Raw genomic sequence first — 55,918 nt, forward strand, 5'->3', positions numbered from 1 at the left:
TCATGACGCGACTCCCATCCGGTCGAGTACGGAGGACAGCACGGCGACCGCGTCGCAGCCCGCGAAGACGTACTCGTCCACGGAGCCCTCGGCGGTGCCGGGCTTGCCGGCGAGGAACAGGGTCGTGGCGCCCGCCGAGCGCAGCGCCGCGGCCACGGCCCCGGCCTGCTCCTCGTACAGCGCGTCGCTGGAGCACAGCACGGCCATGCCGTCCGCGCCGCTCGCGGCGTACGCCGCGGCGGCGCTCGCCGGGTCCACGGACACCGGGTCGTGGACGGGCTCGATGCCGCCCGCCTGGAACAGGTTCGAGGCGAAGGTGGCCCGCGCCGTGTGCGCGGCCGCCGGACCCAGCGCGGCGAGGAAGACCCGCGGGCGGTGCCCGGTCGCCGTCAGATGGGCGTCGCTGCGGGCGCGCAGCGCCTCGTACGCCTCGTCGCGCCGGACGCGCGGCAGTCCGCCGGTGGGGCCGGCGGGACCGGGCTCGCGGACGACCGGCTTCTCCGACAGCAGCGGGAACTCGCTGACGCCGGTGATCGGTTCGCGGCGCTTGGCCAGCTTCTTCGAGCGCGCGGCCCAAGTGGTGGCGAGGCGCTCCGCGACCAGGCCGGAACGCAGGGCCCCGGACAGGCCGCCCGCCTTCTCTACGGTCTGGAAGAACTCCCAGGCGGCCCCGGCCAGTTCGGTGGTGAGCTGCTCCACGTAGTACGAGCCGCCCGCCGGGTCGATCACCCGGGCGAGGTGCGATTCCTCCAGCAGGATGGTGGAGGTGTTGCGGGCGATGCGGCGCGCGAAGGCGTCCGGCAGGCCGAGCTCGTTGTCGAAGGGGAGCACGGTGACGGAGTCCGCGCCGCCCACGCCCGCCGCCATGCAGGCCACGGTGGTGCGGAGCATGTTCACCCACGGGTCGCGCCGGGTCATCATCACCGGCGAGGTGACGGCGTGCTGGCGCTGGGCGCCGGCCTCGGGGGCCCCGCAGGCCTCTGCGACGCGGGCCCACAGGCGGCGGGCGGCGCGGAGCTTGGCGATGGTGAGGAACTGGTCCGCCGTCGCGGCGTAGCGGAACTCCAGCTGGCCCAGGGCGGCTTCGACGCCGAGCCCGCCGTCCTCCAGGGCGCGGAGGTAGGCGACGCCCGTGGCCAGGGAGAGGCCGAGTTCCTCGGCGGCGCTGCCGCCGGCCTCGTGGTACGGCAGGGCGTCCACCGTCAGGGCGCGTACGTGGGGCCAGGCGCCGGCCGTCTCGCGGGCCAGGGCGGCGGCCTCGGCGAGGTCCAGGAATTCACCCGTTCGGGCCTCGTGGCCCAGCGGGTCCGCGCCGAGCGAGGCGCGGGCGGCCTCGGGGGCCACCTCCCTCTCGGCGTACAGGGCCAGCAGCGCGCGGGCCGCCTCGGCGTAGTCGGCGCCGGCGTCGAGGGTGACGGGCGCGAGGTCGAGGTAGACGCCGTCGAGGGCGCGGGCGAGGCCGTCGGCGGGGATGCCGGTCCGGCCGACGGTGAGCCACAGGGAAGTGGTGCCGTTCTCCAGGTCGGCGAGGGCCGCCTCGTTGACCCGTACGGGGTCGGTGCCCGCGAGTCGCTGGCGCACGTCCCAGCCGGAGACGGAGGTGCCCTCGGGCCGGCCGCCCCTGGTGAAGGGGGCGAAGCCCGGGAAGCCGGCGGCGTCGGCGTGGGCGGCGTTCGCGGCGTTCACGCCGGTTCCGCCGTTGTCGCCGTTCGCGTTCGCGCCGGTTTCGCGCGCGGTGTAGAGCGGGCGGGTGGTGAGCCCGTCCTCTAGCTGGGTGGACAACGCGTCTTCAGCTGCCTCGCCGGATGCTTCCTTGCCCGACTTGCGCAGTACGCCTTCAACCAGGCGCTGCCACTGCTCATGCGTCGCGTCAGGGAACTCGGCGGCCAGGGAAAGCCCGTCATCAGGCAGGACCGTCATGGCTCGAATGCTAGGGGGGTGCTCTGGGATGGACCATAACCACCGGATGTGATCTCCCCCTCTCAGGTGAGACGGGCGGGGTCACGAAAGAGCGGACCGAGCAGGACGGTCGCTGCGGCGCAGGGGAGTACGGCGGGCCCGGCGTGCGGGGTGACGATGCGGGGGGCCGGTGGCGCGGGCGCGGCGTTCTTCGTCGCGGCCGCCGCTTCGCGGATCTCGTCCAGGTAGCCCTCGTGGAGCAGGCTGGAGAGTTCCGCGATCACCAGTACGGCGGGGTTGAAGACGTCCAGGAGGAGGGCGGCGGCCCGGCCGACGTCGCGGGCGCGCTCGCGCAGCAGCCGGTCCGCGCGGGGGTCGCCGGTCGCGGCCGCGTCGACGAGCAGGCTGACGGAGGGCTCGGGGACGATGCCGCGGCGGACGGCTTCCGCGCCGAGCGCGGTGTCGGAGGCGGTGGCCTGGAGGCAGCCGGTGCGGCCGCACGGGCAGGGCGTGCGGGAGCCGGGGACGGGCAGGTGCGCGACGTCTCCGGCGGCGGCGCCGGGGCCCTGGTGGACGGTGCCCTCGATGCCGAAGGCGGCGTCGACGACGTTGCCGACGAAGAGGTGGACGAGGCTGCGGCGGGCGTCGGGGTGCCCGAACAGGATCTCGGCGCCGGCGACGGCGCGGGCGTGGTTGTCGAGGCGGACGGGGAGTCCGAGGGCGTCGGACAGCTCGGCGGCCAGGGGGCGGTCCCGCCAGCCGAGGGCCTCGTGCCGGACGACGGTCCCCTCGTCGGGGCGGACCCAGCCGCCGAGGGCGGCGCCGAGGCCGAGGAGGGGGCGGCCGGTGTCGTACTCGTCGAGGAACGCGCGGAGTTGGCGCGCGATCGCCTGCGGCAGCGTGGCGGGGTCCAGGCCGTGGTGCGGCAGGGCGCGGCGGGCGAGGACCTGGCCGCGGAGGTCGACGAGGCCGAGGGTGGAGGCGGGCACGCCGATGTGCAGGGCGGCGGTGACGGGGCCGGAGACGGCGCCGGTGTTGAGGTCGAGCGGGACCAGGGGGCGGCCGAGGCCGCCGCCGGGGCCGGGCAGCTCGCGCAGCAGCCCGGAGCGGAGCAGGCCGGTGGTCTGGCGCGACACGGCGGCGGGGCTGAGCCCGCACACCGGGGGGATCCCGCTCCGCGCGACGGGGCCGTGCTCCAGGACGGCGCGCAGTACGGCGGCGGCGTTGGCGGAGGCCCGGCTGTCGCCGGCCATGCGGGGGTGGGGGGTGGTGGGGGGCACGTTGTGATGATGCCGGGTCGCTCCGCCGGGTCGCTCCGCTGGGTCGCTCCGCTGGGTCGCTCCGCTGGGTCGCTCCGCTGGGTCGCTCCGCCGGGTCGCTCCGCCGGGTCGCTCCGCCGGGTCGCTTTGTTGGGGCGCCTTCGCCGGGTTGCTCCGCTGGGTTGCTTTGTTGGGGTGCTCTGCCGGGGCGCCTTTGCCGGGTTGCTCCGCCGGGCTGCTCCGTTGGGGCGCCCCCCGTCGGGGCGCCTCCGTTGGGGCGCCTTCGCCGGGCGCTGCGTCGGGGCGGGGGTGGGGTGGGGTGTCGTCCGGGACTGCATGATTTATGGCGCCTCGGGCCGAGCTGCCGCCGTGCGGCCGTATGGAGCGCCACAAATCACGTTTTACGTCCCGGACGACACCCCACCCCACCCCCGCTGGCGTTTGCGGGGCGGGGAGAAGGCTCCTCCCGGGGAGGGGCGTGGCGGGGGCGTTGCGGGGGTGTGAAATCCGGCCACGGTTTTCGGCCGTCGGCGGGGATGGGGGATGCCAGCCGGGAACGCCCGAAACCGCAGGTGGTGGGGGGTTCGGCTGGTTCCGCCGGGCCGTCGTCGGCATTGCTCGGCGGGGGTTGACCCCTCGCGGCGCCGCTGCCACGCTCCGAGACATGTCCGCGATCGCACTCCTCGCCCCGCGGCTCCACACCCCCGGCTTCCCGGGCGAGTGTCAGGGCCGCTGTCCGGCCCTCCGTTGCGCCTGAGCGCGCCGCACCCCCTCGTACCTCACGTCATCGCCGCGGCTCCGTCGCGCCGTGCGCACGTCCTCGTACGTCTTTTTCTTCCGCTGCGGAAATAAACCCAGGGAGCTTCCATGTCCACTGCCATCGCCACCACCGTCACCCGGCTCGGCGGCCGCATCGGTGCCGAGATCGGCGGGGTCCGGCTCGCCGGTGACCTGCCCGCCGACACCGTCGCCGAGATCCGGGGCGCCCTCCTCGCCCACAAGGTCGTCTTCTTCCGCGGGCAGGACCACCTCGACGAAGCCGGTCACGAGGCCTTCGCCCGGCTGCTCGGCGCGCCGGTCGCGCACCCCACCGTCCCCTCCGCCGACGGCCGCTACGCCCTCGGCATCGACTCCCACCACGGCGCCCGCGCCAACCAGTGGCACACCGACGTCACCTTCGTCCCCGCGTACCCCGCCTTCTCGGTCCTGCGCGCCGTCACCATCCCCCCGTACGGCGGCAACACCCTCTGGGCCAACACCGCCACCGCGTACGCCCATCTCCCCGAGCCGCTCCGCGTCCTCGCCGACAGCCTGCGCGCCGTCCACACCAACGAGTACGACTACGCCGCCCTCAAGCCGGACGCGCTCCCCGAGGCCCTCGCCCAGTACCGCGAGGTGTTCACGTCCACGAAGTTCCTGACCGAGCACCCCGTCGTCCGCGTCCACCCCGAGACCGGCGAACGCACCCTGCTGCTCGGCAACTTCGTCCAGCGGATCAAGGGCCTCACCGGTCAGGACTCCCGCGCGCTCATCGACCTCTTCCAGGCGCACGTGGAGCGCCCCGAGAACACCGTCCGCTGGCAGTGGCGGGCCGGGGACGTCGCGATCTGGGACAACCGCGCCACCCAGCACTACGGCGTCGACGACTCCGACGACCACGAGCGCACCCTGCGCCGCGTGACGGTCGACGGCGACGTCCCGGTCGGTCCCGACGGTGTTCCGTCCCTGCTGATCAGCCCCGAGACCGTCCCCGAGCCCGCGTTCGGAATTCCCTCCGGCGCCTCCACCGTCTCCGTCTGAACCGTTCCCCAAGGAGAGTCCCGTGCCCCGACTGCTCGCCCTCACCGGCAGCCCCTCCGTCCACTCCCGCACCACCGTCGTGGCCGACCACGTGCTGCGTCGTCTCTCCCACGCCGGGTTCGAGACCGCCCACCTCGCCGTACGGGACCTCCCCGCCGCCGACCTGCTCTCCGCCCGCCGCGGCGAACCGGAGATCCGCCGGGCCGTCGAAGCCGTCGCCGCGGCCGACGGGGTGGTCATCGCGACCCCGATCTACAAGGCCTCGTACACCGGCCTGCTCAAGGCCTTCCTCGACCTGCTCCCGCAGGACGGGCTGGCCGGGAAAACGGTTCTGCCGATCGCCACCGGCGGCAGCCTCGCCCATGTCCTGACCATCGACTACGCCCTGCGCCCGGTCCTCGCCGCGCTCGGCGCCCGGCACGTCACCGCCGGCCGGTTCATCCTCGACTCCTCCGTCGAGCGCGGGGACGGCCCCGACCGGCTGCGGCCCGAGGCCGAGCTGGACCTGTTCCAGGCCGTCGACGAGTTCGCCGAAGCCCTGCGCGCCGGGGCCGCCCCGCTGACCGCCACCGCCACCGCGCTCTGACCCCGCACCCCCGTACGTACTGACAAGGAACCGTCATGCCCGCAGCGTTCACCTCGACCCCCACCTCCCGACGCCAGTTCCTCGCCCTGCTCGGCATCTCGGCGGCCGCGGTGAGCTGCGGCACGGCCACCGCCGGCGGCGGTTCCGGCAAGCAGCTCAAGACCCTCAAGTACCAGGGCGCGGTCGGCTCGGTCACCCTGCCCGAACTGGCCGCGGACCTCGGATACCTGGAGGACCTCACCCTCGACTGGGTCGGCAACACCATCAGCGGCCCCCAGGACATCCAGTCCGCGGCCACCGGCCAGACCCACTTCGGCGGGGCCTTCAACGGCGCCGTCGTCAAGCTGGCCGCGAGCAAGGCCCAGATCCAGGCCGTCGTCTCCTACTACGGCTCCGACCAGGACACCTACCTCGGCTACTACGTCCTGGAGGACAGCCCGATCCGCTCCGCCCGCGACCTCATCGGCAAGAAGGTCGGCATGAACACCCTGGGCGCCCACGCCCAGGCCCTGCTCGACATCTACCTGGAGCGAAACGGCGTCTCCAAGGCCGACGCGGGCAAGGTCGAGCCCCTCGTGGTCCCGCCCGTCAACACCGAACAGGCCCTGCGGCAGAAGCAGATCCAGGTGGGCGTGCTCAGCGGGGTACTGCGCGACAAGGCCCTGGCGGCCGGCGGGATACGCCCGCTGTTCAAGGACCACGAACTGCTCGGCGCGTTCAGCGCCGGCACGTACGTGATGACGCGGCGCTTCATCAAGGAGAACCCCGACACCGCACGGACCTTCACCACCGGCGTGGCCAAGGCCATCGAGTGGTCCCGCACCACCCCGCGCGAGGAGGTCATCGCCCGGATGGCGGAGATCGTCAAGAAGCGCGGCCGCAACGAGGACACCTCGACCCTCCAGTACTGGCACTCGTACGGGGTCGCCGAGACCGGCGGCCGGATCGCCGACAAGGAGTTCCAGCTCTGGATCGACTGGCTCGGCGAGCGCGGCGAGATCAAGAAGGGCGGCCTCAAGGCCGGCGATCTGTACACCAACGAGTTCAACGCGCAGGGAAAGGGCTGAGCGGCTGCCATGGCGAAGATCGTGTTCGACTCCGTGACCAAGTCCTTTCCGACCAGGGACAGGAAGAACAGGAGGGGGAGGGAAGAGTTCACCGCGCTCGACGGGATCGACCTGGAGATCGAGGCGGGCGAGTTCGTGGTCGTCGTCGGGCCCAGCGGCTGCGGCAAATCCACCCTCCTGGACCTGCTCGGCGGCCTCACGCGCCCCACCTCCGGCCGGATCCTCCTCGACGGCCGGCCCGTCACCGGGCCGGGGCTGGACCGGGGCATCGTCTTCCAGCAGTACGCGCTGCTGCCGTGGCGCACCGCGCTCGGCAACATCGAATTCGGCCTGGAGGCGACCGGGGTCCCGCGCCGTGAACGGACGGAAAGGGCACGGGAGTTCCTGGACCTGGTCGGCCTGACCGGATTCGGGGACCGGCATCCGCACGAGCTGTCCGGCGGAATGCGCCAGCGGGTCGCGATCGCGCGGTCGCTGGCGTACGACCCGGACGTGCTGCTGATGGACGAGCCGTTCGCGGCGCTCGACGCGCAGACCCGCGAATCCCTTCAGGACGAGCTGCGGCGGATCTGGCAGCGCACCGGCAAGACCGTCGTCTTCATCACGCACGGCATCGAGGAAGCGGTGTACCTCGGGCAGCGGGTGGCCGTCATGACCTCGCGGCCCGGCCGGGTCAAGGAGGTCGTCCCGGTGTCCCTGGGCACGCGCGGTGCCGGGGCCACGGGCGAGGACCTGCGCTCCAGCCCGGAGTTCGCCCGCTACCGCCACGAGATCTGGACCCTGCTCCACGACGAGGTGGCCCGCGCCCAGCAACTGGAGAAGGAGGAGGCCTCCGTATGAGTACCGGAACCGACACCACCGTCGCCGCCCTGGCGGGCCTGGCCCCGCCCGTGGACGAGGCACCCGCCGTACGGAAACCCGCGCCCGCGCCCGCGGTGACGCCGGCGCCGCTGCCCGCGGCCCCGCGGGCCGCGTCCGGCGGCCGGCTGGGCCGTCTGCTGCGCGCGGCGGGGCTCCGCTCGGCGGCGATCCTGGCGCTGCTCGCCCTGTGGGAGACCGCACCCCGGCTGGGGCTGGTGGACGCCACCTTCCTTCCGCCGGTCAGCGAGGTCGCCGAGGCCTGGTGGGAGCTCCTCGCCGACGGCCAGCTCGGAGAACACACCGGGGCCAGCCTGATCCGCTCCTTCGGGGGCTTCGGGATCGCGGTCGTGGTCGCCGTCCCGCTCGGCCTGCTCATCGGCTGGTACCGCCCGGTCGCGGCGCTGCTCGGGCCGCTGCTGGAGGTGTTCCGCAACACGGCGGCGCTCGCGCTGCTGCCGGTGTTCGTACTGCTGCTCGGCATCGGGGAGACCTCGAAGGTGTCGATCGTGGTCTACGCCTGCGTGTGGCCGATCCTGCTGAACACCATCAGCGCCGTGGGGAACGCGGACCCGACGCTGGTGAAACTGGCCCGCTCGATGGACCTGTCCACGCCGAGGCTGTTCCAGAAGGTGATCCTCCCGGCTTCGGTGCCGGCCATCTTCACGGGCATCCGGCTGGCCGGGGCGGTGTCGATCCTGGTGCTGGTGGCGGCCGAGATGATCGGCGCCAAGGCCGGGCTCGGGTACCTGATCAACGCGTCGCAGTACAACTTCGCGATCCCGCAGATGTACGCGGGCATCGTCACGATCTCGGCGATCGGCGTGGCCTTCAACCAGCTGCTCGTCACGGTCGAACGCCGCCTGAGCCTCTGGCGCGTCCCGGCCTGAGGGGCCGCCCGCCGCACCCCTGCCCGTTTCCACGCCCCCGCCCGTTTCCGCGCCCCTGGTGACGGCGCGCGCCCTGCCCCGGCAGTGCCCGCGCGCCCCGACCGCCCGCTCACGCGAAGCGTCCCGCGCTCCCCACCGAGACCGAGGAACCGACATGTCCGCACCCCGTACGCTGCACCTCAACGCGTTCCTGATGAACGCCGGTCACCACGACGCCGCCTGGCGGCACCCCGACAGCAGTCCCGAGCGGGTCACCGACCTGCGGTACTTCCAGGAGCTCGCCCGGACCGCCGAGCGCGGCCGGCTCGACTCCATCTTCTTCGCCGACGGCCTCGCCCTGTGGGGCAAGGCCCGCTACAACGCGCTCGGCGGGTTCGAGCCGCTGACGCTGCTCTCCGCCATCGCCGCCGCCACCGAGCACATCGGGCTGATCGCCACCGTCTCGACCACCTTCAACGAGCCCTTCCACACGGCCCGGAAGTTCGCCTCCCTCGACCACATCAGCAACGGCCGCGCCGGCTGGAACATCGTCACCTCCGGCACCGTCGACGAGGCCCGCAACTTCAACCAGGAGGAACACCTGGAACACGGCCTCCGCTACGACCGCGCCCGCGAGTTCCTCGACGTCGCCACCAAGCTCTGGGACAGCTGGGAGGACGACGCGATCGTCCTCGACAAGGACCGCGGCATTTACGCCGACACCGACAAACTGCACCCCGCCGCCCACCGCGGCGAGTACTTCGGCGTCGCCGGGCCGCTCAACGTCCCCCGCTCCCCGCAGGGGCACCCGCTGCTCGTACAGGCCGGTTCCTCCGAGGACGGCAAGGAGTTCGCGGCTCAGTACGCCGAGGCCGTCTTCACCGCCCAGCAGACCCTCGCCGACGGGCAGACCTTCTACAAGGACCTCAAGTCCCGCCTCGCCAAGTACGGCCGCGCCGAGTCCGACCTGCTCGTCCTGCCCGGCATCGCCCCCGTCATCGGGTCCACCGAGGCCGAGGCCAAGGCCCTGGAGCAGCAGCTCACCGACCTCCAGGTGCCCGAGTACGGGCTCGCCCAGCTCTCCGGCATGCTCGGCACCGACCTCACCGGTCTCCCGCTCGACGGGCCGCTGCCCGACCTGCCCGAGGAGCGGGACATCAACGGCAACAAGAGCCGCTTCACCCTCGTCGCCGAACTCGCCCGCCGCGACGGCCTCACCCTGCGCCAGCTGATCGCCCGCCTCGGCGCCGGCCGCGGCCACCGGGTCTTCGCGGGCACCCCCGAGCAGATCGCCGACCAGCTGGAGGAGTGGTTCACGCAGGGCGCCGCGGACGGCTTCAACATCATGGCGCCCGTCCTGCCGACCGGGCTGACCGCCTTCGTCGACCACGTCGTGCCGATCCTCCAGCGGCGCGGCCTCTTCCGCACTGAGTACACGGGCGCGACCCTGCGAGAGAACTACGGTCTGGCGCGCCCGGCCAACCGCTACGCGCAGCGGTAGCGGCGGCAGCAGCAGCCGTCCGCTTGAGCGGGCCGCGCACCCCGGTCCGCGCCCCAGTCCACGCCCCGGTCCACGCCCCGGCCCGGGGTGCGGGCCGGGGCCGTGGGGGTCAGACGGTGAGGACGATCTTGCCCCGGGTCCGGCCCGACGCGCTCAGCTCCCAGGCCTTCGCGGCCTCGGCGAGCGGCAGCGCGTGCTCCACGTTGACCGTGAGCTTGCCGGCGTCGGCCAGTTCGCCCAGGAAGGTCAGGTCGTCGGTGTCCGGGCGGACCCACAGCTGGTGGGCGCCCTGGGCCGCGGCGTTGTAGTCGGCGATGGAGGCCACCCGGTGGCGCTCCTTGACCAGCGACTGGAGCGTCGCGATGACGTCGTCCCCGTAGAAGTCGAGGGCGGCGTCCACCCCTTCGGGCGCGAGGGCGCGCACCCGGTCCGCGAACCCCTCGCCGTACAGCACCGGTTCGGCGCCGAGCGAGCGCAGGTAGTCGTGGTTGTGGGCGCCGGCCGTGCCGATGACGCGCAGGCCGAGGGCGACGGCGATCTGCACGCCGAGGGAGCCGGTGCCGCCGGCCGCCGAATGGATGAGGACGCTCTCGCCGGCCGTGAGGCCCACGCGGGTGAGCGACTGGTAGGCGGTCAGACCGGCCAGCGGGATGCCCGCGGCCTGCTCGAAGGTCAGCTCGCGGGGCTTGCGGGCCAGCGTCCGGACGGGGGCGGAGACCAGTTCGGCGTACGTGCCGAGCTCCACCCACTCCTTGCGGACGTATCCGAACACCTCGTCGCCGACGGCGTAGTCGAAGGTGTCGGGGCCGATGGCCTCGACGACGCCGGACACGTCCCAGCCGGGTATGACGGGGTAGCGGACCTCCATGATCGGGTCGAGGTATCCGGCGGCGAGCTTCCAGTCCACCGGGTTGACACCGGCGGCCTTGACGCGGACGAGCACCTCGCCCGGGCCCACCTTGGGCGGCGCGACGTCAACGAGCTGGAGGGAGTCGGACGTTCCGTATGCGCTGTATGTGATGGCCTTCATGGTCATTTCCAACCGGGGCCTGTCCGGGGCTATTCCGGGTCCCCGGTGCGTGCTGCCGCAAAGGGGCTACGCCGGAAGGGTGTTGTGGTGCGAGCGCCGCCGGGCCGCGCTGAACAGGGCCTGGATCTGGGCCCCCGACTGCTCCACGCTGTCCAGCGGGGACGGGAACGGCAGCCGTACGTCACGGTGGCCGCGGGCCTCCTCCAGGCGCAGGGTGATCCCGTACCGGTCCATGGCCAGCGGCAGCGCGCGCACGACGGCGGCGCTCGCGGGGGCCGCGGGCCGGACCAGCCGCAGCAGCAGGGTGACCAGTTCGGTGTGGTCGTCGAGGAGGTGCGTGAGCATCCCGGCCTCGTACGGGGCGAGCGGGTCGGCGCAGGCCGCGTCCAGCTCTTCGAGGCCGATGTACGAGCGGCCCTCCCCGGTCTCCAGGACGGCCTCGACGAACTCCACGCAGGTGGAGTCGGAGCCTTCGTCCGTGTACGGGGTGAGCAGCCGGCCCAGCACGGTGACCCGGGCGCGCACCCGGTCGCGCACCGGGGTCGGCGCGATGTCGGTGAACTCCATCCGGATCACGGGCCGGTCCTCGCGGTCCCCGCCGGGCTCGGCGGGGTGCAGGTGCACGCGGCCCATCGGGTCGGTGCCGTCGAGGTGGCGCACCTCGGCGTGCAGGCCGCCGGTGATCACCGTCATGGAGTGGGCGGCGGCCAGGATCGACCGGACCCGCTCGGCGTCGGTGGGCCGGTCGGCGGCGGCCGGGGTGGCAGGGGCACCGGACATGCGCATGCGGATCTCTCCATCGTCCTGGGCGAGTGACTTAGGTATGCCTAACCTAACCTATTCCCTCCGTGGGGTGTACCTCGTCCCACTCGTGTCGTTGTTGGGCTGAACGGGTGAAACACGAGAGGATGGGGGGATGCACATGAAGCGCGCGGCCGAGGCGGCCCGGTGAGCAGGTACGACGTCACCGACGAACAGTGGGAGGGGCTCGCGCAGGTGGTGCCGCTGCGCAGTCGCAACGAGTGGCCCTCCCGAGTGGACCACCGCACGATCCCCGCGTCGCCGGGGGCGTCCGCGGCGGAGCAGCGGCGCTTCGTGGTGATCCGGGTCCAGATCTTCGCGGACGCGCGGGAGGTGGCCGAGTACCTGATCGCGCAGATCCCGGTGCTGCTCGACCTCACCGGCGCGGACAGCGAAGTGGCCAAGCGCATCCTGGACTTCAGCAGCGGCGTGGTCTTCGGGCTGGGCAGCGGAATGCACCGGGTGGACCGGAACGTCTTCCTGCTGGCGCCCGTCGGGACCGAGGTCGAGGGGATCGCGGCCGCGGCCGTCCCCCGATCGTAGGAAGGTCGCACGAGGGAACGGTTCGCCGGGTCCACGCGGTCCCGGCGAACCCGTAGCGTCCGCCCCATGGACGCCCTCGCCGCCCCCGCCGGCTTAGCCGATGCCTCCGACGCCTCCGCTTCCTTAGCTGGCGCCTCTGGTGCGTTAGCCAACGCCCTCGATGCCTCTGCCGTCTTGACCGACGCCCTCGACACCTCTGCTGTCTTTGCCGACGCCCCCGACGCCCCCGATTCTTCAACCGGCGCCCCTTCGGGCCATGCCGCTCCGGCCCTTCTGCGGCCCGTACTCACCGAGCTGCGGCTCTCCGCCTTCGCCTCGCACCGGCGCGCCGCCTTCTCGTTCGGGCCCGTCACCCTGCTCGCCGGGGCCAGCGGCAGCGGCAAGTCCCAGGTCCTGGGCGCCTACGAGGCGCTGGCCGCGCTGGGTTCCGGGGCCACCCTGGAGGAGGTGTTCCCGGAGCCGTCGGCGCTGGTTCCCGAGCGGGCCGTCCCCGACGCCGACCGGCGCCGCGGGTTCCGTATCGGCTGCACGGTCGACGGGCCCGTCGGCCCGGTCCGGCTCGACCTGGCGGTACAGGCCGAGCCCGAGCTCCGCGTCGTCGGCGAACGCCTCTCCGTGGGCGGCGAGGTCCTGCTCAGCACCGCGCTCCGCGACCCCGGCAGGCGCTCCGTCCAGGCCGCCTGGCTGACCGGCGGAGCCGTCGGCGTCACCCGGGCCCCGCTGCCCGACGACCGGCTCGGCACCGCCCTGCTCCCGCTGCGCGTGGCGGGGGCCACCGCCGGACAGCGCCGGGTGCTGGCCGCCGCCGAGCAGGCGGTGGTCGCCCTGCGCTCGGTGTTCGCCTGCGATCCCCGCCCGGACCGGATGCGCGCCCCGGTCCCGCCGGGGGAGGGGCGGCTGCTGGGCGACTGCGCCAACCTGGCCGACGTACTGCGCCGGACCCGCCACGAGTGCGGCACCCGGCACGCGCTGCTCGCGCGGGCGGCCCGTACCGGCTGCGCGGGCGAGGTCGCCGGGCTGGACGTACGGGCGCCCGCCGGCGGCCCCGTCACCGCGCTGCTCGACCGCGGCCCCGGCCTGCCCGCCACCGAACTCGGCCGGCTCGGCGCGGGCGAGCTGCGCTTCCTCGCGCTGGCGCTCGTCCTGCTGACCGGGCCGGGGGTGCTGGCGGTGGAGCCGGCCACCGAACTGCCCTCCGCCCGGCAGGCGCTGACCGTGCTCGCCGACGGCCTCGACCGCGACCTGGACCGGCGCCAGGGCGACGAACTGCTGCGGCTGGCCCTCATGGCCTGCGGGCGCGGTCACGTCCGGCTGGTGGCCGCGGTGGGGGAGGAGTGCGCGGGGGCCGCCCGCCGGATCCCCGGGGTCTCGGTGGTAGACCTGACGCCATGAGCGACGTAGGTGACACGAGTGGAGCGACGGGTGCGGCCGGAGAGGAGCGGCTGCGGCAACTGCAGCGGCGGCTCGTCGAATTCGCGCGGGCGCGGGACTGGGGTCAGTACCACACGCCCAAGAACCTGGCGGTCGCGCTGAGCGTCGAGGCCTCGGAGCTGGTCGAGATCTTCCAGTGGCTGACGCCGGAACAGTCGGCGAGGGTCATGGAGGAGCCGGAAACCGCGCACCGCGTCGCCGACGAGGTGGCTGACGTGCTCGCGTACCTCCTGCAGTTCTGCGAGGTCCTCGGGGTGGATGTGCTGGACGCACTGGCCGCGAAGATCGAGAGGAACGAGCTCCGCTTCCCGGTGACAGGTGCTCCCGACGCAAAATGTCACTCTTCGGAGTGATGGCGTCGTCCACAATCATGTCTCTGTCCAGAGATTTCCGAATACCCCTGGCTTTACAGGCCCGTTGCCTTCACTCTGGGTAGTGGTGAGAACGGCAGGATGTCGTGCGGACGGGGGACGGCATATGGATGCGGTACGGCTCATCGCAGCCGGCCGGCACGCGCTGGCACAGAGCGGGGCTGCGTGGGACATCGTGGGCGAGGCCTGGCAGGCCCAGGCGCTCGCGCAGGGGATAGGGAGCTGGCTGGCGGTCACCGGGCCGCCGGAGCTGAGATCGGAGGCACGGGGGCTGGGTGAAGCGGGTGGCAGAGGCTGCGGGGTGCTCGACAGAGCGGCCCTGCGCGGAGAGGGCAGCGCGCCCGACCGTCCGCCGCGGGCGGCGCAGCTGACCGAGGTGGCGGATGTCCGGCAGGCGCTGCTCGGACTTCAGGCGCTGCTGGGCGAGGTGGGCATAGCCCTCGTCGGGGTGGCCTGCGGGACGGATGACGAGACCCTGTACTGGCAGTGCATAGAGTCGATCGACGCGGCTGACGAGTCGAGCGATCGGGTGCGGGCGCTCCTGCGCCGGATGACGGTCCGCGAGCGGGGGTCCGCCTCCGGGGTGGTCTGACGGCGCGGCCCGGGTGGTGTCCCGTCGCGCGCGACGGGACCCGCGCGGTCAGGCCCTTCGGCGCGCCGCCACCCTGGGCGGGCATCGCGTTGACGGAGATTCACCCGGCAGGGGCGGGCGAGGCAGGATGGAGGGCATGGACCTCCGTATCTTCACCGAGCCCCAGCAGGGCGCGAGCTACGACACCCTCCTGACCGTCGCCAAGGCCACCGAGGAACTCGGCTTTGACGCGTTCTTCCGGTCTGACCACTATCTGCGGATGGGATCCGTGGACGGTCTGCCCGGACCCACCGACGCGTGGATCACCCTCGCGGGCCTGGCCCGCGAGACCAAGCGGATCCGGCTGGGCACGCTGATGACGGCCGGTACCTTCCGGCTGCCCGGCGTGCTCGCCATCCAGGTGGCGCAGGTCGACCAGATGTCCGGCGGCCGCATCGAACTCGGCCTGGGCGCGGGCTGGTTCGAGGAGGAGCACAAGGCGTACGGGATCCCCTTCCCGGCGGAGCGGATGGCCCGGCTGGAGGAGCAGCTGGCCATCGTCACCGGCCTGTGGGCCACCGCGCCCGGCGCCACCTTCGACTACGCGGGCACCCACTACCAGGTGGAGAACTCGCCGGCGCTGCCCAAGCCGGCCCAGGCCAAGGTGCCCGTGCTCGTCGGCGGGCACGGCGCGAAGCGCACCCCGCGCCTCGCCGCCCGGTACGCGGACGAGTTCAACATGCCCTTCGCGTCGATCGCGGACAGCCGGCGCCAGTTCGGCCGGGTCCGGGAGGCCGTCGCGCAGGCCGGGCGCAAGGCGGACGAACTCGTCTACTCCAACGCCCTCGTGGTGTGCGTCGGCAGGAACGACGCCGAGGTGGCCCGCCGGGCCGCCGCCATCGGGCGCGAGGTGGAGGAGCTCAAGGCGAACGGCCTGGCCGGCTCCCCGGCCGAGGTCGTGGAGAAGATCGGCACCTACGGCGCCATCGGCTCCTCGCGCGTCTACCTCCAGCTGCTCGACCTCGACGACCTGGACCACCTGGAGCTGATCTCCTCCCAGGTGCTGTCCCAGCTCGGCTGAGCCCCGCCGACGAAGGAGGAACCCCGTGCCGCGTGCGTCCGGCCCGCTCGCCGAGGCCCTGGCCCGCAGGACCGTGCTCCTGGACGGCGGGCTGAGCAATCAGCTCGCCGACCAGGGCTGCGACCTGTCCGGCGGCCTCTGGACGGGCCGGGTGCTCACGGAGCGCCCCCACCAGGTGGCGCGGGCACACGCCGCGTACGCCGGGGCCGGGGCCGAGGTGCTGATCACCGCGAGCTACCAGATCGGCTCCGCCGCGCCGGGCGAGCTGTTCGCGCGGAGCGTGCGGCTGGCCGCCGGGGTGGCGGAGACCGCCGGCCACGAGGTCTGGGTGGCCGCCTCGGTCGGGCCGTACGGGGCGGTGCTCGCGGACGGCTCCGAGTACCGCGGCCGGTACGGGCTGAGCGTGCGCGAGCTGGCGGCCTTCCACCGTCCCCGCGTCGAGGCGCTGCTGGCCGCGGGGCCCGACGTACTGGCCCTGGAGACGATCCCGGACGCCCTGGAGACCGAGGCCCTGCTCGGGATCCTCGCGGAGACCGGCGCCCCGGCCTGGCTGAGCTACACGGTGGCGGGCGGCCGCACCCGCGCCGGGCAGCCCCTCGCCGAGGCCTTCGCCCTCGCGGCCGCCTCCCCGCAGGTCATCGCGGTCGGCGTCAACTGCTGCGACCCCGAGGACGTCCTGCCCGCCCTCGAAGCGGCGGCCGGGGTCACCGGCTTGCCGCTGCTGGCCTACCCCAACGACGGCTCGGTGTGGGAGGCCGCCACCCAGACCTGGCACGCCCCCGGGCATCCCGCCCCCTGGCCCGCCGAGGCCTGGCAGGACGCCGGCGCCCGCCTCATCGGCGGCTGCTGCCGCATCGGCCCCGCCCACATCGCCGCGCTGGCCGCGCGGACCCGCAGCCGACCGGGAGCCTGACGGCCGGGGGCGGCGGCGGGGAGCGGGGACGTTCGTGGCGCGGGTCAGGTGGTGAGAGGCGGCCAGGGGACGTCGGTTTCGACGGCGGCGGTGTAGTCGACGCCGGGGACGGAGAAGCCGTAGAGGCGGCGGACCTCGTCGCTGAACCAGGCGAGGTCGGCGAGTTCGTCGATGGTGTCGCTGGTGGCGGTGCTCCAGCGTTCGGCGACGGCGTCCTGCACCGCGGGGTCGAGTTCCCAGGTGTCGAGGCGGACCCGGCCCTCGTCGTCGAGGTCGAGGGGGCGGGCGCCGGTCAGCCGGTCCCACAGCTCCACCAGTTGACCGATCGGGGCCACCATGGTTTCGCCGAGGACGCCGCGCAGCAGCCCGACGTACAGGGCGATGCCGGGGATGGCGGTGGAGGACTGGGTGACGGCGGCGGCGTTGACCGAGGTCACGGCCCGGCCACCCAGGGTCTTGCCGAGGCGCTCGTCCAATGCGCGTGCGGTGGTTTCCAGATGGGACTTCGCGGCGCCGATGGTGCCCTGCCGGTAGATCGCCGCGGTGAGCGGTGAGCCGATGTAGGACAGGGCGGCGGTGGCGAAGCCGTCGGCGAGCAGGGACCGGTCCGCCAGGAACGTGATCCACCGCTCCCAGTCGGTGCCGCCCATCACCGCGACGGTCTGCTCGATGTCGTCGCCCTCGGCCGGCGCGGTGGTGACCTCCTTCACCTCCGGGGCGCCCTGCTCGTCGAAGACGAGGGTCTTGGTGGTGTGCGCCGAGCCGATCGGCTTGAGGACCGAGGCGTACGTGGTGCCGGTGTCCGGGTCGGTGCGGCGGGGCGCGGCCACCGAGTAGACCAGGTAGTCGAGTCGTCCCCCGAACCGCTCGACGAGGAGGTCGGCGACCTGCTCCTTCATCGTGTCGCTGAACGCGTCGCCGTTGAGGAAGACGATGTCCCGCCCGTGCTGCCGGGCGAGCCGGGCGGTGGCGGCGGTGCGGTACCAGCCGGCGGTGCCGGTGCGCCGCGCGGGCGCCTTCTCGAAGCACACGCCGATGCCACGGATACCGACGCGGGCCAGGCCCGCGATCGTAGCGGCCAGGCCGTACCCGGCGGACGAGCCGATGACCAGGGCCACCGGTCCTTCGCCCCCGGCGGGTGCCGGGGCGGGGACGGCCTGCCACATCTCTTCCACCAGCTGTCGGCAGCCGCCGGGGTGGGAGTCGAGGAACAGGAAGCCCCGGCTCTTGGGCGCGATGACGCGTTCGCTCACGGTGTGGTGCCCCAGGTGTCGTCGCGGACAAGGACGAGGCGGCCGTCTCGGCCACCTCGTCCCGTCAGTCTGCGGCCGCGCGGATCAACGCGGTGATCTTGCCCGGCACAACGATGCCCAGCCGGGGTTGGAGGGTTCCACCAGGGTCCGTCCTCGCGTGATCACCGCGCGGGACCGGTCCCGGAGTCGGAGCCGGTCGGCCCCCGGCCCTGATCCGGGCCGCGCTCCGTAAAGCCGCCGCCCCCGTACGGCCCGGAATTAGGTCGTATGGGGGAACTTTCGCGGAGAACTCCGGGAAACCCGCCGGCGGGATCGTTCATCCAGGGGAGCGGAGTGTCCGCGACCCTGGAAGGACGGAACGTCACCTATGAAGATGACCGCGCGCGGCAGCATTGCGGTGCTCATGACCTGTATGGCGGCGGCCGGAGCGGCCTCCCCGGCCGTGGCCGACGCGGTGCCGGTGGGTGTCCCCCTGGACGCCGTGGAGACCACGCTGGGCGTGGACACGCCGCGCGTGGCCACCGCGGTTCCCGTGCCGACGGTCGGCGCACCCGAGGCGCCCCGCCAGCACACCGGCGACATGCTTCCGACCCCACTGCTCCCGGTGGTGCCGGTCAGCACCGATCTCGGCCGGACCCTCGTGACCTCCCCCCTGCCGAACCTGCTCGGCAAGAAGGAGACGGACGGTGAGGGTTCCCTGGAAGCACCGGCGACCACCCTGCTCGCCCGCACCCCCGGCGCGGTCGTCGGCTCCCCGCTGACCATGCCGGACGGGAGCAACTCCGGGATCCCGAACCTGACGAAGCCCAAGCTCGGGCTGACCACCCCGGAGCTCATCGGCGCCCCGGCGGCGCTTCTCGGCCTCGGTACCCCGCGCTGAGCGGACCCCCGGTCAAAAGCCGTCCGGTCTGGGAACGTGTACGGCATGGGATTCCATGTCGACTCCGAGACCGGGCGGCTGCGCCGCGTCATCCTCCACCGGCCCGATCTGGAGCTGAAGCGGCTCACACCAACCAATAAGGACACCCTCCTCTTCGACGACGTGCTGTGGGTCCGCCGGGCCCGCCAGGAGCACGACGGGTTCGCGGACGTGCTGCGCGACCGGGGCGTGGAAGTGCACCTCTTCGGCGACCTGCTCACCGAGACCCTCGACATCCCGGAGGCGAGACACCTCGTACTGGACCGGGTGTTCGACGAGAAGGAGTACGGGCCGCTCGCCACCGACCACCTGCGCGCCGTGTTCGACGCACTGCCCTCGGCCGACCTCGCCGAGGCCCTGGTCGGCGGGATGACCAAGCGGGAGTACCTGGCGCGGCACGCGGAGCCGGTGTCGGTCCGCTTCCACGCCATGGAGCTGGACGACTTCCTGGTCGGGCCGCTGCCCAACCACCTGTTCACCCGGGACACCTCCGCCTGGATCTACGACGGGGTCTCCATCAACGCCATGCGCTGGCCGGCCCGGCAGCGCGAGACCGTGCACTTCGAGGCGATCTACCGGCACCACCCGCTCTTCACCACCTCGGGCGCCTTCCACTACTGGTCGCAGGGGCAGGCCGACTACCCCTCGACCATCGAGGGCGGGGACGTCCTGGTCATCGGCAACGGCGCGGTGCTCATGGGGATGAGCGAGCGGACCACCCCGCAGGCGGTGGAGATGCTCGCCCGGGGCCTGTTCGCCGCCGGGTCCGCGACCAGCATCGTGGCGCTGGACATGCCCAAGCGGCGGGCGTTCATGCACCTGGACACCGTGATGACGATGGTGGATGGAGATACGTTTACTCAGTACGCGGGGCTCGGCATGCTGCGCTCCTACACGATCGAGCCGGGCAGCGGGGCGAGCGAGCTGAAGGTGACCGACCACGCGCCGGACCACATGCACCGGGCGATCGCGGCGGCCCTCGGCCTCGATGCGATCCGGGTGCTGACCCCGACGCAGGACGTGCACGCGGCGGAGCGCGAGCAGTGGGACGACGGCTGCAACGTGCTGGCCGTGGAGCCGGGGGTGGTGGTGGCGTACGAGCGGAACGTCACGACCAACACCCATCTGCGCAAGCAGGGCATCGAGGTCATCGAGATCCCGGGCAGCGAGCTGGGCCGGGGCCGGGGCGGGCCGCGCTGCATGAGCTGTCCGGTGGAGCGGGACGCCGTGTGACGGGCTGACCCGGGCCGGCGGGGGACAGTGTGAGCGGGGCCTCTCGACGAGGGGCCCCGCAGGTCTGTATATCAATACAGAGGATCGTATAGACTTCCAAAATCCCCTGTCAGTACGACTCTGGAGCGCCCCCATGGCCACCGACCTCGTCGGCCGCAGTTTCCTCAAGGAGCTCGACTTCACCGCCGCCGAGTTCCGCGGCCTCGTCGAGCTCGCCGCCGCCCTCAAGGCCGACAAGAAGGCCGGAATCGAACAGCGCCGGCTCCAGGGCAAGAGCATCGCCCTGATCTTCGAGAAGACCTCCACCCGGACCCGCTGCGCCTTCGAGGTCGCCGCCGCCGACCAGGGCGCCCACACCACCTACCTCGACCCCTCCGGCTCCCAGATGGGCCACAAGGAATCGGTCAAGGACACCGCCCGGGTGCTCGGCCGGATGTTCGACGGGATCGAGTACCGGGGTGACAGCCAGCAGGCCGTGGAGGAGCTCGCCGCGTACTCCGGCGTGCCCGTCTTCAACGGCCTCACCGACGACTGGCACCCCACCCAGATGCTGGCCGACGTGCTCACCATGACCGAGCACAGCGCCAAGCCGCTGGACCGGATCGCCTTCGCCTACCTCGGGGACGCCCGCTTCAACATGGGCAATTCCTACCTGGTGACCGGCGCCCTGCTGGGCATGGACGTACGGATCGTCGCGCCGAAGGCCTACTGGCCGGCCGAGGCCGTGGTCGAGCGGGCCCACGGGCTCGCCGCCGCCAGCGGGGCCCGGATCACGCTGACGGAGGAGGTCGCGGAGGGGGTGGCGCAGGCCGACTTCGTCGCCACCGACGTGTGGGTGTCGATGGGCGAGCCCAAGGAGGTCTGGGACGAGCGGATCGAGGCCCTGGCCCCGTACGCCGTCACCATGGACGTGCTGCGCGCCACCGGGAACCCGGACGTGAGGTTCCTGCACTGCCTGCCCGCCTTCCACGACCTGGGCACCAAGGTCGGCCGCGAGATCCACGAGCGGCACGGGCTGGACTCGCTGGAGGTCACGGACGAGGTGTTCGAGTCCGAGCACTCGGTCGTCTTCGACGAGGCGGAGAACCGGCTGCACACCATCAAGGCCGTGCTCGTCGCGACGCTCGCGAAGCCCGTCGCACAGCCGTCCGCCTGACCCACCGTGAAGGCCGACGCATAGTCATACGGCCGGTCCTCGGGAGGGAACCGCCGCCGGCCGGGCCGACAGGGTGAACCACACGGCCTTGCCGCGCTCGGTGCGGCGGTGACCGCAGCCGGAGCTCAGGGCGCGCAGCAGCAGCAGGCCGCGGCCGTGCTCCTGCCAGGGGTCGGGGTGCGCGTCGTCGTGGGGGCCGGTGAGGTCGCCCGGCGGCCGCGGATCCCCGTCGTGCACCTCGACCTGGCAGCCGTCCGCCAGCAGCTCCACCACCAGCTCGATCGGGGCGCAGGTCCGCGTGTGCTCCACCGCGTTGGCGACCAGCTCGGCCGTCAGCAGCTCCGCCGTGTCCCGGTCGGCGGGCGCGTCGGCTTCGGTCAGCGCCGTCCGGACGAGGGCGCGGGCCATGGGGACCGCGGCCGCCGTGTGCGGCAGGGCGATCCGCCAGGCGGGGGCGTCGGGCAAGGGGATCCCTCCGTTCCGGTGGGGGGCCGGGCTGGTAGTTCCAGCTTTCAACCATACGAAGTGCACGCGCGCCGCCGTGGGGCACCCCGGCCCAGCAGCTCTCGCGTTTCTGTGACGGCAGTCACGAGTCGGTGATACGGTCGGGAACGTGAGCCCCTTCACCGGTTCCACACCAGCGACCGAACGGTGGCGCCACCTCCGGGTGACCCGGCAGGACGGCGTGGCCACCGTCACCCTCGACCGCCCCGACAAGCTGAACGCGCTCACCTTCGGCGCCTACGCCGACCTGCGCGATCTGCTCGCCGAACTGTCCCGGGAGCGTTCCGTACGCGCCCTCGTGCTCGGCGGCGAGGGGCGCGGCTTCTGCTCCGGCGGCGACGTGGACGAGATCATCGGCGCCACGCTCGCCATGGACACCGCCCAGCTCCTCGACTTCAACCGGATGACCGGCCAGGTCGTCCGCGCGATCCGCGAATGCCCCTTCCCGGTGATCGCCGCCGTCCACGGGGTGGCCGCGGGCGCCGGGGCCGTCCTCGCGCTCGCCGCCGACTTCCGCATCGCGGACCCCACCGCCCGCTTCTCCTTCCTCTTCACCCGCGTCGGCCTCTCCGGCGGGGACATGGGCGCCGCGTACCTGCTGCCCCGGGTCGTCGGCCTCGGCCACGCCACCCGGCTGCTGATGCTCGGAGAGCCCGTCCGCGCACCCGAGGCGGAGCGCATCGGGCTGCTCAGCGAGGTCACCGACGAGGGCAAGGCCCACGCGCGGGCGGCCGAGCTGGCCGCCCACCTCGCCGCCGGTCCGGCCCTCGCGTACGCGCAGACCAAGGCGCTGCTGACGGCCGAGCTGGACATGCCGCTGGCCGCCTCCGTGGAGCTGGACGCCAACACCCAGGCACTGCTGATGAACGGCCGGGACTACGCGGAGTTCCACGCCGCGTTCACCGCGAAGCGGCCCCCGGAGTGGAAGGGCAGGTAGTCCATGTCCATGTCCGTGCCCATGTCGGCGCCCTTGCCCGTGGCCGCGAGCGCCATGAGGGTCGCCGTCGTCGGAGGGGGACCGGGCGGGCTGTACGCCGCCGCGCTGCTGGCCCGTCAGGGGCACGACGTCGAGGTCTGGGAACGCAACGCGCCGGGCGACACCTTCGGGTTCGGCGTGGTGCTCTCCGACGAGACCCTCGGCGGCATCGAGCGGGCCGACACCGCCGTCTACGCCGCCCTCTGCGCGGAGTTCGTCCGCTGGGACGACGTGGACGTCGTGCACCGGGGCCGGCTGCTGACCTCCGGCGGCCACGGCTTCGCCGCCCTCGGGCGCCGCCGGCTGCTGGAGATCCTGCACGAGCGCTGCGCGGCCCTCGGGGTCCGGCTCCGGTTCCGCGCCGATGCCCCCGACGCCTTCGCGCTCGCGGACTCCCACGACCTGGTGGTGGCGGCCGACGGGGTGCACAGCGCGACCCGGGAGCACGGGGCCGCGCACTTCCGGCCGACACTGACGGCCGGGCAGTGCCGCTACATCTGGCTCGCCGCCGACTTCGCCTTCGACTCCTTCCGCTTCGAGATCGCCGAGACCGAGCACGGGGTCATGCAGCTGCACGCCTACCCGTACTCCGCCGACGCCTCCACGGTGATCGTGGAGATGCGGGAGGAGGTGTGGCGGGCGGCGGGCTTCGACCTGTGCGACGAGAGCGAGTCGGCGGCCCGCTGCGCCAAGACCTTCTTCGAGGCCCTGGGCGGGCGGGCGCTGGTGGGCAACCGCTCGGCGTGGACGCGGTTCCGTACCGTCGTCAACGAGCGCTGGTCGCAGGGCAATGTGGTGCTGCTCGGAGACGCGGCGCACACCGCGCACTTCTCCATCGGCTCCGGCACCAAACTGGCCGTCGAGGACGCCCTCGCGCTCGCCGAGGCGGTAGCGGCCGAGCCTGACGTTCCGGCCGCGCTGGCCGCGTACGAGGCGGCGCGGCGCCCGGCCGTCGCCAGCACGCAGCGCGCCGCGGCCGCCAGCATGCGGTGGTTCGAGGAGGTCGCCGGGTACGTGGACCAGCCCGCCCGGCAGTTCGCCTTCAACCTCCTCACCCGCAGCCGCCGCGTCACCCACGACAACCTGCGGCTGCGCGACGAACGGTTCGCGCGAGCGGTGGAGCGGGACTTCGGCTGCCCGGAGGACGGAACTCCGCCGATGTTCACGCCGTTCACCCTGCGCGGGCTGACGCTGCGCAACCGGGTCGTGGTCTCGCCGATGGACATGTACTCGGCGGGCGACGCGGCGGGCGGCGGCAGCGGCCTGCCCGGGGACTTCCACCTGGTGCACCTCGGCGCGCGGGCGCTGGGCGGGGCCGGACTGGTGATGACCGAGATGGTCTGCGTCAGCGCCGACGGCCGCATCACCCCCGGCTGCACCGGCCTGTACACCGCCGAACAGGCGGCCGCCTGGAGCCGGATCACCGACTTCGTCCACACCAGCGCGCCCGGCACGGCCCTCGGCGTCCAGCTCGGCCACTCGGGCCGCAAGGGTTCGACGCGGCTGATGTGGGAGGGGATGGACGATCCCCTCCCGGAGGGCAACTGGCCGCTGGTCGCCGCCTCGGCGCTGCCGTACCGGCCGGGCGTCTCCGCGGTCCCGAGCGCCCTGACGCGGTCCGGCCTCGCGGCGGTCCGCTCCGACTTCGCGGCCGCCGCGGTACGGGCCGCCGACTGCGGCTTCGACCTGCTGGAGCTGCACTGCGCGCACGGCTACCTGCTGTCCGGGTTCCTCTCCCCGCTGACCAACCACCGCACGGACGCGTACGGCGGCCCGCTGGAGAACCGGCTCCGCTTCCCCCTGGAGGTCTTCGACGCCGTCCGCGAGGTCTGGCCGGGCGACCGGCCCATGACGGTCCGCCTCTCCGCCACCGACTGGGCGCCCGGCGGCACCACGCCCGAGGACGCCGAGGAGATCGCCGCCGCCTTCGCCGCCCACGGAGCCGACGCCATCGACGTCTCCACCGGCCAGGTGGTGTCCGAGGAGGCCCCGGAGTACGGGCGCTCGTACCAGACCCCCTACGCGGACCGGATCCGCAACGCCCTCGGCATCCCGGTCATCGCCGTCGGCGCCATCTCCTCCTGGGACGACGTCAACTCCCTGCTCCTGGCGGGCCGCGCCGACCTCTGCGCCCTCGGCCGCCCGCACCTCTACGACCCCCACTGGACCCTGCACGCGGCCGCCGACCAGGCCTACGACGGCCCCGCCGCCCCCTGGCCCGCCCCGTACCGCGCGGGCAGCCGCAAACCCCCGACGGGCCGCGGCTGACCCGCCTCACCCCTCAGCCGACGGCGACCACAGGTCTCCTCGGCCGTCTCCCAGGGCCTGCCCCGGGCTCCGGCCGGCAACTCCGCCTCAGGCCTGCGGGCGTTGACGGCGCCGACCCCGCTCAGCAGCGGCTCGGTGCCGACCGCGGCCCCCAGCGCCCGGACGGGACACGGGGTCACGGAGGGCACGGGGGGTGGGTCACGGCGGGAGGAAGGACGCCCCGATGTCCCGCAGCCGGGTGTGCAGTTCGGTGAAGACCGCCGCCGCGCGGTCGCCCGGCCAGTCCGCGGGGAGCAGTTCGCGCGGCAGGCCCGGGTCGGCGTACGGGAGGCGGCGCCAGGTGTCCAGGGCCGGGAGGTAGCCCCGGTAGGCCTCCTCCGGCGTCGGCTCCGGGCCCGACTGGAGGGCGCGCAGGGCAGGCTCGTGGAGGTCGAGGAACTCCTCGTGCTGCTTGGCCAGCGCCGCCAGGTCCCACCAGCGGGCCACCGCCTCGGCGGTCGGGGCGAAGCCGAGGTGCGCGCCCCGGAAGAGCTCCACGTACGCCGTCAGACGCAGCCGGTCCAGGGTGTGCCCGGTCTCTTCGGCGAGGTGGGCCGGGGCGATCCACACGCCGGGCGCCACGTTCCCGAAGCCGAGCCGGGCCAGCCGGGAGCGCAGCAGGTGCCGCTTGCTGCGCTCCTGCTCCGGGACGGAGAACACCGCGACGAGCCACTCCTGCGACAGGCCGGCGGCGGTCCCGTAGATCCGCCGGTCGCCGTCGTCCAGCAGCTGCCGGGCCTCCGCGGAGAGCTCGTACGCCGCCGAGCCGTCCGCCGCGCGGGCGGGCAGCAGGAAGCCGCGCCGCTTGAGCCGGGACACCGACGAGCGGACCGACGGGGCGTCCACGCCGACCGCGCCCAGCAGGCGCACCAGCGCGGACACCGGTACGGGGCCCTCGAAGGCCCGCCCGTAGGCGCCGTAGAAGGTGACGATCAACGATCGCGGAGTGTGCTGCTCGGCCACGGGCCTACTCTAGATCGCGCAGCCGGAACCGTTGCAGTTTCCCGGTCGCGGTCCTCGGCAGGGCGGGGACGAAGACGAAGGAGCGCGGGCACTTGTGCGGGGCCAGCTCGGACCGCATGAAGGCCCGCAGGGTCTCCTCCGTCAGCACCACGCCCTCACGCGTGACGGTGTACGCGACCACGATCTGCCCCCGCCGCTCGTCCGGGCGCCCGACGACCGCCGCCTCCACCACGTCCGGATGGCGCAGCAGGGCCTCCTCCACCTCCGGGCCCGCGATGTTGTAACCCGAAGAGATGATCATGTCGTCGGCCCGGGCGACGTACCGGAAGTACCCCTGCGGATCGCGCACGTAGGTGTCGCCGGTCAGGTTCCAGCCGTCCCGTACGTACTCCCCCTGCCGGGGATCGGCCAGGTACCGGCAGCCCACCGGGCCCCGCACCGCCAGCAGCCCCGGCTCGCCGTCCGCGACCGGCCGCCCCGCCGGGTCCACCACCCGGGCCTGCCAGCCCGGGACCACCCGCCCGGTCGTGCCCGGGTGGATGTCCTCGTCGGAGGCGGAGATGAAGATGTGCAGCAGCTCCGTGGCCCCGATGCCGTTGATGATCCGCAGGCCGGTGCGCTCGTGCCACGCCCGCCAGGTGGCCTCCGGCAGGTTCTCGCCCGCCGAGACGCAGCGGCGCAGCGACGACAGGTCGTGCGCGCCGACGTCGTACGGGCCCAGGGCGTCCAGCATCGTCCGGTACGCGGTCGGCGCGGTGAACAGCACGCTGACCCGGTGCTCGGCGACCGCCGGGAGCAGCAGCCGCGGCGTGGCCTGCTCCAGCAGCAGTGCCGAGGCCCCGGCGCGCAGCGGGAAGACGACCAGCCCGCCGAGGCCGAAGGTGAACCCCAGCGGGGGGCTGCCGGCGAAGACGTCCTCCGGGCGGGGTCTGAGCACCTCGCGGGAGAAGGTGTCGGCGACGGCCAGCAGATCGCGGTGGAAGTGCATGCAGCCCTTGGGGCGCCCGGTGGTACCGGAGGTGAACGCGATCAGCGCGACGTCGTCGGCGGAGGTCTCGACGGCGGTGTAGGGCTCCGGGTGGGCCTCGGCGAGGCGCAGCAGGTCGTCCGGGTCGGCGCCGCCGTAGGGGGTGATCCGCAGCCCCGGTACCTCGGCCTTGACCAGATCGTCCAGCACCGTCACATGGCACAGCGCGTGCCGTACCTGGGCCATCGCGCACACCGTGGCCAGCTCCTGCGCCCGCTGCTGCGCCAGTACGGTCACGGCCACCGCGCCCGCCTTCATCACCGCGAGCCACGCGGCCGCCAGCCACGGGCCGGTGGGCCCGCGCAGCAGCACCCGGTTGCCGGGGACCACCCCCAGATCGGCGGTGAGGACGTGCGCGAGGCGGTCGACGCGCTCGCGCAGCCGGCCGTACGTCCACACCCCGCCGGTCCCGTCGAGGAACGCGGGGCGCTCGGGCCCGAAGCGGGCGATGGTTCCGTCGACCAGCTCGGCCCCGCAGTTCAGCCGGTCCGGATAGGCCAGCGCGGGCAGCTCGAAGAGCAGTCGCGGCCAGGCGTCGGGGGGCGGCAGGTGGTCGCGGGAGAAGGTGTCGGCGTGAGCGGAAGGCTTGAGCTCCAAGGCGGGATGCGCCCCCTTGCGACGGTCCGGGCCCCAAGGCGTGGGACCGAATGGGTCGAGCCGGCCGTGCGATTGCCCCACGAGCGTATCGTGATGGTGACGGTAGTCAACAGGACGCGATAGTTCGATGGATTCGATGGATTGCGGGGACACTCGGATGACCGGATTCGCGCTCGGAGCGGAGCAAGAGGAGTGGTGCGCGCGGCTGCGGGCGCTGTCGGCGGACCGGCTCCGGCCACTGGCCGAGAAGGGGGAGCCGGGCCGGGTCAACCGGCCGCTGCTGGCCGCGCTCGGCGACGAGGGCCTGCTGGAACGGGTCTTCACCTCCGGGGCGCTCGACCTCTGCCTGCTCCGGGAATCCCTCGCCTACGGCTGCACGGAGGCCGAGACCGCGCTGGCCCTGCAAGGGCTGGGATCGTACGCGGTCCTGCGCGAGGGGAGCCCCGCCCAGCGCGAGCGCTGGCTGCCCGGCGTCCGCTCGGGACGGACCGTGGCGGCCTTCGCGCTGAGCGAGCCGGGGGCGGGCTCCGACGCGGCCGCCCTGGCGCTGGACGCCCGCCGCGACGGCGCCGGCTGGCGGCTCACCGGGGACAAGTGCTGGATCTCCAACGCCCCGGAAGCGGATTTCTACACCGTGTTCGCCCGAACGGGTGAGGCGCCGGGTGCCAAGGGGGTGACGGCCTTCCTCGTCCCGGCGGACCGCCCCGGCCTGAGCGGGGAGCCCCTCGACATGCTCTCCCCGCACCCGATCGGCTCGCTCGCCTTCGACGGCGTGCCGGTCGGCCCCGAGGACCTGCTGGGCGAACCGGGGCGCGGCTTCCGGGTCGCCATGGACACCCTGAACCTCTTCCGGCCGAGCGTCGGCGCCTTCGCGATCGGCATGGCCCGCGCCGCGCTGGACGCCACCCTGGCCCACACGGCGGGCCGCCCCGCCTTCGGCGGGGTGCTCGGCGACCTCCAGGCCGTGGCCCACAGGGTGGCCGAGATGGCCACCCGTACCGAGGCCGCGCGACTCCTGGTCTACGCGGCCGCCGGAGCGTACGACAGCGGCTCCCGGGACGTCCCGCGCCGCGCGGCGATGGCGAAACTCCTCGCCACCGAGACGGCGCAGTACGTGGTGGACCACGCGGTCCAGCTGCACGGCGCGGTCGCCCTGCGCCGGGGCCACCTGCTGGAACACCTGTACCGGGAGGTACGGGCGCCGCGCATCTACGAGGGGGCCAGCGAGGTGCAGCGCACCATCATCGCGAAGGAGCTGTACCGGGGGGTGGCCGCGCGATGAGCCCGGAGCGGATCAATCCGGCGGAGCTCTCCCCGCCGACGGGCTTCTCCCACGCGGTGACCGCCACCGGCGGCCGGCTGGTCTTCCTGGCCGGCCAGACCGCGCTGGACGGCGCCGGCAAGGTCGTGGGGGACACCCTGCCCGAGCAGTTCGAGCGGGCGCTGACCAACCTGTTGGCGGCGCTCGCGGCCGCCGGCGGCGCCCCGGCCGACCTGGCCCGGGTGACCGTCTACGCCGTCGACGTGGCCGCGTACCGGGAACACGCCCGCGAACTCGGCCGGATCTGGCGCGCGTTGGCGGGTCGTGACTTCCCGGCGATGGCGGTGATCGGTGTGGTCCGGCTGTGGGACGAGCAGGCGATGGTCGAACTGGACGGCATCGCCGTCGTCGAGTAGGGCCTGTCTTAGGGGCGCCCCAAGGGGGGCCCGGCCCCGGCCCGCTGGCTTTGACAGTGGGCCGGGGGCGAGGGAGGGTGGAAATGCTCGCTTTGTACCACTTTCCATACTCGGAGGTGCATGGACATGCGCCGTGGGATCGTCGTGGCGGCCATGGCAGGGGCCGCCGGCCTCGCGCTCGGCCTGATGCCCGTCAGTGGCGCCGCCGCAGCGGGTCTTCCGCAGAACTACCGCTGTTCCGATGAATGGCGCGGGAACTGGAACCAGTGCTGCGCCCACTACCGCTACCGCAGCGACGTGCCCAGATGGTGCTGGGACCAGGCGGACGCCTCCGGGTACCGCAACGACTCGTACGGGAACGGCAACCGGAACCACAACTGGAACCGCGACAACTGGAATGACGGCCGCTGGAACAACGACAACGGCAACTGGAACAACGACCGCGGCAACTGGAACCACGACAACGGCAATTGGAACAACGACCGCGGCAATTGGAACGACGACCGCGGAAATTGGAACAACGACCGCGGTAACTGGAACAACGACCGCGGCGGATGGAACAACGGCGGCTGGTGACGCGGCCCGGCAGCCGGCCGGCGGCTGACAGCCGGGGTCAGCGGCTCTCCAGCAGGTTCCCCATCCACTCCTCGATGCCCGCGACCGTGCGCGGCAGGGCGCCCGACAGCAGTCGGGCGCCCGTCGCCGTGATGACCAGGTCGTCCTCGACGCGCACGCCGATGCCCCGCAGTTCCGCCGGGAGCGTCTCGTCGTCCGGCTGCAGGTACAGGCCCGGCTCCACGGTCAGCACCTGGCCCTCCTCCAGCACGCCGTCCAGGTACGTCTGCGCCCGCGCCTGCGCGCAGTCGTGCACGTCCATGCCCAGCATGTGCCCGCTGGCGCACAGCGTGTAGCGGCGGTGCAGATCGCCCTCGGTGTTCTTCAGGACCCCCCACTGCGCGAGGCCCTCCGCCATGACCCGCATCCCGGCCCGGTGGAAGTCCCGGAAGGTCGCGCCCGGGCGCAGCGCGGCGATGCCCGCCTCCTGGGCGGCGAGGACCAGTTCGTAGACCTGCCGCTGGACGGGGGAGAACCGCCCCGACAGCGGCAGGGTGCGGGTGATGTCCGCCGTGTAGAGGGTGTCCGTCTCCACGCCGGCGTCCAGCAGCAGCAGTTCGTTCGGGTCGAGCCGGCCGTCGTTGTGGATCCAGTGCAGCATGCAGGCGTGGGCGCCCGAGGCCGCGATCGTGTTGTAGCCGAGGCCGTTGCCCTCCGCGCGGGCGCGCAGGCCGAAGACGCCCTCGATCCAGCGCTCGCCGCGCGGGTGCGCCAGGGCCTGCGGCAGGGCCCGTACGACGTCCTCGAACCCGGCCGTGGTGTGGTCGACGGCCAGCTGTAGCTGGTCGACCTCCCAGGCCTCCTTCACCAGGCGCAGCTCCGACAGGACGGAGGCCAGCTGCCGGTCCCGGGCGGCGTCGCGGCCCTGCGGTGAGCCCAGGGTGTCCAGGTGGGCGCAGCGCAGGCCGGTCAGGCGCTCGGCCTCGGCCAGGTCGGGGCGGCGCCCCACCCAGAACTCCCCGTAGCGGCGGTCCCGGTAGAACTCCTCGTTCCCGTCGGCGCGCGGCGAGCGCGGCCGCAGGTACAGCACCGCCTCGTGGCCGTGCGGGCCGGAGGGCTCCAGCACCAGGACGTGGCCCGCCTGGTCCTCGCCCGTCAGCCCCGTCAGCCAGGCGTACGCGCTGTGCGGGCGGAAGCGGTGGTCGGCGTCGTTGGAGCGGACCTGGAGCTGCCCGGCGGGGATGATCAGCCGCTCGCCCGGGAAGTGCGCGGAGAGCCGCTCGCGGCGCCCGGGGGTGGCGGCGTGGGCCGGGACCCGGTCGGTGGCGGGCAGCGGCGAGGCCGTCCAGTTGCCCGCCATGTAGCGGGTCAGCTCGGGGGACACGGGCAGGTCGTGGCTGCCCGTGTGCAGGCCGGAGGTGAGGCCTGAAGGGGTGTCGGTCATCGGGGCTCCCTACAAGAAGACACAACTGGTGGGTGCACAGGGCTTGTCAGTGCAATTTCACATTACTATGTTACAGGTCACACCGCGGCACGTTAATCCCCGTCAAACGCCGTGTGACGCAGGGCAGTTCCCCCCTTCCAGGGGCAGTTCACGCACCACTTCCCCCACCTCCCTTCCCAACCAGGAGTTCTTGGTGTCCCAGCACAGAGCTGTGCGCACGTCCCTCCTCTCCGCCGCCGTCGCGGTGACCCTCCTGGCCTCCGCCGGCCAGGCCGTCACCCAGGCCGCCGAGAACGGCGCCCCGGTTCCCGCCACCTTCGCGGCCGCCGCCCCCGCCGCGGGCCCCGCCGCGCCCGTCGGCAACCCGTTCGACGAGGTCGACCGCCTCGGCAGCGCCAAGGAGGCCGTCCCGGCGCCCGCCCCCGCCCCGGGCGGCAAGGCCGTCACCGACGCCAAGGTGCCCGGCGCCGCCACGGCCGCCGCCGCGCCCGCCGAACGGTCCGAGAAGAGCCGCAAAGCGGCCGCCGCCGCCCCCACCGCGCGGAGCGTCGCCGCGGGCGTCCCCTGCACCCTTGACGGGATCACGAACCTTTCCCCCGAGCAGTTCGCCGACTTCCTCGGCGACCAGGCCGTCCTCGCCGACGGCTGTCTGCGCGGGCTGATCTGGACCTGGGACGCGCGCCTCGCGCCCGTCATGTCCGACGCCCACGTCCAGGCCGTCTCCCGCCGGATATCCGCCCTGGCCGCCGCCCACGACGGCCAGGGCTCCTCCCACCTGGAGGAGATGTTCACGTACCTGCACGCCGTCGCCTACCACGACTACTCGCGCGACGAGATCGACGTCACCGACGCCCCCACCGTCGATGCCATGCGCCGCGCCATCGCGGACTTCGGTGACGCCGCCCGCACCTTCGACGCCACCGCCTCCAACGCCCGGACCCTGCGCGAGGCCCTCTACGCCGCCAGCGCGCCCGGCCTGCGCCAGCACCAGCTCGGCCTGATCAAGAAGGTCCTGGCCACCCTGGACGCCTCGCACCCCGCGACCAGCCAGGACGCCGCCTGGGGCGGCGCGGCCCTCGCCGCCCTCTCCGTCAACTACCTCGGCGTCTACCCCGGCAACCAGGACGCCGCCTTCCACGCGGCGGTGGCCGGCGACGCCTCGTACCGCGCCGCCTTCAAGGCCTTCGCGGGCCACACCCACCTCAAGGGCACCACCAATGCCTGGGTGGTCCGCGACGCCCTCGGCGAGTACGGACGCTTCGGCCAGGTCGACGCCCTCAAGGACCAGACCGTCGCCGACCTCGGCGCCCTGCTGGAGCCGGTGAAGTCCGGCTTCGGCAACGGCAGCGAGCCCTGGGCCAAGATCGTCTCCTGGCTCAACTTCTACGAGGCCTGCAAGCCGTACGGGGTGTGCAAGGAGGACATCGAGAAGCAGCTGTTCCCCTACACCTACTCCTACGACAACGGCGCCATCAAGGTCCGCACCGCCCTGGACCAGGCCACCGTCGACCAGCTCTACTACGCGAGCAAGCAGGTCAAGGCCCAGTACCACCGGGTCCTGGGCACCGAGCAGCCGCTCGCCGGGGACCCCAACACCACCCTCAACATCGTCCTGTACGCCTCCCGCGCCGACTACGAGAACTACCACCCGATCCTGACCGGCTACGGCACCAACAACGGCGGCATCTACATCGAGAACGGCGCCACCTTCTACACCTACCAGCGCCGCGTCCCGCAGGACTCCTCCCTCACCCTCGAAGAGCTCTTCCGCCACGAGTACACCCACTACCTCAACGGCCGTTACGCCGTCCCCGGCTTCTTCGGCGAGGGCCCCTGGTACGAGGGCGACCGCACCACCGCCATGGACGAGGGCACCGCCGAGTTCTTCGACGGATCCACCCGCGACAACGGCATCGCCGTCCGCAAGTCCCTGGTCCGGGGCATCATCTCGGACACCTCCGGCGGCGGCCCCCGCATGACGGTCGAGCAGCTGCTGAACGCCACCTACGACGGGGACGGGTTCCGCTTCTACAACTACGCGGGCACCTTCTTCGAGTTCCTGTGGACCGAGAAGCCCTCCCTGCTGCGCGAGATGTACGGCTACCTGCGCGCGAACGACGTCGCCGGGTACGACGCCTGGCGCCACCGCACCGGCGCGGACAGCTACCTCCAGCGCGACTACAACCGCTTCCTGGACGCCCAGATCGCCAAGGTGGACCAGCTCTACGTGCCGAACACCACGTTCACGCCCGACGCGCGGCTGCGCGACTCCGCGCTCGCCTCGGTGAAGTCGAGCTTCGCGGCGGCCACGTACAACACCCCGGACTGCGTGGAGAACGGCTCGGCCGGCAAGCGCCGGTTCGTCTGTACGGGCCGGATCACCGCGAACCTGAAGAACTGGCGCAGCGACGACCAGAACTTCAAGGACATGTCCGAGACGGTCGACTACTTCCTCCTCGACCGGGCGGGCGCGGCCTCCAACAACCTGGCCGACATGAACTGTTCCTTCGGCCCGGTGGAGATCTGGGACACCAAGAAGGCGGGGACGTCGAGTTACAGCTGCGACGGTCCGCTGCGCGGCTGATCCGGTGACCGGGCCGGCCCCGCCCACCCCCGGTCGGATCCGGCGGGGCGGGGCCGTCCCGGCGGGGTACGCGGCCGGCCCGGGTGGTCCTGGGCACCGACTAAAGAATGTGACATATTACTGCCGTGCCCAAGAGACACTCCCAGGACGTCGTGATCATCGGCGCCGGCGTCGTCGGCGCCGCGTGCGCCTACTACGCCGGCCGCGCCGGACTCACCGTGGCCGTCGTGGACCGCGGCCCCGTCGCGGGCGGAACCACCGGCGCGGGGGAGGGGAACCTGCTCGTCTCCGACAAGGGGGCGGGAGCGGAACTCGACCTCGCGCTGTGGTCGGCGGGGCTGTGGCGGGAACTCGCCGCCGTGCTCCCGGACCGCATCGAGTACGAGGCCAAGGGCGGCCTCGTCGTCGCCCCGGACGAGACCACCCTCAAGGCGCTGCGGACCTTCGCCGACGGCCAGCGCGCCGCCGGGGTCCACGCCGTCGAGGTCGGGGCCGGGGAACTGCGCGAGCTGGAACCGCACCTGGCCCCGGGGCCGGCCGGCGGCTTCCACTACCCGCAGGACTCCCAGGTGCAGCCGGCCCAGGCCGCGGCGCGACTGCTGGCCGCGTCGGGCGCCGAGGTGTACCTGGGGGAGGAGGTGACGGGCCTCCTGCTGGAGCGCGGGGCGGTACGGGGCGTGCGGACCGGGCGGCGGGAACTGCGGGCCCCCGCCGTGGTCAACGCCGCCGGCACCTGGGGCGGGCGGATCGCCGAACTCGCCGGGGTGGACCTGCCGGTGCTGCCGCGACGGGGGTTCGTCCTGGTCACCGAGCCGCTGCCGCGGGTGGTGCGGCACAAGGTGTACGCCGCCGACTACATCGCGGACGTGGCCAGCGGGTCCGCCGCGCTGCAGTCCTCGGCGGTGGTCGAGGGCACGCCCTCCGGCCCGGTGCTGATCGGGGCCACCCGGGAGCGGGTCGGCTTCGACCGGAGCCTGTCGGTGGAGGCGCTGCGGCGGCTCGCGGCGCAGGCGGCCGCGCTGTTCCCGGTGCTGGCCGACGTCCGGGTGCTGCGGGCGTACCACGGGTTCCGGCCGTACCTGCCGGACCACCTTCCGGCGATCGGGGCCGACCCGCGGGTGCCGGGGCTGCTGCACGCGTGCGGGCACGAGGGCGCCGGCATCGGGCTGGCGCCGGCGACGGGGCTGCTGATCGCCGCCGCCCTCACCTGCGCCGAAGCCCCGCTGGACCCGCACCCGTTCCGCCCGGACCGCTTCGGCCCGGACCGCTCCGGCACGGCGGCCACACGATGACGAAGGAGAACGGCAGATGAGCCAGAGTCCGGGTACCCGGTCGCCCCGGGCCCTCGTGGGCGGGGCGCCCGCGGCCACGTACACGATGCGCTTCGACGGGCGGGAGCTGTCCGCGCAGGCGGGGCAGAGCATCGCCGCCGTGCTGTGGGGCGCCGGGATCCTCGCCTGGCGGACCACCCGCGAGACCGGCGCCCCGCGCGGCGCGTTCTGCGGGATCGGCAGCTGCTACGACTGCCTCGTCACCGTCAACGGGCGTCCCAACCAGCGCGCCTGCCTGGTGCCCGCCCGGCCCGGGGACACCGTCACCACCCAGGAGGGAACCGGCCGTGCCGACCTCGCCGTCTGACCGCGCAGCGGATCCCGTGGACCCCGTGCATCCCGTGCATCCCGTGGATCCCGTGGACCTCGCCGTCGTCGGAGCCGGCCCCGCCGGGCTCGCCGCCGCCGTCACCGCCGCCGGCCTCGGGCTGCGCGTCACCGTCCTCGACGCCGGGGAGCGCCCCGGCGGCCAGTACTACCGCCACCCGGCGCCCGGCCTCGGCGCCGCCCGGCCGGACGCCCTGCACCACGGCTGGGCCGCCTTCGCCTCCCGCGAAGCCGCCCTGCGCGCCCACGAGTCGGCCGGCCGGATCACGTACCTGCCCTCGCACCACGTCTGGACCGTGGTCCCGGACGGCGGGCGCTGGACCCTGCACGCCGTCGCCGGCCCCGAGGAGCGCGCCGCCGCCGTCCGCGCCCGGGCCGTCCTGCTCGCCACCGGCGCCCACGAGCGCCAGCTCCCCTTCCCCGGCTGGACCCTGCCCGGGGTGGTCGGGGCCGGCGGCGCCCAGGCCATGCTCAAGAGCGGTCTCGTCCTGCCGGGCCGGCGGGTGGTCGTCGCCGGGAGCGGGCCGCTGCTGCTCGCCGTCGCCGGATCCCTCGCGGCCGCCGGGGCGCGGGTGCCCGCCGTCGTCGAAGCCGCCTCGTACACCGGGTACGCCGGGCGGGCCCCCGCCCTGCTCCGCAACCCCGGCAAGATCGGCGAAGCCGCCACGTACGGCGGCGCGCTGCTGCGCCACCGCGTCCGGCTGCTCACCCGGCACGCCGTGACCGAGGCGCACGGCACCGGCCGGGTCGAGGCCGTGACGGTCGCCCGCCTCGACCGCGACTGGCGTCCGCTGCCCGGCACCGCCCGCCGGATCCCCTGCGACGCGCTCGCCGTCGGCCACGGGCTCGTGCCCCAGCTGGAGCTGGCCACCGGGCTCGGCTGCGCGACCGTGCGCGCCGCCGACGGCACGATCGCCCTGGAACTGGACGCCCGGCAGCGGACCTCCGTGCCCGGCGTCTGGTCCGCCGGGGAGACCGGCGGCATCGGCGGGGCCGAACTGGCGCTGGCCGAGGGGGAGCTCGCCGCCCGCGCGATCGCCGGGGCGGCCGCCCCGGCCGCGCTGGTCCGCCGCCGTGCCCGGCTGCGCGCCTTCGCCGCCGCGATGGGCGCCGCGCACCGCCCCGGGGACGGCTGGACGGGCTGGCTCCGGGACGACACCGAGGTGTGCCGTTGCGAGGAGGTACCTGCCGGGTGCGTCCGCGAGGCGGTCGAAGACCTGGGCGCGGGGGACGTCCGTACCGTCAAACTGCTCACCCGCGCCGGCATGGGCTGGTGCCAGGGCCGGACGTGCGGCCCGGCCGTCGCCGCCCTCGCGGGCGAGGGCGCTTCCTCCTCGGGCGGCGCGGCGCCGGACCGGCGGCCGCTGTCCTGTCCGGTCCCGCTGCGCCACCTCGCCGAACTTCCGGCCACGGACGGCTGATCCGGCTCCTCCGGACCCTTGTGGCCGACTCACACCCCCAAGTAAAATGTCACACATCACTCTAGGGAGCTCTCTCATGACGCACGCGCCCACCCCCGCGCCCACCCGCACCCGCCCCTGGCACGGCATCATGGTCGCCACCACGTTGCCGCTGCGCGAGGACCTCAGCGTCGACCACGACGCGTACGCCGAACACGTCGCCTGGCTGATCGCCAGCGGCTGCGACGGCGTCGTCCCCAACGGCTCCCTCGGCGAGTACCAGACCCTCACCGACGCGGAACGCGCCCAGGTCGTCCGCACCGCCGTCGAGGCGGCCGGCGACGGCGCCCGCGTCATGCCCGGAGTCGCCGCCTACGGCAGCGCCGAGGCCCGCCGCTGGGCCGAGCAGGCCGCCGAGGCCGGCGCCGGCTCCGTCCTGCTGCTGCCCCCCAACGCCTTCCGCGCCGACGCGGCCGCCGTCCGCGCCCACTACGCCGAGGTCGCCGCGGCGGGGCTGCCCGTCGTCGCGTACAACAACCCCATCGACACCAAGGTGGACCTGACCCCGCCGCTCCTCGCCCGCCTCCACGGCGACGGCAGCATCGTCGCCGTCAAGGAGTTCAGCGGGGACGTCCGCCGCGCGTACGAGATCGCCGAACTCGCCCCGGGCCTCGACCTGCTCATCGGCGCCGACGACGTCCTCCTCGAACTCGCCCTCGCCGGAGCCGTCGGCTGGATCGCCGGCTATCCCAACGCGCTCCCGAACGCCTGCGCCACCCTCTACCGGGCCGCCGTCGCGGGAGACCTCGACACCGCGCTGCCGCTCTACAAGTCCCTGCACTCGCTGCTGCGCTGGGACTCCAAGATCGAGTTCGTCCAGGCCATCAAGCTCTCCATGGACCTGGCCGGGCGCCCCGGCGGCGCCACCCGCCCGCCGCGCTTCCCGCTCACCGGCGAGACCGAGGCGGCCGTCCGCGGCGCCACCGAGAAGGCCCTCGCCGAGGGCCTCAACTAGTCGCGAGGGAACCGGAATGCGTACCCGCCACATCTACCACGCGGTCGACTCCCACACCGAGGGCATGCCGACCCGCGTGATCACCGGGGGAGTCGGGGTGGTCCCCGGCGCCACCATGGCCGACAAGCGGCTCCACTTCATCGAGCACATGGACCAGGTACGGACCCTGCTCATGTACGAACCGCGCGGGCACGCCGCGATGAGCGGCGCGATCCTGCAACCCTCAACCCGGCCCGACGCCGACTTCGGCGTGCTCTACATCGAGGTGTCGGGCCTGCTGCCGATGTGCGGCCACGGAACCATCGGGGTCGCCACCGTCCTCGTCGAGACCGGCATGGTGCCCGTCGTCGAACCGGTCACCACCGTCCGCCTCGACACCCCCGCCGGACTGGTCAGCGTGGACGTCCGGGTCGAGGACGGCGCGGCCACCGCCGTCACCCTCACCAACGTCCCGTCCTTCTGCGTCGGGCTGGACCTGAAGGTCGAAGTGCCCGGTTTCGGCACGGTCACCTACGACCTCGCCTACGGCGGCAACTTCTACGCCTTCGTCGAACTCGACGCCCTCGGGCTGCCCTTCGACCGGGCCCGCAAGGACGACCTGATCGCCGCCGGGCTCGCGGTCATGGAGGCCGTCAATGCCTCCGGCGACCGGCCCGTCCACCCCGAGGACCCCTCCATCGCCGGGGTCAAGCACGTCTACCTCGCCGCCCCCGGCTCCGACGCCCGCCGCTCCCGGCACGCCATGGCCATCCACCCCGGCTGGTTCGACCGCTCGCCCTGCGGTACGGGGACCAGCGCGCGGATGGCCCAGCTGCACGCCCGCGGCCTGCTGGAAACCGGCGCCGACTTCGTCAACGAGTCCTTCATCGGAACCGAGTTCACCGGCCGGCTCATCGCCGAGACCACCGTCGGCGGGCTCCCCGCCGTCGTCCCCACCGTCACCGGACGGGCCTGGATCACCGGCACCGCCCAGTACTTCCTCGACCCGGCCGACCCCTTCCCCGGGGGGTTCCTGCTGTGAGCGCCGTCCGTGCCGTCCGCGCCACCGACTACCACACCGCGGGCGAGCCCTTCCGGATCGTCTGCGAAGGACTCCCCCCGGCCCCGGGGGACACCGTCGCCGAGCGCTGCGCCACCGCCATCGGCCCCGGCGGCTCCGGGACCGCTCCGCGCCCGGGCGCGCTGGACGACGTACGACGGCTCCTGGTGCGGGAGCCGCGCGGGCACGCCGGGATGTACGGGGGGTTCGTGGTGCCCCCGGACGACGACGGGGCCCACTTCGGCGTGCTGTTCTGGCACAAGGACGGTTACTCCACCGCCTGCGGGCACGGCACCATGGCCCTCGGCGTCTGGGCGGTGGACACCGGCCGGGTCGCCGCCCCCGACGACGGGGACGCCCTGGTGCGGATCGACGTACCGTCCGGGCGGGTCACCGCCACCGTGCACCGCGGCCGGGGCCGCACCACCGGGGTCACCTTCCGGAACGTCCCGGCCCGGGTGGGCGCCCGCCAGGTGCCCGTCGCCACCTCCCTCGGCATCACCGAGGTGGACATCGCGCACGCCGGGGCCTGTTACGCCGTCGCCTCCGCGCGGGACCTCGGCCTGGAGGTCACCCGGGCCGCGCTGCCCTCGCTGGTACGGGCCGGGCGGGAGATCCGCGCCGCCCTGGCCACCCACCCCGCGACCTGGCACCCCGGCGGACCGCTGCTCTCCGGGGTCTACGGGGTGGTCCTGTACGAGGAGCTGCCCGACACTCCGTTCGGGCCGCACCAGCGCAACGTCACCGTCTTCGCCGACGGGCAGGTCGACCGCTCGCCCTGCGGCTCCGGGACCTCGGCGCGGCTCGCGCTGCTGGCCGAGGACGGCCGGCTGGCGCCGGGCGAGGACCTGCTGCACGAATCGGTCGTCGGGACCGTCTTCACCGGCCGGGTGGTTCCCGGGGACCCGGCCGGTGACGGCGGCCTGGTCACGGAGGTCACCGGCACCGCGTACCGCACCGGCGAGCACGTCTTCGAGACCGATCCGCACGACGCCCTCGGCACCGGGTTCCTGCTGTGATCCCGCAGCTGACCGCCGAGGAGATGGCCGGGCTCCTCACCCCGGCCGCCGCGGCCGACGCGCTGGCCGACGCCCTGCGCGCCGGAGTGGACCCGGAAGACTGCCCGTCGCGCACCGCCCTGGAGGTACCCGGCGGGCAGCTGCTGCTGATGCCGGCCGCGACGGGGGCGTACGCCGGGGTGAAGATCGCCGGGGTGGCGCCGGGGAACGCGCGGCGGGGGCTGCCCCGCATCACCGGCTCGTACCTGCTCCTGGACGGCCCCACCCTGCGCCCGCTGGCCCTCCTCGACGGGGCGGCGCTGACGACGCTGCGCACCCCGGCGGTCTCCGCGCTCGCGCTGCGCCACCTGGCGCCGGCCGGGCCGCCGCCGCGCCTGGTGCTGTTCGGGTCGGGGCCGCAGGCGTACGGCCACCTCGAAGCGGTCGCGGCGCTGCGGGAGCCGGCCTCGGTCGTGGTGGTGGCGCGCGAGGCCCGGGGCGCGGACCGACTCGCCGCCCACGCACGGGAGATGGGCTTCGAGGCCCGGACCGGGACCGCCGCGGACGTGGCGGGCGCCGATCTGGTCGTCTGCTGCACCACGGCGCGCGAGCCGCTCTTCGACGGGCGCTTCGTCGGCCCGGGCGCGACCGTCGTCGCCGTCGGCTCGCACGAGCCCGACGCGCGGGAGACGGACACGGCGCTGGTGCGGCGGGCGGCGGTGTACGTGGAGTCCCGGGCGGCGGCGCTGCGGGAGGCGGGGGACCTGCTGGTGCCGGAGGCGGAGGGGGCCATCGGGCCCGGTCATATCAGCGGCACCCTTGCTGACCTGGTCGCCGGCCGGCTGCCGGTGGGCGGGCCGCCGAATTGTCCACAGCTCTTCAAGAGCGTGGGCATGGCCTGGGAGGATCTCGCTGTGGCGGTCGCGCTGTTCCGGGCCGCCGGCGGAGCCAACAGCGAAACGTGACATTGTACGCTGTGCCTCTGCTCGTCGGTGGTGTGCGGTGTCGGAGGAAAAGCAATGGGTGACCTGAAGCAGCACAGTCTCATCAAGGCCCAGGAACGGCTCCGCGACCAGGTCGGCCATGCCCTTCGAGCAGCCCTGATAGCGGGCGAACTCCGCCCGGGGAACGTCTACTCGGCACCGGGCCTGGCCGCCGAACTCGGCGTCTCGGCCACGCCCGTGCGCGAGGCCATGCTCGACCTCGCCCGCGAGGGCCTGGTGGAACCGGTCCGCAACAAGGGCTTCCGGATCACCGAGGTCAGCGAGCGCGACCTGGACCAGTACACCGAACTGCGCACGATGATCGAGGTCCCGACCATCGGCCGGATCACGAAGATCGCCAAGCCGGAGCAGCTGGAGGCCCTGCGCCCCATCGCCGAGGAGATCGTCACCAGCGCGCGCGAGCACAACCTCATCGGCTACCTGGAGGCGGACCGTCGCTTCCACCTGACGCTGCTCGCCCTCGCGGGCAACGACCGGCTCGTCGAAACCGTCGGTGACCTGCGCAAGCGGTCCCGGCTGTACGGACTGACCGGGCTGGACGAGGCGGGCAAGCTCGTCTCCTCCGCGGAGGAACACGTCGAGCTGCTGGACCTGATGCTGAGCGGCGACGCGGAGGCGGCCGAGGCGTGCATGACGCGCCACCTCGGCCACGTCCGCTCGCTCTGGGCCCAGGGCCGCGACGAACCGGTCGGCCGCCCGGCGGCCCGCCTGGGCGGCGCGGCCAAGAACTGAGGTCCGGCGCGGGCCCGCAGGCGCGCACGGAACACCTCGGCGCAGGCGCGCACGGGACACTTCGGCGCGCCCGCACGGGACACCGAGGAGCGGCCGGGCACTTCGTGCCCGGCCGCTCTACGGATCCGGTGTCATGGGGAGGGCGGCTCGGCTACTTGCAGAACCGCTGCGCGGCCAGCTCGGACCCGGCCTTGAAGCCCTTCTCGAAGTTGGGGTCGACCGCGGCCAGGTTGTTCTTGTTCTGGTTCAGCTTCTTGCAGTCCGCCTTGACGAGCGCGAAGCCCTGGGAGAAGCCTTCCTTGAACTGCGCCTTGGCGTCCTTCTGCTCGGCCGCCTTGGCGGAGCCGCAGGCGATCTCGCCCGTGCCGCTCTGCGTCGCGCTGTAATCCGCGTCTTCCAGGTTGGCCACGGCGAAGTTGCCGGTGGGCGTGACGCTGGCCGTGAAGGTCTTGCCCGTCGAGCCCTCCAGCAGCACCTTGGTGCTCGCCCGGAAGCCGGTGCCGCTCACGGTGACCTTGCCGGTGCCGTTCGTCGACGCCTTGGTGCTGCAACTCGCTTTGGTCGGCGCCGCGCTCTGCGCGGCGTGTGCGGAGGACACGGCGAAACCCAGCGTGCCGACGGCGAGCGAAGAGGCGATGAGGGGGGTGAACAGGGCGACGCGAATGCGTGTGTTCATCGTTCGTTCCTCCCTTTCGGGAGCGCGGAGGAGTCGTTCTTGAGGTCGCCACCCCGAGCAGGGACGCGGCCGGGCGGTGGTGGTGAGCCACGCCTGCCCTCTGGGGCCACCGCTCACAACCGGTGCCCGAGGGCCGCAACTCCTCCCATTTTCCCGCCGTTGTCCGAGGCTGTCGACCGGGGGTGGGATCGGCTGCCGCGCGGGGGCCGGATCGGACACGGCTGGGTAACGGCGGTACCGACCCCTTGTCAGTGCAATTTCACATTACTATGTTACCGGTCACACACCATAAAGCGCGGCCCTTCACTGGAGTGACCCATGACCAAGCGCACCCAACTCGCCCTCGCCACAAGCCTGGTGGTGGCTCTCGCACTCGGTGCCTCCGGCTGCTCCGACACCAAGAAGGGCCCCGCCCCGGGCAAGGGCGGCGGCGCGAGCAACCCCGCCGCCGCCAACGACGGCAAGATCCTCGGCGGCACCCCCGTCAAGGGCGGCACCCTGACCGTCCTGTCCAACCAGGACTTCTCCCACCTCGACCCCGCCCGCAACTGGACGATGCCGACGATGGACTTCGGCACCCGCCTCCTCTACCGCACCCTCGTCACCTTCAAGGCCGAGCCCGGCAAGGCCGGCAGCGAGCTGGTGCCCGACCTCGCCACCGACCTCGGCACCCCCTCCAACGGCGGCAGGACCTGGACCTTCACCCTCAAGGAGGGCGTGAAGTACGAGGACGGCTCGCCCGTCAAGTCCCAGGACGTCAAGTACAACGTCGAGCGCTCCTTCGCCCCCGACCTCACCGGCGGCCCGGACTACGCCGCCCAGTACCTGGCCGGCGCCGACGGCTACAAGGGCCCCCTCCAGGGCAAGCACCTCGACTCCGTGAAGACCCCGGACGACCGCACGATCGTCTTCGAACTGAGGCGCCCCGTCGCCGAGTTCTCCGCCACCGCCACCCTCCCCACCTTCGCGCCCGTCCCCGAGGCCAAGGAGAAGGGCACCCAGTACGACGCCCGCCCGTTCTCCTCCGGCCCGTACAAGATCGAGACGTACGACCGCGACAAGAAGCTCGTCCTGGTCCGCAACGAACACTGGGACGCCGCCACCGACCCCGTCCGCAAGGCCTACCCCGACAGGTTCGTCGTCGTCATGGGTCTCAAGGGCGGCCAGATCGACGACCGGATCATCGCCGGCGACGGAGCCGACGCCTCCGCCGTCCAGTACGCCGACATGCGCCCCGAGAGCGCCCCCAAGGTGCTGCCGAAGCCGGAGGTCAAGGCGCGCCTGCTCGCCGAGTCCCAGGGCTGCACCGAGATGCTCCACCTGAACAACTCCCGCGCCCCCTTCGACGACCCCAAGGTCCGCGAGGCCATGCAGTACGCCGTCGACAAGGAAGCCGTGATCACCGCGGGCGGCGGCCCGGCCCTCAACGAGATCGCCACCGCCTACCTGCCCCCGGCCCTCACCGGCGGCAAGCAGGCCGACACCCTGAAGATCGCGCCCTCCGGCGACCCGGCCAAGGCCAAGGAACTCCTGAAAGCCGCCGGCAAGGAGAAGCTGAAGGTCTCCCTCGCCGTCTCCACCGGTGACAAGGGCAAGGCCGAGGCCATCCAGCAGGGCCTGTCCCGGGCCGGCGTCGAGGTCGTCATCGACACCGTCGACCCGGGCGCGTACTACGACGTCATCGGCGACCTGTCCACCACCCCCGACATGACGCTGACCGGCTGGTGTCCCGACTACCCCTCCGGCTCCACCTGGATCCCCTTCGTCTTCGACGGACGCACCGTCAAGGACAAGGGCAACCAGGGCAACTACAGCCAGTTCCGCGACGACGCGACCATGAAGCGGATCGACGAGATCAACGCCATGGACGACGCGCGGCAGGCCGGCCAGGCCTGGACCGACCTCGACGCCGAGATCATGAAGAAGTCCCCCTCCGTCCCGGTCCTGCTGGAGCGCAAGCCGCTGCTCGTCGGCCCCAACATCGCGGGCGCCTTCGGCCACCCCGTGTGGACCGGGACCATCGACTACGGCACGGTCGGCCTCAAGGACCCCGCGAAGAGCCAGGGCTGAGGCGGCCGGAACCCCCGAGACCATGACCACCACCGCACCCGCCGCCGCCCAGGACGGCAGCGCGGCGGCAGCCACCGGCAGCAGCCCCTGGCAGCTCGCCCGGCGGGAACTGCGCCGCCGCCCCGCCGTCCGCGTCAGCCTCTGCGTCGTCGTCCTCCTCGTCCTGACGGCCGTCACGGCCCCCTGGCTGGGGGCGCTCGGCGGCTGGTCGCCCGAGGAGTTCGACAAGAGCGCCGTCGACCCCTACCTCGGCGGCCAGCCCCTCGGCTCCTTCGGCGGGATCGGCCCCGAGCACTGGCTCGGCGTCGAACCCGTGACCGGCCGCGACCTGTTCGCCCGCGTCGTGAACGGCGCCCAGGTCTCCCTCCTCATCGCCTTCGCCGCCACCGCCATCGTCGTCATCACGGGCACCGCCGCCGGGATCGCCGCCGGCTACTTCGGCGGCCGCACCGACGCCGCCTTGTCCCGGCTGATGGACCTGACCATGTCCTTCCCCTCGCTGATCTTCATGATCGCGATGCTGTCGGTGGCCAAGGACGTCAACCGGATCGTGCTCATGACCGCCGTCATCGGCGTCTTCGGCTGGCCCGGCGTCGCCCGCGTCGTCCGCGGCCAGACCCTCTCCCTCAGACACCGCGAGTACGTCGACGCCGCCCGCGTCGGCGGTTCGAGCTCCTGGCGGATCCTCACCCGCGACGTCCTCCCCGGCGTCTGCGGCCCCGTCATCGCCTACACCACCCTGCTGATCCCCGGCATGATCAGCACCGAGGCCGCGCTCAGCTACCTCGGCGTCGGCGTCCGCCCGCCCACCCCGTCCTGGGGCCAGATGATCGCCGAGTCCGTGGCCTACTACGAGACCGACCCCATGTACTTCCTCATCCCGAGCGTCTTCCTCTTCCTCTCCGTCCTCGCCTTCACCCTCCTCGGCGACGCCCTGCGCGACATCCTCGACCCGAGGGGCGGCCGTACGTGATCCTCTACCTCGCCCGCCGCCTGCTCGCCCTCGCCGGCGTGCTCCTGGCCATCGCCGCCGTCACCTTCCTCATCTTCTACGTCCTGCCCTCCGACCCGGCGGCCGCCGCCTGCGGCAAGACCTGCAGCGCCGAACGGCTGGCCGACGTACGCGAGTACCTCGGCCTCGACCAGCCGCTGTGGCGCCAGTTCGCCGACTTCCTCACCGGCATCTTCACCGGCCGCACCCTGGGCAGCGGCCAGTACGCCGTCCAGTGCGACTTCCCGTGCCTGGGCTACTCGTACGAGAACTCCCTGCCCGTCTGGGACCTGCTGATGGACCGCCTCCCGGTCTCCGCCTCCCTCGCCGTCGGCGCCGCCGTCCTCTGGCTGGTCCTCGGCCTCGGCGCCGGGGTCACCGCCGCCCTGCGCAAGGACACCCTCACCGACAAGGCCCTGATGGTCGGCGCCGTCGCCGCCGCCTCCCTGCCCGTCTACTTCACCTCCGTGATGCTCATCTACGGGGTCATCCGGATCGCGGGGCTCCTGCCCTACCCCACCTACCAGGCCTTCAGCGGCGACCCGCTCGGCTGGGCCACCAACCTGCTGCTGCCCTGGACCGCGCTCGCCCTGCTCTACGCCGCCATGTACGCCCGCCAGAGCCGGGGTTCGATGATCGAGGCGATGGCCGAGCCGTACATCCGCACCGCCCGGGCCAAGGGCATGCCCGAGCGCGTCGTCGTCGTCAAACACGGGCTGCGCTCCGGGATGACCCCGATCCTCACCATCTTCGGCATGGACCTCGGCGGACTGCTCGCCGGCGCCGTCATCACCGAGTCCATCTTCGGACTCCCCGGCATCGGGCGGCTGTTCTACGGGGCGCTGGTCAGCTCCGACCAGCCGGTCGTCCTCGGGGTCACCCTGCTCGCCGCGTTCTTCATCGTCGTCGCCAACCTCGCCGTCGACCTCCTGTACGCCGTCATCGACCCGAGGGTGAGGTACTGATGGCCGCTCTCCCCGAGCCCCCACTGCTCCAGGTACGCGATCTGCGGGTCACGTTCACCACCCCGCGCGGTTCCGTACGGGCCGTCGACTCACTGGGGTTCACCGTCGAGGCCGGGCGCACCCTCGGCATCGTCGGGGAATCCGGATCCGGCAAGTCCGTCACCTCGCTCGCCGTCATGGGCCTGCACCGGGGCGCCGAGATCGGCGGCTCCATCGCCCTGGCCGGGCGGGAGCTGACCGGCCTGACCGAGAGGGAGCTCAGCCGGCTGCGCGGCCGGAAGATGGCCATGATCTTCCAGGACCCGCTGAGCAGCCTGCACCCCTACTACACGGTCGGCGAGCAGATCGCCGAGCACGTCCGGGTCCACTTCGGGGCCCGCCGGGCCGCCGCGCGCAGACGGGCCGTCGACATGCTCGGCGAGGTCGGCATCCCGGAGCCGGCCCGCCGGGCCGGGGAGTACCCGCACCAGTTCTCCGGCGGCATGCGCCAGCGCGTCATGATCGCCATGGCGCTGGTCTGCGAGCCCGACCTGCTGATCGCCGACGAGCCCACCACGGCCCTCGACGTCACCGTGCAGGCGCAGATCCTGGAGCTGATCGCGCGCCTCCAGCAGGAGCGCGGCCTCGGCGTCGTGATGATCACCCACGATCTGGGGGTGGTCGCCCGCGTCGCCCACGACGTCCTGGTCATGTACGGCGGGCGGGCCGCCGAACAGGCCGGGGTCGACGAGCTGTTCGCCGGCCCCGCCCACCCCTACAGCCGGGGCCTGCTCGACTCGCTGCCCCGGCTCGACGACGCCGACGACGAACCCCTGCGGGCCATCCCCGGCTCCCCGCCGTCCCTGCTGGCGCCGGCCCCGGGGTGCGCGTTCGCCCCCCGCTGCCACGTCGCTGCCGCCGCCACCCCACAACAGCGGCGCCGCTGCGCCACCGACCGTCCCGAGCCACGGCCGTACGGCGCGGCCCGGCGCTCCGCCGCATGCCATTTCGCGGGGGCCGGCACCGCGGCGACCGCCCAGACCGCCCCGGAGGTGTCCCCATGACCGTAGAGACCGGCCCGCCGGACACCCGCGCACGGCCGGACCGGGCCGGGACGGACCCGGCCGAGCCACTGCTGCGGGTACGGGACCTCACCATGACCTTCGCCGGCAGGCGATCGGCTCCCGTGCGCGCCGTCGACGGGGTCTCCTTCGACCTGGCGGCCGGCGAGACCCTCGGCCTCGTCGGGGAGTCGGGCTGCGGGAAGTCCACCACCGGCCGGATGCTGGTGCGGCTCCTGGAACCCACCTCGGGCAGCGTCCGCTTCGACGGCCGGGACATCAGCCGGCTCTCCCCGCGCGCCCTGCGGCCGCTGCGCCGGCACATCCAGATGGTGTTCCAGGACCCGCACTCCTCCCTCAACCCCCGCCAGACGGTGGCCCGGATCATCTCCGACCCGCTGCTCGTGCAGGGCGCGAGCGCCGTGGACGCCCGCCGCCGGGCCGCCGAGCTGATGGAGCTCGTCGGGCTGATCCCCGAGCACATCGACCGCTACCCGCACGAGTTCTCCGGCGGCCAGGCGCAGCGCATCGGCATCGCCCGCTCGCTCGCCACCGGCCCCCGGCTGATCGTCGCGGACGAGCCGGTCTCCGCCCTCGACGTCTCCGTCCAGGCGCAGATCGTCAACCTGATGCAGCGGCTGCGCGCCGAACTGGGCCTGGCCTACGTGTTCATCGCGCACGACCTGTCCGTCGTCAGACGGGTCAGCGACCGGGTCGCCGTCATGTACCTCGGCCGGATCGTCGAGATCGGCGACAAGAAGTCGCTGTACGAGAACCCCCAGCACCCGTACACCCGGGCGCTGCTGTCCGCCATACCGCTGCCGGATCCGGTGGCGGAGCGGCGGCGCGAGCGGATCGTGCTGCTCGGCGACCCTTCCCCAAGCTCTCAACTTCGTTCGAGCAGGGGAGGCCCCAATCGCCCGGCCGCCCCGCCCTCGGGCTGTACCTTCCACCCGAGGTGCGCGAAGGCGCAGGCCATCTGCCGCACGGAGCGTCCACTGCTCCAGGTCACCGCCTCACGCGAGGTGGCATGTCACTTCCCCGGTGACTGACGGGGATCCAGGGGAAGAAAGAGGAGGACCCCGGGGCCGACACGATCGGCCCCGGGGTCCTTCGCGCCGTCCGGCCGGGCGCCGGCCAGGCTCCGGCCGGGTGTCGGTCAGGCGCCGGCTAGGCGAGTTCCCGGCGGAAGAACTCCAGTTCCAGGGCCATCAGCTTCTCCCGCGTCCCGCCCGGGGTCATGTGCGTGACGCCGGGCAGGGCCAGCAGCTGGTGCGGGCGGCCCGCGTCCGTCAGGGCCTGCGACAGGCGCAGGGTGTGCGAGGGGTGGACGTTGTCGTCGGCCAGGCCGGTGACCAGCAGCAGCGGCCGGGTCAGGGCGGGCGCGTCCGGGAGCAGGGAGTCCCGCTCGTAGACCTCGGGGTGGTCCTGCGGCAGGCCCAGGTACCGCTCGGTGTACGCCGTGTCGTACTGCCGGAAGTCGGTCGGCGCGGCCCCGGCGGCCGCGGCGTGGAAGACGTCCGGGCGGCGCAGCACCGCGAGGGCGGACAGGTAGCCGCCGTAGGACCAGCCGCGGATGCCGACCCGCCCGAGGTCCAGGTCCGGGTGGCGTTCGCCGAGCGCGCGCAGGGCCGCGACCTGGTCCTCCAGGGTGACCTCGGAGAACCCGCGGTACATGGCGTGGGTGAAGGCGGGAGAGACGTACGGGGTGCCGCGGTTGTCGATGGTGACCACCGCGAAGCCCTGGTCGGCCCACCACTGGCGGGCCTGCCAGCGGCGCGGCTCGGCGCTGACGTCCTGCATGCCGGGGCCGCCGTAGCTGTCCATGAGCACCGGCAGCCGCTGCCCGGGCACATGGCCTCGGGGCAGGACGAGCGCGGTCGGGATGCCGTGCTCGGTGACGCGCTGCAGCACCGGGACCACCCGGTAGGGCAGCGGCTCGCTCAGGTCCGCCGGGCTGAACTCCCGCCCGTCGGCGGTGCGTACGGTGCGCCGGATCCCGTCGGCGTCGGCCGAGGTCAGCAGCAGCACCCCGGCGGAGGCGGAGACGGAGTGCACCCCGGGCCCGTCCGCGACCGGGGCCGGCTTCCCCGAGTCCGGGTCCAGCAGGAGCACCTGCTGCTCGGCGGGGTCGCGCTGCCCGGCCTCGACGAGCAGGGCGCCCTGGTGGATCCCGGCGACGCGGCGGATCTGGATGCCGTCCCCGGTGAGCGGCTCCCCGTCCACGGCGAGGGCGCGGGCGGCCCCGCCGGGAGCGTCGGCGGCGGTCAGCATCCGGCCGTCGGGGAGCCGGGCCGGGGTGCCGGGCAGCGGGTCCACCCACTGGGGGTGCGTGGTGCGGGACAGCTCCCGGGTGCGCCCGGTGGCCGGGTCGGCGCTGAGCAGCGTGACGTTCCGCTGGAGCCGGTCCGCCACCGTCAGCAGGATCTCCCCGGCCGATTCCCAGCCCGCGTCGCAGACGTACGGGTGGGTCGCGGCGTCCCAGTCGAGCCGGATCCGCCGCTCGCCGGGTCCGAGCACCCACAGCTGGACCTCGGCGTTCGGGCCGCCGGCCTCGGGGTAGGCGAAGTCCTCGGGCGGCAGCTCAGGGTGCGCCGGATCGGCGAAGTGGCGCCGCTGGAGGGCGGATTCGTCGACCCGGGCGGCCAGCAGTGCGGTCCCGTCGGGGGACCACCAGTGCCCCCGGGAGCGGCCCAGCTCCTCGGCGGCGGCGAACTCGGCGACGCCCCAGCGGGCCCCGTCGTCGGGGCTGACCCGGCCGCCCGGCGCGGTGTGCAGCGCGTCGCCGGTGACGTAGGCGACGCGGCCGCCGTCGGCGTCGGGCCGGGGGTCGAAGACGGGCCCGGCGGCGGGGACCTCCCGGGGTTCCCCGGCGGGCCGCCCGCTCCCGTCGCAGGTGACCGCGTACATCCGCCCGTAGAGCGGGAAGACGGCGGTGCGGCCGTCGCCGGAGAGCGCGTACGAGCCGATGCCCTCGGCGACGAGCCGGATCCGCTCGCGCAGCCGCCGCTCGGCGACGGGCGGCTCGCCGGGTTCGGGGCACAGTTCGCGGGGGTCGGCAAGCCGGATCTCGGTGCCGGTGGCGGTGTCGAGGACCCAGAGGCCGTCGAACGCGTCGGTGGGTCCGGTGGAGCGGAGGAACCAGAGCAGCCTGCCGTCGTCCCCGAAGGAGAACGCGCGCGGCGCGCCGTACGTGAAGCGGGCGGTGCTCGCGGAGAGCCTGAGGAAGTCATCCATGATACGCAGTGTGACATGTGAAATACCACACTGTATATGCCCCAAGCACCTGTCCGGGACTGGGCCGTTCGAGTGGTGACCCCCGGTGCGCGGGCTTAACGTCGAAAAGGTGGACCCGAACACAACGCCCACCAAGAACGGGACCGACGGCAAGGTCCGAGGAAGCGGCAAAGGGCTGGCCCTCTTCGTCCTGGCCTCCTGCCAGCTCATGGTCGTCCTCGACATCACCATCGTGAACATCGCGCTGCCGCACATCCAGACCGCCCTCGGCTTCTCCACCGAGAGCCTCTCCTGGGTCGTCAGCGCCTACACCCTGACCTTCGGCGGACTGCTGCTCCTCGGCGGCCGCTCCGGTGACATCCTCGGCCGCCGGCGCGTCTTCATGTCCGGTGTCCTGCTCTTCGGCCTGGCCTCGCTGCTGGGCGGACTCGCCCAGAACGAGGGCCAGTTGCTGGCCGCCCGCGCCCTCCAGGGCGTCGGCGGAGCCATCGCCTCCCCGACCGCCCTCGCCCTGATCACCACCACCTTTCCCGAAGGCCCCGAGCGCAACCGGGCCTTCGGCGTGTTCGCCGGCGTCTCGGCGGGCGGCGGCGCGATCGGGCTGCTCCTGGGCGGCGTCCTCGTGGAATGGCTCAACTGGCGCTGGGTGCTCTTCGTCAACGTCCCGATCGCCCTGCTGATCGCGCTCGCGACCCCGCGCGTCATCCGCGAATCCGCACGCCACCCCGGACACTTCGACCTCGCCGGAGCGCTGCTGTCCACCATCGGCATGGTGTCCCTCGTCTACGGATTCATCCGCGCCTCCCAGGAGGGCTGGAGCGACCCGCTGACCATGACATCCTTCGCCGTGGCCGTGGTCCTGCTGACCCTGTTCATCCTGAACGAGCGCCGCTCGCCGCAGCCGATCACCCCGCTGCACATGTTCGCCGACCGCAACCGGGCCGGGACCTACGCCATCATGCTGTTCTTCGCCTGCGCGATCTTCGGCATGTTCTTCTTCCTGACCCTGTTCGTGCAGAACGTGCTCGGCTTCAGCCCGCTCGAAGCCGGCCTCGCCTTCCTGCCGGTCAGCGTGATGATCGCGGTGATGGCCGGGATCACCTCCCAGCTGCTGCCGAAGTTCGGGCCGAAACCGTTCATGGTCGCCGGCTCGCTGTGCGCGGCCGCGGGCCTCGCCTGGCTCACCCAGACCGACATCGGCTCGACGTACCTGGGCAGCATCCTGGGCCCGATGCTGCTGTTCAGCGCGGGCATGGGCATGCAGTTCGTCTCCCTGACCCTGATGGCCCTCTCGAACGTCCCCGACCGGGAGTCCGGCGCGGCCTCCGGCCTGCTGAACTCGATGCAGCAGGTCGGCGGTTCCCTCGGCCTGTCGATCCTGGTCACGGTGTTCGGCACGGCCAGCCGCAACGAGGCCAAGGAACAGATCGGCCCCTTCCTGAGCTCCGCCACCCCGGCGCAGAAGCTGCTCTTCACCAAGACCCAACAGTTCCCGAAGCCGTGGAGCGATCAGATCCTCACCTCGGGCGTCAGCGCCTCCTTCGTCGCGGCGGCCGCGTTCACCCTGGTCTGCGCGCTGATCGCGCTGTTCGTCATCCAGGTCCGCCCCTCCGACCTCGCACGCCTCCAGGGCAACCACGCCCCGGCGGCGGTCTGATCCGCGGCCGCGGCCCCCCCCAGCCCTACCCCTACCCCTGCGCCTGTCCGGCCAGGCTCCGCAGCCGGCAGCGTGCCGGGCCGGTCGCCCGCAGGGTGATGCCGGTGCTGACCGGGACCTCGGCGTCGACGGCCTCGAACTCGTACGCCCGCAGGATCATCGCCAGCGCGATCACCGACTCCAGCATCGAGAAGTGCTGGCCGATGCAGGCGCGCGGGCCGCCGCCGAAGGGGAACCAGGCGTAGCGCGGGCGGGCGGCCTCGGCCTCCGGGGTGAAACGGTCCGGGTCGAAGCGGTCCGGGTCGGGCCAGTGGCTCGGGTGGCGGTGCGTCACCCACGGGGCGACGATCACGTCCGCGCCCGCCGGGATGGTGTGCCCGCCGACCCGGGCGTCGGCGACGGCCTGCCGGCCGATGACCGGCGCGGCCGGGTAGAGCCGCATCGCCTCCTTGAGCACCTGGGTGAGGTACGGGAGCCGGTCGAGGTCCGAGGCCTGCGGCGTACGGTCGCCCAGCACGCGGGAGATCTCCTCGCGGGCCCTGGTCTGCTGCTCGGGGTGGCGGGCCAGCAGGTGCAGGGCGAAGGCCAGCGAGGTGGCGGTCGTCTCGTGACCGGCGAGCAGGAAGACCAGCACCTGCTCGCGCAGCTCGACGGCGTCGAACTCGGCGTCGTCCGCGCTCTTGGCACCGGCGAGCAGGCTCAGCAGATCACTGCCGCCGCCATCGCTCTTGCTTTCACCTCCGCCGTCGCCGAGCCGCTCCGCGACGATCCCGTCGCACACCGCGTACAGCTCCTCCAGCGCGGCCGCCGCGCGCTTGTTGCCCGGGGTCGGCCAGCTGCGCGGGAGGTTCGCGGGGGAGTAGCCGCGGCGCAGGACGTACTCGGTGATGACCGGAAAGCACCGGTCCACGACACCGGCGGCGGCGTCCCCGTCGGTACCGAAGAGGATCCGGGTCACCGCGCGCAGCGCGAGGCGCGTCATCTCGTCGGACACGTCGACGACCCCGGTCTCCCGCCAGGCGCGCAGCGTCAGCTCCGTCTCGGCGGCGACCGCCCCGGCGTACCCGTCCACGCGGCGCTTGGTGAACAGCGGCTGGACCAGCCGGCGCTGGCGCAGGTAGTCCTCGTCCTGGCTGGTCAGCAGCCCGTTGCCGAAGGACTCGCGGACCTCCTGGTAGAAGGAGTTGTCCTTGCGGAAGTTGGCCGCCTCCGAACCGAGGACCTGCTGGGCGCCCTCCGGGGAGAACACGCAGTACAGCTCGGCGCGCAGCCCGGGCGGCCCGGCGGTGATCCGTACGAGGTCGCCGTGCCGCTGCTGGGCCCGCAGATAGGTGCCGAGCGAGTCCGACTTCAGGTCGAACAGCGACCCGAGCAGCGGGACCCCCGCGAGCTCGGGGATCCCCGTACCGGCCCCTGTGTGTGATCCGATTGCCATGGCTCCCCCTCGACCGTGCCGACGGGCCGATTGTGCCGGGCGGCCGACGGCGGTGGCGAGAGCGGACCCTCATTGGCCTGAAGCCGCCGGTCCGGAGCTACTTGTCGCAGGCGATGCCGTCCTTGTCGCGGTCCAGGGCGTCGCGGTAGCCGGGCTGGCCGCGCCGGATGGGGGCCTTGCCGGCGGCCTTCGCGGCGTCGCAGTTCTTGAAGAAGACGGGCTCGTCGTTGGCCGGGGGCGGTGTCTGGGGCTTCTTGGGCTTCGGCGGGACGGGGGTGGAGACCGGAACCGCGGTCCGGGCCGGGGTCGGCGACGCGGCCGGCGCGGGGGCCTTGGAGGCCTGCCGGGCGGCGCCGGCCCGCTCCGGGCAGTCCGTACCGGGCGCGACCAGCGACAGTTCGACGGCGGTCGCGGGGGTGACGGGGCTGTCGGCCGCCGGGGTCTGGAAGCACACCGTCCACGCGGTGGGGTCGGCGGGCAGTGTGACGTCGCGGTACGCGCTCGCCAGCTCTACGGGTGCGCTGGTCACCTTCTTGACCAGGACGGTGGCGTCGAGCAGCCGCTCCCCGACCAGCTTGGGCATCACGGCCTGCGAGGCGGACGCCGACGCCGACGCGCCGGTCGAGGGCGATGCGGAGGCGGCGGCGCCGCTGCCCTTGCCCTTGGCCGAGTCGGCCTTCGTGGCGCCGGTGTCCTCACACCCGGCGCCGAGCAGGACGACGGCACCGATGACGCCGGCCACGGCGAATCCCCGACGGTGGAACATGGAAATACCCCCCAAGAGCAGCACTGCGCGCAGCCGCCGCAGCATATGCTCCCGGCCGCCCGCGCGCCCCGGAAATCGGGTTATCGCTCCAGGTAGGAAACCGTGCCCGCCCGCCGGGCGGCGTCGATCTCCCGGAGCCGGCCGAAGTTGACGGGCGCCATGATCGCCCGCCACTCCTCCAGGGAGTGGACCTGGACCTCGGTGTGCTCGGCGGGGTCGAGGACGAAGGAGGCGATCTGCTCGTCGGTGAGGGTGCCGCCGTCGAAGATGAAGCCGATGTGGTTCGCGGGCCAGGCCTCGCCCTGGTGCCGGATGAAGTGCGCGCCGAGCAGCCTCGGTTCGCCCTCGAAGGCCATGCCGGTCTCCTCCCGGCATTCGCGGACCGCGCACTCCCAGGGGCTCTCGCCGGGGTCCATGTTCCCGCCGGGCCACTGCCAGGTCTCGACCGCGCGGGTGGCCCGCAGCTGCACGGGCCGTCCGGCGGTGTCCGTGAAGTACAGGCAGGCGTAACTGGTCGCCTGGGCAATGGTCTTGATGTACTCCCCGGGCGGGAGCCAGGTACCGGTCATGCCCGGACGCTACCCCTGGGACCGGCCGCCCAGTCGCTCGCGGAGGAAGGCCGTCACGTCCTCGCGGGCCCGCAGCGCGCGATGGCCCGCGGTCTCGCGGACCTCCAGGGTCAGCACCGAGTGGGCGAGCCGGCCGAACCCGTCGGGGTTGCCCGGACCCGAGTCGAGGCGGATGACCTTGAAGGCGTCGCCGAGCCGGGCCCGCAGGGTGGTGAACCGGTCCTCCGGGGACAGCGGGTCCCCGCTGAAGCGCAGGGCCAGGACGCACAGCCCCTCGTCCCGGGTGCGGTCGACGACCCGGCGCAGCTCGTCCCGCGAGACTCCCGCGTCCGCGCGCCGGGCCGCGCCGAGGGGGACCGGGACGGAGGGCTGGCTCATCACCGGGGCCAGCACGGCGTCGTCCACGGCGGCGGCCAGGGCGAAACCGCCGGTGAAGCAGAGGCCGATGACCCCGACCCCGGCGGCGGGGGTCCGGCCGGCGAGGTCACGGGCGAGGGCCCGCAGGTAGTCGGCCACGGGCCGGCGAGCGTTCGTCGCGAAGGCCCGGAACTCGGCGGAGACGCACACGCGCACGCTGACGAGCGCCGTCCGGCCGAGGGTGCCGGGCCGGCCCGGCACCCCGAACAGCGAGGGCATCACCACGGTGAACCCCTCGCCCACCAGGTGCTCGCCGAGGCCGATCACCTCGGGCGTGATCCCGGGCACCTCGGGCAGCAGCACCACACCGGGGCCTTCGCCCTTCTCGTAGCAGTCGTACGCGAGCCCCCCGGCGGCGAACGGCGCCCGGCGCCATCCGTCGAGGGTGGAAACCGGTGCGGTGCCGCTGCTCATACGCCCCTGCTTTCGTTCGGCCCCCACGCGGTGGGGCACTCCTGCCGGACTCCTCGGTGA

51 protein-coding genes (1 of these 51 only partly in view) are annotated in these 55,918 nt (G+C 73.3%); 35 read left to right on the forward strand and 16 right to left on the reverse strand.

What is annotated here, in order from left to right:
* A protein-coding gene (gene scpA, locus EES41_RS27285; protein WP_123080712.1) for a methylmalonyl-CoA mutase crosses the window boundary here: on the reverse strand, positions 1-4 show its beginning. Its footprint begins 2,204 nt before the window's first position; 4 of the gene's 2,208 nt are visible here — the first part of the coding sequence; it begins with the start codon at positions 2-4; its stop codon lies off the left edge, out of view.
* Positions 1-1,920, reverse strand: a complete 1,920-nt coding sequence (locus tag EES41_RS27290) for a methylmalonyl-CoA mutase family protein (RefSeq protein WP_123080713.1) — start codon at positions 1,918-1,920, stop codon at positions 1-3. The genes scpA and EES41_RS27290 overlap by 4 nt, the downstream gene beginning before the upstream one ends.
* 62 nt (positions 1,921-1,982) lie before the next feature.
* Positions 1,983-3,152: an ROK family protein gene (locus EES41_RS27295; protein WP_123082717.1), complete on the reverse strand. Its 1,170-nt coding sequence runs from the start codon at positions 3,150-3,152 to the stop codon at positions 1,983-1,985.
* An 873-nt stretch (positions 3,153-4,025) separates the two neighbouring features.
* On the opposite strand from EES41_RS27295, the gene EES41_RS27300 reads away from it, so the two are divergent.
* The 6 genes from EES41_RS27300 to EES41_RS27325 all read left to right on the forward strand — a co-directional run bounded on the left by EES41_RS27300 (position 4,026) and on the right by EES41_RS27325 (position 9,839).
* The gene (locus tag EES41_RS27300; protein WP_123080714.1) at positions 4,026-4,958 is read left to right on the forward strand and encodes a TauD/TfdA family dioxygenase; all 933 of its coding nucleotides are present in this window, start codon (positions 4,026-4,028) and stop codon (positions 4,956-4,958) included.
* Positions 4,959-4,980: 22 nt separating this feature from the next.
* Complete coding sequence (gene ssuE / locus EES41_RS27305; protein ID WP_123080715.1) at positions 4,981-5,544, forward strand: NADPH-dependent FMN reductase; 564 nt, start codon at positions 4,981-4,983, stop codon at positions 5,542-5,544.
* A gap of 35 nt (positions 5,545-5,579) precedes the next feature.
* Positions 5,580-6,611: an ABC transporter substrate-binding protein gene (locus tag EES41_RS27310; RefSeq protein ID WP_123080716.1), complete on the forward strand. Its 1,032-nt coding sequence runs from the start codon at positions 5,580-5,582 to the stop codon at positions 6,609-6,611.
* Between the two features lie 9 nt (positions 6,612-6,620).
* Positions 6,621-7,451 (forward strand): ABC transporter ATP-binding protein, encoded by an 831-nt coding sequence (locus tag EES41_RS27315; RefSeq protein WP_123080717.1) that lies wholly within the window; start codon positions 6,621-6,623, stop codon positions 7,449-7,451.
* On the forward strand, positions 7,448-8,359 hold the full coding sequence (locus tag EES41_RS27320; RefSeq protein WP_164495954.1) for an ABC transporter permease: 912 nt from the start codon (positions 7,448-7,450) through the stop codon (positions 8,357-8,359). The genes EES41_RS27315 and EES41_RS27320 overlap by 4 nt, the downstream gene beginning before the upstream one ends.
* Before the next feature lie 154 nt (positions 8,360-8,513).
* The gene (locus EES41_RS27325; protein WP_123080718.1) at positions 8,514-9,839 is read left to right on the forward strand and encodes an LLM class flavin-dependent oxidoreductase; all 1,326 of its coding nucleotides are present in this window, start codon (positions 8,514-8,516) and stop codon (positions 9,837-9,839) included.
* Positions 9,840-9,948: 109 nt separating this feature from the next.
* On the opposite strand, the gene EES41_RS27330 is transcribed toward EES41_RS27325, so the two are convergent.
* Entirely contained in the window at positions 9,949-10,869 is a 921-nt protein-coding gene (locus EES41_RS27330; RefSeq protein ID WP_123082719.1) for an NADP-dependent oxidoreductase, read from the reverse strand.
* Between the two features lie 66 nt (positions 10,870-10,935).
* Positions 10,936-11,655, reverse strand: coding sequence for a DUF2470 domain-containing protein (locus EES41_RS27335; protein WP_123080719.1), 720 nt, complete (start codon positions 11,653-11,655; stop codon positions 10,936-10,938).
* Between the two features lie 162 nt (positions 11,656-11,817).
* On the opposite strand from EES41_RS27335, the gene EES41_RS27340 reads away from it, so the two are divergent.
* The 6 genes from EES41_RS27340 (at position 11,818) to mmuM (ending at position 16,580) form a co-directional block, all read left to right on the forward strand.
* A complete protein-coding gene (locus tag EES41_RS27340) occupies positions 11,818-12,213 on the forward strand; it encodes a cell division protein SepF (RefSeq protein WP_073777979.1) in 396 nt (131 codons plus the stop codon).
* A gap of 273 nt (positions 12,214-12,486) precedes the next feature.
* Positions 12,487-13,605, forward strand: coding sequence for an ATP-binding protein (locus tag EES41_RS27345; RefSeq protein ID WP_123082720.1), 1,119 nt, complete (start codon positions 12,487-12,489; stop codon positions 13,603-13,605).
* Complete coding sequence (locus tag EES41_RS27350) at positions 13,602-13,997, forward strand: nucleotide pyrophosphohydrolase (protein ID WP_123080720.1); 396 nt, start codon at positions 13,602-13,604, stop codon at positions 13,995-13,997. Before EES41_RS27345 ends, EES41_RS27350 begins: the two co-directional genes overlap by 4 nt.
* Positions 13,998-14,121: 124 nt before the next feature.
* Entirely contained in the window at positions 14,122-14,607 is a 486-nt protein-coding gene (locus EES41_RS27355) for a DUF6099 family protein (protein WP_123080721.1), read from the forward strand.
* Between the two features lie 136 nt (positions 14,608-14,743).
* Positions 14,744-15,667: an LLM class F420-dependent oxidoreductase gene (locus EES41_RS27360; RefSeq protein WP_123080722.1), complete on the forward strand. Its 924-nt coding sequence runs from the start codon at positions 14,744-14,746 to the stop codon at positions 15,665-15,667.
* Between the two features lie 25 nt (positions 15,668-15,692).
* Positions 15,693-16,580, forward strand: coding sequence for a homocysteine S-methyltransferase (gene mmuM / locus EES41_RS27365; RefSeq protein WP_123080723.1), 888 nt, complete (start codon positions 15,693-15,695; stop codon positions 16,578-16,580).
* 44 nt (positions 16,581-16,624) lie between these two features.
* Here the strand turns inward: mmuM and fabV are convergent, their stop codons facing one another.
* Positions 16,625-17,833: an enoyl-[acyl-carrier-protein] reductase FabV gene (fabV, locus tag EES41_RS27370; protein WP_123080724.1), complete on the reverse strand. Its 1,209-nt coding sequence runs from the start codon at positions 17,831-17,833 to the stop codon at positions 16,625-16,627.
* 367 nt (positions 17,834-18,200) lie between these two features.
* Here fabV and EES41_RS27375 point away from each other — a divergent pair, with 367 nt between their 5' ends.
* The 3 genes from EES41_RS27375 to argF all read left to right on the forward strand — a co-directional run bounded on the left by EES41_RS27375 (position 18,201) and on the right by argF (position 21,141).
* The gene (locus EES41_RS27375) at positions 18,201-18,713 is read left to right on the forward strand and encodes a hypothetical protein (RefSeq protein WP_123080725.1); all 513 of its coding nucleotides are present in this window, start codon (positions 18,201-18,203) and stop codon (positions 18,711-18,713) included.
* A 45-nt stretch (positions 18,714-18,758) separates the two neighbouring features.
* Positions 18,759-19,985, forward strand: a complete 1,227-nt coding sequence (locus EES41_RS27380) for an arginine deiminase (protein ID WP_073777969.1) — start codon at positions 18,759-18,761, stop codon at positions 19,983-19,985.
* Between the two features lie 133 nt (positions 19,986-20,118).
* On the forward strand, positions 20,119-21,141 hold the full coding sequence (gene argF / locus EES41_RS27385; RefSeq protein WP_123080726.1) for an ornithine carbamoyltransferase: 1,023 nt from the start codon (positions 20,119-20,121) through the stop codon (positions 21,139-21,141).
* Positions 21,142-21,165: 24 nt separating this feature from the next.
* Here the strand turns inward: argF and EES41_RS27390 are convergent, their stop codons facing one another.
* Positions 21,166-21,612, reverse strand: a complete 447-nt coding sequence (locus EES41_RS27390) for an ATP-binding protein (RefSeq protein WP_123082721.1) — start codon at positions 21,610-21,612, stop codon at positions 21,166-21,168.
* Positions 21,613-21,754: 142 nt separating this feature from the next.
* On the opposite strand from EES41_RS27390, the gene EES41_RS27395 reads away from it, so the two are divergent.
* Complete coding sequence (locus EES41_RS27395; RefSeq protein WP_008743082.1) at positions 21,755-22,582, forward strand: enoyl-CoA hydratase family protein; 828 nt, start codon at positions 21,755-21,757, stop codon at positions 22,580-22,582.
* A 9-nt stretch (positions 22,583-22,591) separates the two neighbouring features.
* Positions 22,592-24,889, forward strand: a complete 2,298-nt coding sequence (locus EES41_RS27400; protein ID WP_254211795.1) for a bifunctional salicylyl-CoA 5-hydroxylase/oxidoreductase — start codon at positions 22,592-22,594, stop codon at positions 24,887-24,889.
* 198 nt (positions 24,890-25,087) lie between these two features.
* On the opposite strand, the gene EES41_RS27405 is transcribed toward EES41_RS27400, so the two are convergent.
* Together EES41_RS27405 and EES41_RS27410 are read right to left on the reverse strand one after the other, a co-directional pair.
* On the reverse strand, positions 25,088-25,891 hold the full coding sequence (locus EES41_RS27405; protein ID WP_123080727.1) for a PaaX family transcriptional regulator C-terminal domain-containing protein: 804 nt from the start codon (positions 25,889-25,891) through the stop codon (positions 25,088-25,090).
* 4 nt (positions 25,892-25,895) lie between these two features.
* Entirely contained in the window at positions 25,896-27,515 is a 1,620-nt protein-coding gene (locus EES41_RS27410; protein ID WP_123080728.1) for an AMP-binding protein, read from the reverse strand.
* Positions 27,516-27,672: 157 nt separating this feature from the next.
* On the opposite strand from EES41_RS27410, the gene EES41_RS27415 reads away from it, so the two are divergent.
* The 3 genes from EES41_RS27415 (at position 27,673) to EES41_RS27425 (ending at position 29,768) form a co-directional block, all read left to right on the forward strand.
* Positions 27,673-28,797, forward strand: a complete 1,125-nt coding sequence (locus EES41_RS27415) for an acyl-CoA dehydrogenase family protein (RefSeq protein ID WP_123080729.1) — start codon at positions 27,673-27,675, stop codon at positions 28,795-28,797.
* Positions 28,794-29,192 (forward strand): RidA family protein, encoded by a 399-nt coding sequence (locus tag EES41_RS27420; protein WP_123080730.1) that lies wholly within the window; start codon positions 28,794-28,796, stop codon positions 29,190-29,192. The genes EES41_RS27415 and EES41_RS27420 overlap by 4 nt, the downstream gene beginning before the upstream one ends.
* A 120-nt stretch (positions 29,193-29,312) precedes the next feature.
* Entirely contained in the window at positions 29,313-29,768 is a 456-nt protein-coding gene (locus EES41_RS27425) for a hypothetical protein (RefSeq protein ID WP_123080731.1), read from the forward strand.
* Positions 29,769-29,805: 37 nt separating this feature from the next.
* Here the strand turns inward: EES41_RS27425 and EES41_RS27430 are convergent, their stop codons facing one another.
* Positions 29,806-31,191, reverse strand: coding sequence for an aminopeptidase P family protein (locus tag EES41_RS27430; RefSeq protein ID WP_123080732.1), 1,386 nt, complete (start codon positions 31,189-31,191; stop codon positions 29,806-29,808).
* Between the two features lie 193 nt (positions 31,192-31,384).
* Between EES41_RS27430 and EES41_RS27435 the strand changes: the two genes are divergently transcribed.
* The 9 genes from EES41_RS27435 to EES41_RS27475 all read left to right on the forward strand — a co-directional run bounded on the left by EES41_RS27435 (position 31,385) and on the right by EES41_RS27475 (position 41,621).
* On the forward strand, positions 31,385-33,775 hold the full coding sequence (locus EES41_RS27435; RefSeq protein ID WP_123080733.1) for a collagenase: 2,391 nt from the start codon (positions 31,385-31,387) through the stop codon (positions 33,773-33,775).
* A 125-nt stretch (positions 33,776-33,900) separates the two neighbouring features.
* Positions 33,901-35,067 carry an FAD-binding oxidoreductase gene (locus tag EES41_RS27440; RefSeq protein ID WP_123080734.1) on the forward strand — a complete coding sequence of 389 codons (1,167 nt, stop codon included), beginning with the start codon at positions 33,901-33,903 and terminating at the stop codon, positions 35,065-35,067.
* Positions 35,068-35,083: 16 nt separating this feature from the next.
* On the forward strand, positions 35,084-35,413 hold the full coding sequence (locus EES41_RS27445) for a (2Fe-2S)-binding protein (RefSeq protein WP_123080735.1): 330 nt from the start codon (positions 35,084-35,086) through the stop codon (positions 35,411-35,413).
* 43 nt (positions 35,414-35,456) lie between these two features.
* Positions 35,457-36,854 carry an NAD(P)/FAD-dependent oxidoreductase gene (locus EES41_RS27450; RefSeq protein WP_123082723.1) on the forward strand — a complete coding sequence of 466 codons (1,398 nt, stop codon included), beginning with the start codon at positions 35,457-35,459 and terminating at the stop codon, positions 36,852-36,854.
* A gap of 76 nt (positions 36,855-36,930) precedes the next feature.
* Positions 36,931-37,848 carry a dihydrodipicolinate synthase family protein gene (locus EES41_RS27455; RefSeq protein ID WP_123080736.1) on the forward strand — a complete coding sequence of 306 codons (918 nt, stop codon included), beginning with the start codon at positions 36,931-36,933 and terminating at the stop codon, positions 37,846-37,848.
* A gap of 16 nt (positions 37,849-37,864) precedes the next feature.
* Positions 37,865-38,869, forward strand: coding sequence for a proline racemase family protein (locus EES41_RS27460; RefSeq protein ID WP_123080737.1), 1,005 nt, complete (start codon positions 37,865-37,867; stop codon positions 38,867-38,869).
* Complete coding sequence (locus tag EES41_RS27465; RefSeq protein WP_254211580.1) at positions 38,866-39,906, forward strand: proline racemase family protein; 1,041 nt, start codon at positions 38,866-38,868, stop codon at positions 39,904-39,906. The genes EES41_RS27460 and EES41_RS27465 overlap by 4 nt, the downstream gene beginning before the upstream one ends.
* Positions 39,903-40,850, forward strand: a complete 948-nt coding sequence (locus EES41_RS27470; RefSeq protein WP_367995786.1) for an ornithine cyclodeaminase family protein — start codon at positions 39,903-39,905, stop codon at positions 40,848-40,850. Before EES41_RS27465 ends, EES41_RS27470 begins: the two co-directional genes overlap by 4 nt.
* 54 nt (positions 40,851-40,904) lie before the next feature.
* A complete protein-coding gene (locus tag EES41_RS27475) occupies positions 40,905-41,621 on the forward strand; it encodes a GntR family transcriptional regulator (RefSeq protein ID WP_037798293.1) in 717 nt (238 codons plus the stop codon).
* Between the two features lie 151 nt (positions 41,622-41,772).
* On the opposite strand, the gene EES41_RS27480 is transcribed toward EES41_RS27475, so the two are convergent.
* On the reverse strand, positions 41,773-42,297 hold the full coding sequence (locus tag EES41_RS27480) for a hypothetical protein (RefSeq protein WP_123080738.1): 525 nt from the start codon (positions 42,295-42,297) through the stop codon (positions 41,773-41,775).
* A gap of 318 nt (positions 42,298-42,615) precedes the next feature.
* Here EES41_RS27480 and EES41_RS27485 point away from each other — a divergent pair, with 318 nt between their 5' ends.
* The 5 genes from EES41_RS27485 to EES41_RS27505 all read left to right on the forward strand — a co-directional run bounded on the left by EES41_RS27485 (position 42,616) and on the right by EES41_RS27505 (position 48,415).
* The gene (locus EES41_RS27485) at positions 42,616-44,367 is read left to right on the forward strand and encodes an ABC transporter substrate-binding protein (protein ID WP_123080739.1); all 1,752 of its coding nucleotides are present in this window, start codon (positions 42,616-42,618) and stop codon (positions 44,365-44,367) included.
* A gap of 22 nt (positions 44,368-44,389) precedes the next feature.
* The gene (locus EES41_RS27490; protein WP_123080740.1) at positions 44,390-45,340 is read left to right on the forward strand and encodes an ABC transporter permease; all 951 of its coding nucleotides are present in this window, start codon (positions 44,390-44,392) and stop codon (positions 45,338-45,340) included.
* Entirely contained in the window at positions 45,337-46,323 is a 987-nt protein-coding gene (locus EES41_RS27495; RefSeq protein ID WP_073796557.1) for an ABC transporter permease, read from the forward strand. The genes EES41_RS27490 and EES41_RS27495 overlap by 4 nt, the downstream gene beginning before the upstream one ends.
* Complete coding sequence (locus EES41_RS27500) at positions 46,323-47,366, forward strand: ABC transporter ATP-binding protein (protein WP_123080741.1); 1,044 nt, start codon at positions 46,323-46,325, stop codon at positions 47,364-47,366. Before EES41_RS27495 ends, EES41_RS27500 begins: the two co-directional genes overlap by 1 nt.
* Before the next feature lie 92 nt (positions 47,367-47,458).
* A complete protein-coding gene (locus EES41_RS27505) occupies positions 47,459-48,415 on the forward strand; it encodes an ABC transporter ATP-binding protein (protein WP_254211796.1) in 957 nt (318 codons plus the stop codon).
* A 118-nt stretch (positions 48,416-48,533) separates the two neighbouring features.
* Here the strand turns inward: EES41_RS27505 and EES41_RS27510 are convergent, their stop codons facing one another.
* Entirely contained in the window at positions 48,534-50,600 is a 2,067-nt protein-coding gene (locus EES41_RS27510) for a prolyl oligopeptidase family serine peptidase (RefSeq protein ID WP_123080743.1), read from the reverse strand.
* Positions 50,601-50,709: 109 nt separating this feature from the next.
* Here EES41_RS27510 and EES41_RS27515 point away from each other — a divergent pair, with 109 nt between their 5' ends.
* On the forward strand, positions 50,710-52,257 hold the full coding sequence (locus EES41_RS27515) for an MFS transporter (RefSeq protein WP_123080744.1): 1,548 nt from the start codon (positions 50,710-50,712) through the stop codon (positions 52,255-52,257).
* Positions 52,258-52,288: 31 nt separating this feature from the next.
* Here the strand turns inward: EES41_RS27515 and EES41_RS27520 are convergent, their stop codons facing one another.
* The 4 genes from EES41_RS27520 to EES41_RS27535 form a co-directional block, all read right to left on the reverse strand.
* Positions 52,289-53,692 (reverse strand): cytochrome P450, encoded by a 1,404-nt coding sequence (locus EES41_RS27520; RefSeq protein ID WP_123080745.1) that lies wholly within the window; start codon positions 53,690-53,692, stop codon positions 52,289-52,291.
* A gap of 97 nt (positions 53,693-53,789) precedes the next feature.
* Entirely contained in the window at positions 53,790-54,458 is a 669-nt protein-coding gene (locus EES41_RS43180; protein ID WP_254211581.1) for an excalibur calcium-binding domain-containing protein, read from the reverse strand.
* Between the two features lie 80 nt (positions 54,459-54,538).
* Entirely contained in the window at positions 54,539-55,027 is a 489-nt protein-coding gene (locus EES41_RS27530; protein ID WP_123080746.1) for an NUDIX domain-containing protein, read from the reverse strand.
* Between the two features lie 9 nt (positions 55,028-55,036).
* Entirely contained in the window at positions 55,037-55,858 is an 822-nt protein-coding gene (locus tag EES41_RS27535; protein ID WP_123080747.1) for a dienelactone hydrolase family protein, read from the reverse strand.
* Positions 55,859-55,918 lie beyond the last annotated feature (60 nt).

This window comes from Streptomyces sp. ADI95-16 (genome assembly GCF_003721495.1).
Taxonomy (GTDB): Bacteria; Actinomycetota; Actinomycetes; order Streptomycetales; family Streptomycetaceae; genus Streptomyces; species Streptomyces goshikiensis.

What these genes read in the sequence shown, in the direction of transcription:
- EES41_RS27290 (WP_123080713.1), bottom strand. Translation starts at nt 1,920, where the DNA reads ATGACGGTCCTGCCTGATGACGGGCTTTCCCTGGCCGCCGAGTTCCCT.
- EES41_RS27295 (WP_123082717.1), bottom strand. Translation starts at nt 3,152, where the DNA reads ATGGCCGGCGACAGCCGGGCCTCCGCCAACGCCGCCGCCGTACTGCGC.
- EES41_RS27300 (WP_123080714.1), top strand. Translation starts at nt 4,026, where the DNA reads ATGTCCACTGCCATCGCCACCACCGTCACCCGGCTCGGCGGCCGCATC.
- EES41_RS27310 (WP_123080716.1), top strand. Translation starts at nt 5,580, where the DNA reads ATGCCCGCAGCGTTCACCTCGACCCCCACCTCCCGACGCCAGTTCCTC.
- EES41_RS27315 (WP_123080717.1), top strand. Translation starts at nt 6,621, where the DNA reads ATGGCGAAGATCGTGTTCGACTCCGTGACCAAGTCCTTTCCGACCAGG.
- EES41_RS27320 (WP_164495954.1), top strand. Translation starts at nt 7,448, where the DNA reads ATGAGTACCGGAACCGACACCACCGTCGCCGCCCTGGCGGGCCTGGCC.
- EES41_RS27325 (WP_123080718.1), top strand. Translation starts at nt 8,514, where the DNA reads ATGTCCGCACCCCGTACGCTGCACCTCAACGCGTTCCTGATGAACGCC.
- EES41_RS27330 (WP_123082719.1), bottom strand. Translation starts at nt 10,869, where the DNA reads ATGAAGGCCATCACATACAGCGCATACGGAACGTCCGACTCCCTCCAG.
- EES41_RS27335 (WP_123080719.1), bottom strand. Translation starts at nt 11,655, where the DNA reads ATGCGCATGTCCGGTGCCCCTGCCACCCCGGCCGCCGCCGACCGGCCC.
- EES41_RS27350 (WP_123080720.1), top strand. Translation starts at nt 13,602, where the DNA reads ATGAGCGACGTAGGTGACACGAGTGGAGCGACGGGTGCGGCCGGAGAG.
- EES41_RS27355 (WP_123080721.1), top strand. Translation starts at nt 14,122, where the DNA reads ATGGATGCGGTACGGCTCATCGCAGCCGGCCGGCACGCGCTGGCACAG.
- EES41_RS27360 (WP_123080722.1), top strand. Translation starts at nt 14,744, where the DNA reads ATGGACCTCCGTATCTTCACCGAGCCCCAGCAGGGCGCGAGCTACGAC.
- EES41_RS27375 (WP_123080725.1), top strand. Translation starts at nt 18,201, where the DNA reads ATGAAGATGACCGCGCGCGGCAGCATTGCGGTGCTCATGACCTGTATG.
- EES41_RS27380 (WP_073777969.1), top strand. Translation starts at nt 18,759, where the DNA reads ATGGGATTCCATGTCGACTCCGAGACCGGGCGGCTGCGCCGCGTCATC.
- argF (WP_123080726.1), top strand. Translation starts at nt 20,119, where the DNA reads ATGGCCACCGACCTCGTCGGCCGCAGTTTCCTCAAGGAGCTCGACTTC.
- EES41_RS27400 (WP_254211795.1), top strand. Translation starts at nt 22,592, where the DNA reads ATGTCCGTGCCCATGTCGGCGCCCTTGCCCGTGGCCGCGAGCGCCATG.
- EES41_RS27415 (WP_123080729.1), top strand. Translation starts at nt 27,673, where the DNA reads ATGACCGGATTCGCGCTCGGAGCGGAGCAAGAGGAGTGGTGCGCGCGG.
- EES41_RS27420 (WP_123080730.1), top strand. Translation starts at nt 28,794, where the DNA reads ATGAGCCCGGAGCGGATCAATCCGGCGGAGCTCTCCCCGCCGACGGGC.
- EES41_RS27425 (WP_123080731.1), top strand. Translation starts at nt 29,313, where the DNA reads ATGGACATGCGCCGTGGGATCGTCGTGGCGGCCATGGCAGGGGCCGCC.
- EES41_RS27430 (WP_123080732.1), bottom strand. Translation starts at nt 31,191, where the DNA reads ATGACCGACACCCCTTCAGGCCTCACCTCCGGCCTGCACACGGGCAGC.
- EES41_RS27445 (WP_123080735.1), top strand. Translation starts at nt 35,084, where the DNA reads ATGAGCCAGAGTCCGGGTACCCGGTCGCCCCGGGCCCTCGTGGGCGGG.
- EES41_RS27455 (WP_123080736.1), top strand. Translation starts at nt 36,931, where the DNA reads ATGACGCACGCGCCCACCCCCGCGCCCACCCGCACCCGCCCCTGGCAC.
- EES41_RS27460 (WP_123080737.1), top strand. Translation starts at nt 37,865, where the DNA reads ATGCGTACCCGCCACATCTACCACGCGGTCGACTCCCACACCGAGGGC.
- EES41_RS27475 (WP_037798293.1), top strand. Translation starts at nt 40,905, where the DNA reads ATGGGTGACCTGAAGCAGCACAGTCTCATCAAGGCCCAGGAACGGCTC.
- EES41_RS27480 (WP_123080738.1), bottom strand. Translation starts at nt 42,297, where the DNA reads ATGAACACACGCATTCGCGTCGCCCTGTTCACCCCCCTCATCGCCTCT.
- EES41_RS27485 (WP_123080739.1), top strand. Translation starts at nt 42,616, where the DNA reads ATGACCAAGCGCACCCAACTCGCCCTCGCCACAAGCCTGGTGGTGGCT.
- EES41_RS27490 (WP_123080740.1), top strand. Translation starts at nt 44,390, where the DNA reads ATGACCACCACCGCACCCGCCGCCGCCCAGGACGGCAGCGCGGCGGCA.
- EES41_RS27500 (WP_123080741.1), top strand. Translation starts at nt 46,323, where the DNA reads ATGGCCGCTCTCCCCGAGCCCCCACTGCTCCAGGTACGCGATCTGCGG.
- EES41_RS27505 (WP_254211796.1), top strand. Translation starts at nt 47,459, where the DNA reads ATGACCTTCGCCGGCAGGCGATCGGCTCCCGTGCGCGCCGTCGACGGG.
- EES41_RS27510 (WP_123080743.1), bottom strand. Translation starts at nt 50,600, where the DNA reads ATGGATGACTTCCTCAGGCTCTCCGCGAGCACCGCCCGCTTCACGTAC.
- EES41_RS27520 (WP_123080745.1), bottom strand. Translation starts at nt 53,692, where the DNA reads ATGGCAATCGGATCACACACAGGGGCCGGTACGGGGATCCCCGAGCTC.
- EES41_RS43180 (WP_254211581.1), bottom strand. Translation starts at nt 54,458, where the DNA reads ATGTTCCACCGTCGGGGATTCGCCGTGGCCGGCGTCATCGGTGCCGTC.
- EES41_RS27530 (WP_123080746.1), bottom strand. Translation starts at nt 55,027, where the DNA reads ATGACCGGTACCTGGCTCCCGCCCGGGGAGTACATCAAGACCATTGCC.
- EES41_RS27535 (WP_123080747.1), bottom strand. Translation starts at nt 55,858, where the DNA reads ATGAGCAGCGGCACCGCACCGGTTTCCACCCTCGACGGATGGCGCCGG.